We start from the raw sequence: 57,671 nt of genomic DNA, 5'->3' as shown, positions 1-57,671 counted from the left end.
CCACGGAGATCTTCCTGCCCATATCCCAGTTAGGATGCGCCACTGCTTGGGCCGGCGTTACATTAATCAATTGATCAACAGGCATTTCCCGAAAAGGGCCGCCTGAAGCGGTCAACAAAATGCGTCTGGCTTGTTTCGCCTGCACACCGGTTTTATAGCCGGCAGGCATGCACTGGAATATTGCATTATGCTCACTATCAATCGGCAGTAACTGCGCTCCCGAATCGCTAACGGCCTGCATAAAAATTGAACCCGACATCACCAAGGCTTCTTTATTAGCTAGCAATATGGTCTTGCCCGCTTTCGCCGCAGCCAGACTCGGCAACAAGCCTGCCGCGCCTACGATGGCGGCCATGACGGAATCGACATTGTCCAGTGTTGCAACATGTTCCAGCGCCTCAGCACCTGACAATACTTTGATATCTGCGATTGCTGAGTTTTTAAGTTTTTCTTCAAAGATTTGAGCCTTATGCTCATCCACTACGACAACAACTTCCGGATGGTGCTCCAGACATTGTTCATAGAGAGTATCAATATTGGTATTAGCTGTTAATGCGATAACTTTATAGAGACTGGAATGTCTGGCCACTACATCTAAAGTACTGACGCCAATTGAACCTGTCGCTCCGAGTATGCAAATACCTTTCATGCCATAAGCCCAATCAATACTATACCTGCATAAAAAAACGGAATGGCGGCAATCAGGCTGTCAATCCTATCCAGAAGACCTCCGTGACCGGGTAGTATTGAACCCGTATCTTTAACGCCGCGCTGACGTTTGACCACGCTAAAAAACAAGTCGCCATAAATAGAAATCAACACCGTCAATACAGACAACAGTATAAAATCGGTTATCCTCATCCAGACAAAACCATCGCGATAGCCATAATAGCCAATGAAAGCCGTAGCCCAAACAGCACCTGTTATTAAAGCGCCGTACATACCCTGAACCGTCTTGCCCGGACTAATCTCAGGAGACAACTTGGTTTTACCAAATTTCTTTCCGGAAAAATAGGCGGCAATATCCGCAGTCCAAATTAAAATCAGAAAATACAGCGTCATTTCCGAACCGTAAAAAGCTCTTAACCTGCTCAAGAACATCCATGTCGACAATAAAATAAGCCAGCCGATCAATGCCTTATAGCGGGCTTTCATTTCCAACTTTAAAACACCCTCAGGAGCGTTTCTGATTAATATCATGACCAATATCCAGAACAGCACCGGCGCAGTAACCAGCCATTCCAGAGCGCCTGAATAGTCCCTTACATCAGGCCAATCCAATACTTGGGCGGCCAGTTCCAGAAATTGCGTCCAAAAATGCAGCCACAACATAGGTAGAATCAACGCAACTAAAAATAATCCGCGTTTAAACGGCGAATCAATTCTGACAAGATTAGTCCACTCCCATGCGGCCAAAAGCGTGATTAGCCCAATAAGCAATGAAAAGTACTCAGAAGGCAGCTGAAAAACAGCAAGCACAATCAGAGGAGCCAGAATTAATGCGGTAATAATTCGCTGTAGTAACATTTTAATTATTATGAGATGAAGTTGGAGGTAAGTGTTAGTTTTCGGTAAAACCAGCTAGTTATTTTAAAATTATCGATTTATCCAGCAGTTGCTCTCCGGTATGACCAAAACGCCTTTGCCGGGTTTTAAAACTATTGATAGCATCCTGAAGTGAATTCTGGTCGAAATCCGGCCATAGCGTCGAGGTAAAATACAGTTCTGTATAGGCTAATTGCCATAACAAAAAATTACTAACGCGTTGTTCACCGCCTGTTCGGATAAATAAATCGGGCTCGGGCAAATCGGCAGTTGATAAATACTGGTTGATCAGCTGTTCATTGATATCCTGATTTTTCAATTCTCCGGCCGCTATTTTCCCCGCCACTGTCTGAAATGCCTGACACATATCCCAGCGTCCGCCGTAATTTGCCGCGATAACCAATGTTAAAGCATCGTTATCTTTGGTTTGCGCCTCTCCTTCGGCCATTTTGGCTTGTAACTTCTCGGAAAATGCCGTCCTGTCACCGATAAATCGCAAGCGGATATTATTACGATCAAGCTTGTTAATTTCTCTTTGCAGTGTGGCCATAAACAACCCCATTAACAATGAAACCTCTTCTTCCGGGCGACGCCAATTTTCACTGCTAAAAGCAAACAAGGTCAAGACCTCAACTTCTTGCTTGGCGCAGTACTCTACAATTTTTCGAACCGTCTTAACCCCGGCTTGGTGACCAAAGGCACGAGGCATAAATCTTTTCTGAGCCCATCGACCATTGCCATCCATGATAATGGCGATATGACGCGGATTATTAGTTGAACCCATAGAGGGGGTTACTGATTCCAAACTTTTACCGTCATCCGTAGGCATTATTTAAATCCCGATCACATTGACAGTAAATCAGCTTCTTTTGCTTCCAGCAATTTCTCAACGTCTTTTACAAACTGATCAGTCAACTTTTGAATTTTTTCTTCAGCCGCACGGGCCTCATCTTCGGAAATTATTTTTTCCTTTAAGGCCTCTTTTATGGCTGAGTTTGCATCACGACGAATATTCCTGATCGCAACACGGCCATTTTCCGCTTCATTCTTGACGACTTTAACCAAGGTACGACGACGCTCTTCAGTCAACGGCGGCAATGGAATCCGAATAGTCATCCCGTTGGTGGCAGGATTTAAACCCAGATCCGATTTCATAATGGCTTTTTCAATAGCCTGAACCATGCCTTTTTCCCACGGAGTAATCGTCAAAGTACGCGCATCTTCAACGGCAATATTGGCAACCTGGGATAATGCAGACTCGGTACCGTAATATGAAACGTTAATTTGATCCAATAAGCTGGGATGAGCTCTGCCCGTTCTTATTTTTGAGAATTCATGTTTTAGGGATTCAATACTTTTGCCCATACGAGTTGAAGCGTCCTGTTGAATATCATTAATCATTATCTGTTCCTCGTTCAATGAGAGATCCTATCTCTTCGCCCATCATCAGTTTCATTACTGCGCCTTTCTCAAAAATATTCATCACTCGCATTGGCACATTATTATCCCGGCATAATACCAGCGCGGTGGTGTCCATTACATTTAGACGCTGATCCAACGCCTCATCATAAGTTAATCGTGGATAAAATTTAGCATTTTTGTCTTTTTGCGGATCGGCAGAATAAACGCCTTTGACTTTAGTCGCCTTAATCATCAACTCGGCATTAATTTCAATCGCCCGGAGACTGGCTGCCGAATCGGTAGTGAAAAAAGGGTTTCCTGTTCCCGCTGCAAAAATCACAACCCGGCCTTTCTCCAAATGCCTGATTGCACGACGGCGAATATAATCTTCACAGACCTGATTGATTTTCAGTGCGGACATCACCCTGACCGGCTGCCCATGTGCTTCTAAAGCATCCTGCATGGCCAGGGCATTTATTACGGTAGCCAGCATGCCCATTTGGTCACTGGTTACTCTATCCAATCCTTCTGAAGCTTTTTCAGCTCCACGCAATATATTACCGCCGCCAATAACTAAACCAACCTGAAGACCAATATCACATAACTCTTTAATTTCAGTTGCAAGACGTTTAACAATATCTGCATCAATACTACCACCGGTCTCACTCATTAAAGCTTCACCGCTTAACTTAAGTAAAATTCTCTGGCAAATCGTATTAGTCATTTTAATTTATCGGGGTTAGTGTTTATTATTGATGTGTATTCCTCGGCAGCTAGCCGAGGAGTGCGTTAGTTGCCTCTAACTTGTGCCATAACCTCTTCAGCAAAGTTTTCTTCTTTCTTCTCAATTCCCTCACCCACTTCCAAACGAGCGAAACGAATAACGCTGTTACCTTTTGAAGCGACTAGTTTACCGACAGTAACTTTATCGTCCTTAATAAAAGGCTGACCTAACAAAGTGATTTCAGCCAAAAATTTACTAATGCGACCCACTACCATTTTCTCAATGATGTCAGCAGGTTTTCCGCTTTCTGCGGCTTGAACAGAGAAAATTTCTTTTTCTTTCTCAATAAGTTCTGCCGGTACTTGTTCATCAGAAATACAAGTGGGTTTGCTCGCGGCAATATGCATGGCAATGTCTTTACCTAACTCGCTATCCGCCTTAGCTAATTCAACGATCACACCGATTTTTTTACCGTGTAAATAGCAAGCTGTACCGCCGGTAGCAGTTTGGTATTTTTGGAATCTTCTAACCGTAATGTTTTCGCCTAACTTGGCAATCAGTCCACGACGAACTTCGTCTACAATCGTGCCGTCAGCCAACTTCATTGCCAGCAGTTGTTCATCTGTTTCAATATCGGAATTCAACAAAGCTGCTGTGACATTAGTGACGAAATTTACGAAATCATCCGCTTTCGCGACAAAATCAGTCTCACAGTTAACATCGACAATCGCTACAGTTTTTCCGTCGTCACTGACCTTGGCGCCGATGATGCCTTCAGCAGCAATGCGATCGGATTTTTTATCGGCCTTGGCTAAACCGGATTTGCGCATATTCTCAATGGCCAACTCCATATCGCCATTGGCTTCAACTAATGCTTTTTTGCACTCCATCATGCCGGAGGCAGTTCTTTCACGCAGTTCCTTAACCATTGCCGCACTAATAGTAATACTCATTCTTTGTCTTTCCTCATTATTCATAACTATAAAAACGCCCCCGTGAGGAGGCGTTTTTTGCCTAACTTCAAGCATTCATTTCACAGGAAACACCTGCAAAAACAAGACCGTACTTATTCTGACGCTTCTTCAACAAAATCATCAACTTTTGCTGACAATCCCAAACCTGCCGATTTAGCTTCCATTACTGCCGCGGAAACACTTTCGCAATAAAGTTTAACTGCACGAATTGAGTCATCATTACCAGGAATAATGTAATCAATTTTTTCCGGTGAATTATTGGAATCTACAATACCAACAACCGGAATGCCTAATTTTTTAGCTTCACTGATTGCATTCTTCTCATAACCGACATCCAATATGAAAATCACATCAGGAACGCCTTTCATGTCTTTAATTCCACCCAGACTGCGCTCCAGCTTTTCAAGTTCGCGTTCCATACCTAACGCTTCTTTCTTGGCAAAACGTTGATAAAGCGTACCATCAGCTTTCATCGCTTCCAATTCTTTAAGACGATTAATTGACTTTTTGATGGTTTTGAAATTTGTCAGCATGCCGCCTAACCAACGATGGTTGACATAAGGCATGCCGCAACGGGCTGCTTCTTCAGCAACCACTTTTCGTGCTGCTTTTTTGGTGCCAACAAACAGGACGGTGCCTTTGTTTGCTGTCATTTGACCCAGATAATTCATTGCGTCATTAAACATTGGAAGCGTTTTTTCCAAATCAATAATATGGATTTTGTTACGTGAACCGAACAGGTACGTAGCCATTTTCGGATTCCAATAACGAGTTTGATGTCCAAAATGAACACCCGCTTCAAGCATTTGACGCATAGATACTGCTGCCATTAATTTCTCCTAAGATAAAAAATTCGAAACATCTGTTTCGAGTTGGGTTACGCCTCCACCTATCCCGCCTGAAAACCGGTAACAACCATTATTATTTAAAATACGGTTGCACCAGCACCCTTCCAAACGTGACGATAGGTGTGAGTATTAGTTCAAAAATGAACTTCCCTTTATACCATAATTACTTTTTCACAACAAGCCGATCTCTGTTAAAATAGCCTCATTACACAGACGCAAAGCAGAAAACATAAGACTAAAAAACTTATAGTTTGCGCCTAATGTGCCCTTATCCTTTTAGCCTTGCAGCTGTTTCTTATGAGCATAACTATTAAAACCGAAAGTGAAATTGAAAAAATGCGGATTGCCGGAAGACTGGCAGCCGAAGTGTTAGAAATAATTGAGCCCTATGTCGTTCCCGGGGTTACCACCAATGAACTCAACCAGATTTGCCACGACTATATTGTCGACGTGCAAAAAGCCATACCTGCACCACTCAATTATCATGGCTTTCCAAAATCAATTTGCACTTCGATCAATCAACAAATCTGTCACGGCATTCCCAGCGACAAGAAACTTAAATCCGGTGATATTGTTAATATTGATATTACCGTTATTAAAGATGACTATCACGGCGACACCAGCAAAATGTTTTGCGTCGGCGAAGTGAGCGCACACGCCAAACGACTGGTTAAAATAACCCAGGAAGCTATGTTTTTGGGCATCAAGCAGGTCAAACCCGGCGCCACTCTAGGAGATATCGGTCATGTCATACAAAAACATGCCGAATCCAATCGCTATTCAGTAGTCAGGGAATTTTGCGGGCATGGTATCGGCAAAAAATTCCACGAAGAACCGCAAGTATTGCATTATGGCAAAGCCGGCGAAGGCGAAGTCCTTGAGGCGGGCATGATATTAACCATTGAGCCGATGATTAATCTCGGCAAACGACATATGAAAGTATTAGCTGACGGCTGGACCGCAGTGACCAAAGACCGGAGCTTATCCGCCCAATGGGAGCACACTATTTTGGTAACCCACGACGGCTATGAAATCCTGACTTTACGCCAAGAAGAAATGTGAATATTTTGAACAAAAACATGAATGCAGCCATTTTTGCAAAAAAAGACAGCCTGCAACAATTTAAATCGCTGTTAAAGCAAAAAGACACCGAACTTCGGCAAAAATTCAATCCTCATAAATCGGTTTCAGATTTACTTAAAGAAAAATCCGATTTTATTGATGAAATCCTGAGTTGTTGCTGGCAACATTTTCTTGGCGAATACGCCGGCCAGTTTGCGCTATGCGCCGTTGGCGGTTACGGCAGAAGGGAGCTATTTCCCTATTCCGACATTGACTTGGTCGTATTACTGGATTCAGAGGATATAACCCTTTACCAAGAAGCGTTATCCAACTTTTTCACTTTCCTCTGGGATATCGGCTTAAAACCCGGACAAAGCGTACGTACGATCAAGCAATGCATCGAAGCCGCAATAGCCGACCAAACCATCATAACCAGCCTTATGGAAAACCGGCTGATTACAGGCAATATCACGTTACATAAAACACTTAATCAACAAATCGCACCGGACAAAATTTGGCCATCGGATCAGTTTTTTGCCGCCAAAATGGAAGAGCAACGGCAACGCTATGCCAAATTTCATGACACAGCCTATAATCTCGAACCCAATATCAAAGAAGGGCCGGGCGGATTACGCGACAGACAAGTCATCGCCTGGGTGTTCAAACGCCATTACAACTCATCAACACTCAAGGAACTCATTAAATACGGATTTTTGCCTGAGTCCGAATACTTGGAATTGGTTGCCGCGCTTGAAGTACTTTGGCGAATTCGTTATGCACTGCATCTTTTAACCAATCGATGCGAAGATCGACTGATTTTTGATTATCAACGCGATCTTGCCCAGCAATTTGGATTCAGCACCGAACATCAGGAATACAACCAGGATGTCGAACAATTCATGCAGTTTTACTTTAAAACGGTGCTTGGACTTGAGCGCCTCAATGAAATGCTGCTGCAATTATTCAATGAACGTTTCGTTTCCGGAGAACTTACTTACAAATTAATTCCGCCTAACGACAAATTTGTCGTCGTCAACGGCTACCTCGAAGTCATTGATGACAAGCTTTTCGAACGATATCCACTTGCTTTGCTGGAACTCTTCCTGGTTCTAGAACAGAATTCATCAATCAAAGGCGTCAGGGCAACAACCATACGTTTGATTCGCAAAAGCCTGCATTTAATCGACGACAAATTCCGCAAGAATAAAGACGCCAACCGCCTTTTTATAGAAGCATTCCGCCAACCGCGAGGCATTACAGATCAATTAAGGCGAATGAACCGCTATGGTGTTTTAGCCGCCTATATCCCTTGCTTTGCCAATATTGTCGCCCGCATGCAATATGACCTGTTTCATATTTACACTGTGGACGAACATACGCTTTTCGTTATCCGCAACTTACGCCGCTTCGCCTTAGAAAAACACTTTGACGAACTGCCGTTCTGCAATGATATTTTCCTGCTGATTTCAAAGCCGGAAATATTGTATCTTGCCGCGCTATTTCATGACATAGCCAAAGGCAGGAACGGCGACCATTCCACCATTGGCGAAGAAATCGCCAGGGAATTCTGCATTCAGCACGATCTTTCTCACCACGACACCAACCTGATCTGCTGGCTGGTGCGCAATCACCTGGTTATGTCGATGACAGCACAACGAAAAGACATCGGTGATCCGGATGTGATTCATCAATTCGCCCAGACCGTTGGCAGCATCGAATACCTGAACTATTTATACCTGCTGACCGTGGCCGACATTCGCGCCACCAACCCTGAACTTTGGAACGCATGGAAAGATGCCCTGCTCAAAGAACTTTATTCAGTAACCTATAGCGCATTACACAGAGGCTTGCAAAATCCGGTAGCATTGGCGGACCGCCTGCTCGAAAACAAAAAAGAAGCAAAAGACGAGTTAATTAAACTAGGCATATCCGAACCGGTTATCCTCAGATCCTGGCAACATGCCAGCGATGACTATTTTTTAAGATATTCAGCTGATGAAATAGCATGGCATACCATTGCCATTGCCTCATCCAGAGAAGACGACCTACCTCTGGTTCTGCTGCGTCCGCAAACTCAACGCGGCAGCGCGGAAGTTTTTGTTTACACCAAAAATGAAGAAGCTATTTTTTCGCTAAGCACAGCCACTCTCGACCAACTCGGACTCACGATTCTTGACGCCCGGATTATGACTACAACCGATGACTATGTGCTTAACAGCTTCCTAGTTCTTGAGCAGTCGGGAAAACCGATCAATGAATTGTTCAGGGAAGTGCATATTTGCACCGTCCTCCGTAATAATCTGCTTCTGCGTGAAGTAAAAAAACACAAAAATATTCATCGCCAATCAAGACAGGCCAAACATTTTCCTATCCCTACCAGCATTCAATTTCATGCCGACCCTTTAAACAGGAACACGATTATTGAGCTTATCACCACGGATCATGCCGGACTTTTATCGAAAATAGGACGTGCGTTTGTAAAAAAAGACATCCACCTGCACAGCGCAAAGATAACGACCATTGGCAGCCGGGCCGAAGACATGTTTTATATCACCGACAACCAATCGCAACCGATTACAGATCCCGACAAACAGGAACAAATACGTGAAGAAATTTTAAAAATGCTGGGCACGACAGGGTAATACAGCGACTTCGGAAAGATACTTACTAACACACCCCCACAAGCCAATACTCATCCGCTATTTATTAGATACCAGTTTTTTTTTAATGAATCGAACAAGCCATTCATAGCCGTCATTTTCAATATCAGCATAGCGCAGCCCAATTTTACATTGATCATTAGACATACGCCGCGAAAAAACCACATGACACCGTGCTACTATTTTAGATGGCTGACCGTCGTCGTCAGACAGATTCAAATCAACAAACACCGACACCGGCTTGCCGTCGCGAACAAAACTCCCACCGGGAGTAATCATGTTACGCTGCCTGATATTACACTCGACACCTAGCCCACCACTGGATACATCTACAGCAATAACCTTAATACGCACACCATCCCCGGTAGTGACAATAGCAGAAACTTGCACTGGAATCCTTTGATAAAGCCTTCTTTCCATAACCGCTTACACTCACTATTAGAATCACTTAAAAGATAAAGTTTAAAAAAATAATTATTCCAATGCAACCGATGCAGACAACCAGATATCGAACACCAAAAATTATTGTCGGAATCCGACAACACAACAAACCAATATCTTTTTAATTAAATAATCGACTCACCCCGCGCAAGCTTGGGCAAATTACCGTCCAACCCCATCGCACTGCGCATCACCTTATTTTTAGCAGGTAAAATACGCTCAGCCAAACCTAACCCTAAGTTACGTAAAAACTTCACCGGCACAACTTGATTACTGAAGACTCGATAAAAAACATCCATTACTGTCATCATTTTCAAATTTTCATTACGTCGCATTTTTTCATAGCGCCTTAAAACTGCTAAATCGCCGGGATCACGCCCCTGCCTGCCTGCGTCAATCAGCACCTCAGCCAATGCCGCAGCATCCAACAAACCGATATTAACCCCCTGTCCCGCCAACGGATTAATCATGTGTGCTGCATCGCCAACCAAAACCACACCGGGTTTAACATAGCTTTGCGCATGCTGGCGCTTTAACGGAAAGCTTGCCGTACCTAAAATTGCATTAACCTTACCCAGGCAATCAGGAAAAGTTGACGTCAATTCGCGCAGCAAATCTTCGCTGGATAATGACTTCAACCGGCACACTTCATCCGGAGAGTTGTACCAGACTATAGAACCATAATGGCCGGTTAGCGGCAAAAAGGCTTGCGGACCACTAGGCACAAAACGCTGCCAGGTTATATCCTGCTGCCCATAATCCGTTTCAATATAAATTACCAGCGCATGCTGATTATAATCCCAACTGGACACTCCCAATCCCACCGTTTGCCTGACTCTGGATTGACCGCCATCCGCAGCCACCAATACTTTTGCTGACAAAACCCTACCATCCCCCAACTCCACTTCGGGTAACCTGCCCACCGAATAGTCAATTTTATTAATGGTAGCCGGACATATCAGCTCAACATTGGCAAAATCCCGCAAACGCTCCAATAACGCCAGCTGAGTCACCCTGTTTTCAACGATAAAACCCAATTCAGGATAGTTAATATCATCGCTACAAAACTCGGTATCTCCTGCGGTTTCCCAAACCCGCATTCTGCGAAACGGGCATAACCTGCGATTAACAACACCGCCCCATGCGCCCACAGTTTCAAGTATATTTTTTGATGCAATACTGAGCGCGGAAACCCTTAAGTCATGCGGCTGCTCGGGAGCAAAAGCCTGTGGTGGCACACTCTCAATCACCGCAACTTTCAACAAACTCCCACCGAGACTACAGGCAACAGCAGCCCCAACCATACCCCCCCCTACAACCACAACATCAAAATTTTCTTTCATAATTAACCAATAATATGATATGAACTCACTTAAGATAATTGTAATGCCTCTTAACGAACCAAGCTGGCTTGCAAAAATCGATGAGATATTAATGGGAATAATCAACCATTAAAATGACAGAGCGGCAAGATACCACATCTATTTAAAGAACCGCCAAAATACCTCCATTAATGACGTAACCAAAGGGCACAATCAAACTATATCAGCGAACAATATGCCAACTCATTGCTGGTGCGGGCGCTAAAAGACTGCGTGACAGAACTGCCCGTCATCCGTATAATTAACTGGTTTTGCCGTACCGCGACCTCTGATGTTCCCATCAGAGCGGGTGCGGAACGAGGGTTATTAAGTTAGAGGATAACAACCCTTTTGTAATATTTTTTAGAGGTGACAATGAGTCAAAGTACGCTACCGACCAGACAGGGTTTATATGATCCACGCAATGAACATGATGCATGCGGCGTGGGTTTTATTGTTCATATAAAAGGTCAAAAAAGCCATGAAATCGTACGTCAGGGCTTGGAATTACTTAAAAACCTGACCCACCGCGGCGCAGTTGGCGCTGACATACATGCGGGCGATGGCGCTGGTATTTTGATTCAAATGCCTGATGCTTTTTTGCGTGGAGAATGCGATAAATTAAGCATATCCCTTCCGCCAGCTGGTGATTATGCGGCAGGTATGGTATTTTTGCCGCGTGACGCGGCCAATCGAAACACCTGCGAAAAATTGTTAACCGAAATTATTGCACAGGAAAAAGTGGAGTTGTTAGGCTGGCGCGACGTGCCGGTTGATAACCGCACACTGGGCGAATCAGTAAAATTGGTTGAACCTTTCATACGACAAATTTTTATTGGACGCGGTAAAGCTTGCGCTGACCAGGACGCTTTCGAACGCAAGCTGTTCGTAATTCGCAAACAAGTCGAAAACGCTGTCCGCGATTTAAATCTCGATCATGGCCACGCTTTTTATATCCCCTCTTTATCATCTCGGACCATAGTCTACAAAGGGATGCTGCTGGCCGACCAAGTCGGATCGTTTTATGCCGACTTGAACGATGAGCGCATGATCAGCGCCTTGGCGTTGGTGCATCAGCGTTTTTCCACCAACACCTTCCCGACATGGGATCTGGCGCATCCTTTCCGCCTCATCGCCCATAACGGCGAAATCAACACCTTGCGCGGCAATGTTAACGGCATGGCGGCACGTCGCCATTCCATCGCGTCCAAAGTATTGGGCGACGACATGTATAAATTGTGGCCGTTAATTAACGAAGAGCAATCGGATTCGGCATGTTTCGATAATGCGCTCGAGTTGCTGGTAGCGGGCGGCTATTCACTCGCTCATGCGATGATGTTACTAATCCCCGAAGCATGGGCTGGTAACGTGTTAATGGATGAAAAACTGCGCGCATTTTATGAGTACAACGCAGCCCTGATGGAACCATGGGATGGCCCGGCAGCCATTGCCTTCACCGATGGCCGCCAAATTGGCGCAACTCTCGATCGCAACGGTTTGCGTCCTGCACGTTATCTGGTTACCGATGACGACTTCGTCATCATGGCATCGGAAATGGGCGTATTGGAAGTTCCCCAGCACAAAATCATCAAAAAATGGCGTTTGCAGCCAGGCAAAATGCTACTGATCGATACCGAACAAGGCCGCATTATTGATGATGCGGAATTGAAAGCCAATTTGTCGGCGTGCCACCCTTATTCCGAATGGCTGAGCAAAACTCAAATTCTGCTATCCGAACTGCCTGCCGAAATTTCCGCAATGGCACCAGATGCGCACACCCTTCTAGATAGACAGCAAGCATTCGGTTATACCCGAGAAGATATTGAATTCATCCTGAAACCGATTGCACAAACCGGACAGGAACCGATCAGTTCGATGGGTATTGATACAGCGTTGGCCGTGCTATCGCAACGTTCGCGTATGCTGTACGATTATTTCAAGCAAGGCTTTGCCCAGGTCACCAACCCGGCTATTGATCCTATTCGCGAAGAATTGGTCATGTCTCTGGTTTCCCTGATCGGCCCGCGGCCCAATTTATTGGGTCTGGACGAAGGCGGAACCCACATGCGCCTGGAAGTGGAACAGCCCATTTTGACCAATCAGGATTTGGAAAAAATTCGTCGCATCGAAACGCGCACCGGCGGTGTATTCAAGACCAAAACCCTGACGCTTTGCTATCCCTCAGACTTGGGTGCAAGCGGCATGGAAGCGGCACTCGATAAACTATGTCTTGCAGCAAAACAGGCTGTTGAAGAAGGCAACAATATCCTGGCACTGTCCGACCGTGACCTGGATATTGCACATATTGCCATCCCCGCCCTGTTGGCAACTTCCGCCGTGCATCACTACCTGACCCGCGAAGGCCTGCGCACTAAAGTAGGGCTGGTTGTCGAAACCGGCGAAGCGCGCGAGGTTCATCATTTTGCGCTGTTGGCCGCCTACGGTGCGGAAGCGGTTAACCCTTATCTGGCGTTCGACACGCTGTCCGGGCTAAGCCAAGATATCGCCGACCTCAGCGAATATGAAGCGCACAAACGTTATATCAAGGCGATCTCCAAAGGCCTGCTTAAAGTCATGTCCAAAATGGGCATTTCGACATATCAGTCTTATTGCGGCGCGCAAATTTTTAATGCGATCGGTTTGGCGGAACCGTTTCTGGATCGTTACTTCACCGGCACTACCAGCACTGTCGAAGGCGTCGGTTTAGCCGAAATCAGCGAAGAAACGACTCGTCGCCACCGCATTGCTTTCGGCAATGCGCCGTTATATCGCGATGCCCTGGATATTGGCGGGGAATACGCGTACCGTCTGCGCGGCGAAGCGCATACTTGGACGCCTGCCACCATCAGCACCTTGCAACACGCAACGCGCAGCAACAGCTATGAAAAATACGCTGAATTTTGCCGCTTGATCGATGAACAAAACGAAGCCTTGCTGACCTTGCGCGGCTTGATGTCGTTCAAGGAAGATGCAACACCTGTGCCATTGGACGAAGTGGAATCGGCAGCCGACATCGTCAAGCGTTTTGCAACCGGCGCGATGTCGTTCGGTTCAATTTCTTACGAAGCGCATACTAATTTGGCCATTGCGATGAATCGTATCGGCGGCAAATCCAACACCGGCGAAGGCGGAGAACTTCCAGAACGCTTCAAAACCTTGCCCAACGGCGATTCGATGCGTTCGGCGATTAAACAAGTGGCTTCCGGCCGTTTCGGTGTAACCACCGAATACCTCGTCAATGCCGACGACATTCAGATAAAAGTCAGCCAAGGTGCGAAACCCGGCGAAGGCGGACAGCTGCCCGGCCATAAAGTCGATGCGGTTATCGCCAGAGTGCGCCATTCCACGCGCGGCGTAGGCTTGATTTCGCCACCGCCGCACCATGACATTTATTCGATTGAGGATTTGGCTCAGCTGATCCATGATTTGAAAAACGTCAATCCCGAGGCAAGAATCAGCGTTAAACTGGTATCTGAAGTCGGCGTCGGCACTGTTGCGGCGGGCGTTTCCAAAGCCCACGCGGACCATGTCACCATTTCCGGCTATGACGGCGGCACCGGCGCAAGCCCGATGACTTCCATTAAGCATGCAGGTTTGCCATGGGAAATCGGCTTGGCCGAAACTCATCAAACACTGGTACTCAACAAACTGCGCGGCCGCATCGCCGTACAGGTTGATGGCGGATTACGCACCGGACGCGATGTGATCATCGGCGCATTATTAGGCGCGGATGAATTCGGCTTCGCCACTGCACCACTAATCGTGTCGGGTTGTTTAATGATGCGTAAATGCCATTTGAACACTTGCCCGGTCGGAGTCGCAACGCAAGATCCTGAACTGCGTAAGCGTTTTACCGGACAACCTGAGCATGTGGTCAATTATTTCTTCATGGTCGCGGAAGATGTGCGTCAGTGGATGGCAAAACTGGGCTTCCGCAGCTTCAATGAAATGATCGGACGCTCGGACAAGCTGGACATGCAGCGCTCACTGAACCATTGGAAAACGCAAGGACTGGACTTTAGCCGGGTTTTCTATAAACCCGAAATTGATGGTGCAACCGCTGTTTATAACACTGAACGCCAGGATCACGGCTTGGATCAGGCATTGGATCATACCTTGATTGCCCAGGCTCAGCCTGCGCTGCAAAATGGACAAGCGGTAGTCATCGATACGCCTATACACAATATTAACCGCACTTTCGGCGCGATGCTATCCGGTGAAGTCGCTAAACGTTACGGACATAAAGGCTTGCCTGAAGACACCATTGCGATTCGTGTCAAAGGTACCGCCGGACAAAGCTTCGGCGCATTTTTGGCTCAAGGCATCAGCATCGAGCTTGAAGGCGAAGGCAATGATTATGTCGGCAAAGGCATGAGCGGCGGTCGTATCGCCATTTACCAGCCTAAGGATTGCCCGATTAATCCTGCTGAAAACATTATCGTCGGCAACACTGTGCTATATGGCGCCGTCAGTGGCGAATGTTATTTCAGCGGCGTTGCGGGTGAACGTTTTGCCGTGCGTAACTCTGGCGCTATCACAGTTGTCGAAGGCGTTGGCGATCATGGCTGCGAATACATGACCGGCGGTGTAGTGGTCGTGCTCGGGCAAACCGGGCGCAATTTTGCGGCCGGTATGTCGGGCGGTGTGGCTTATGTGCTGGACGAAGACCGCAGCTTTGAAAAACGTTGCAACATGGCCATGGTTGAACTTGAACCTATCCCTGCCGAAGATGACACGCTGGAAGCAATCGCTCATCAGGGTGGCGACATGGAAACCCATGGCCGGGTTCACCTGATGTCCGATATGACCCGTTATGATGCGCAACGCTTAAAGCACTTCATCGAAAATCATAAGCGTTATACCAACAGCGCCAGAGCTCAACATATTCTGGATAATTGGCAGGATTATTTGCCGCGCTTTGTTAAAGTCATGCCGGTCGATTACCGCGAAGCGCTCAAACAAATCCAAGCAGAACAAGCATCCGCGACTGCATAATCGTTGCGAAACTATTTAAGTAGAAGGTATTAAAGATGGGTAAACCAACCGGGTTTATGGAACTACCGCGCACTGAACGGCATTATGCATCGCCCAGTGATCGTATCCAGCATTATCGCGAATTTACGCTATCCCCTAGCGATGCCGAAGTGGCGCAGCAAGGTTCGAGATGCATGGATTGCGGCATCCCTTTTTGCCATCAAGGCTGTCCCGTAAACAATATTATCCCCGATTGGAATGATGGAGTTTATCGAGGAGATTGGCAGCAGGCCCTGGAAATCTTACACAGCACCAATAATTTCCCTGAATTTACCGGACGCATCTGTCCTGCGCCCTGTGAAGCGGCTTGCACACTCAATTTGCAAGATCAGCCGGTGACCATTAAATCGATAGAATGCGCAATTATCGATAAAGGCTGGGCAATGGGCTGGGTAAAACCGCAAATTCCGGAAAAACGCACCGGCAAACGCGTAGCCGTAATAGGCTCGGGACCATCAGGATTGGCTTGTGCTCAACAGCTCGCGCGCGCCGGACACGAAGTCGTAGTCTATGAAAAGAATGACCGTATCGGCGGCTTATTGCGCTACGGCATTCCTGATTTCAAGATGGAAAAAACGCACATCGACAGGCGCATTGCGCAAATGCAGGCCGAAGGAGTCAGATTCAGGCCCAACAGCCATATCGGCACAGACATTCCCGCACAAAAAATACTCGCCGAGTACGATGCCGTGGTTTTGGCGGTAGGCTCTGAAAAACCGCGTGATCTGGAAGTTTCCGGGCGCAATGAATATCAAGGCGTTTATTTTGCAATGGACTTTTTGCGCCAGCAAAACAAGCGCAACGCTGGAGACGTCATAGCCGAGGATGACATCATTAGCGCGACCGATAAACACGTCGTAGTCATCGGCGGCGGCGATACCGGTTCCGATTGCATAGGCACATCGATTCGCCAAGGCGCCGCATCTGTCGTACAACTCGAAATTTTGCCGCAACCGCCCGAAAAAGAAAATAAATTGCTCACGTGGCCGCTGTGGCCCAACAAACTGCGCACTACATCTTCACATGATGAAGGTATTAAAAAACGTTACTTTAGCGTTAATACCGAAAGCGTTACCGGCAAAGACGGGAAAATAACCCATCTGAATGCAGTTGAAGTGGAATGGAAACAAGAGGGTGGACAATGGAAAATGAGCGAGAAGCCTGACAGCGCTTTCACGCTGGAAGCCGATATTGTGTTTTTAGCGATGGGCTTTGTTCACCCTGTACACGAAGGCTTGTTAAAAGAGCTGGGCGTTGAACTGGAGCGTAATAACATCAAAGCCAACGACAAACAATATCGCACATCCGTTGATAAAGTATTTGCCGCAGGTGACGGAAGACGCGGACAATCCCTGGTAGTGTGGGCGATACGCGAAGGCAGGCAAGCCGCCAGAGCCGTGGACGAGTTTCTGATGGGAACGTCGGAACTACCGAGGTAATTTGTTGTAAAAAAGCGCTTTAACGGCAATTGCCGTTAAAGCGCTTTAGATTTTATCTTTCCGCAGCGCTTACACCGATAAACAGTAATCAGCTTTCCCTGTTTCACATCAAACTGCTTTTCGTTTAAAACCTCCCATTTATGAAAATTACTTCGGCATAGGGTATTGCCTTTGTGTAATTGTGATGGTTTGGGGCGTTTAAACTGAACTACATCACCCATCATTTTTCTCCAACCTGCATACATAAGCCGTCTCAAGGCATGGCATCTAATCGCTCCTTAATATGGCGCTTAAAGCTTAAAACCACTGACAATAGCCAAGCAAAAACTGCGTCAGGAAGATACTGAAGCCAAGCTAAATCACTTTTTGACGATGGTATTCCATGCCGCCAGCCACGTCTGCGATTGGTAAAAATCGGCCTTCCTGTCCAGAAACCCGCTTAACACCAGTCGCAGAGTGTTATCAATAATGCCAAAAAACTCGGCATAGCCTAACTGTGGGGTAACATTACGGATTTCGCCAACTTTAATACCGGATTCAATGATCCTGATGATTTTTATGACCGCCGCAGTTTCATGTAACGGCTTTGCTTCCGGCAAAAATTCCTTGATGTTTAAAATCAACAGAAACCGCATGACATTCGGCGCCTCATCGGTCAATTTGAATAACAGATCGACTATGCCACGTAATTGCTCGGATGGTTTTTCATTCTTACACCTTATGTCATCAATAGAGACGCTTAAGCTGTCGAGAATATTTGCATGCAACTGCGCGGCAATCATCTGTTTGGTTTTGAAGTGCTGATAGATTGTGCCGATGGTTTCTATACCAACCGCATCTTTAATATCGATTAACGAGGTATTGAAATAGCCTTTTTCTACGAACAGCTTTAAGGCTGCCAACAATATCTCATTCTGCACTTCAGATTCTATCTGAATATTTTCTATTTCCTGATCCATGTTCTTCTTTCACAGCTGATTCAATGCGCTGTATTATTTGTATGTGGGTGAAAATTCATATGGTCTATATGTCATAGACTCACAAGTATAAAATTTATTTTGTGGTCAACACGGCCAGAGCCGCGCTTAAGTAATTAACCATAGACCATAATGTCAATATGGCTGCAATGTACAACAAACCGTAACCGCAATAATTTATCGGAATACCCAATAAATCTTCACGATATAACAACATGCCAATCGCCAACATCTGCGCTGTAGTTTTCCATTTGCCTAATTGAGAAACTTTAACCTGCGCCCGCTGACCGATCTCCGCCATCCACTCCCTAAGAGAAGCTATGGTTATTTCCCGACCGATAATAACTGCGGCAGGGATAGCCAAGTAAGGACTGCCCTGCTGCTGAACGATCAGAACCAGAACCATGGCCACCATCAACTTATCCGCTACCGGATCTAAAAAAGCCCCGAAAGGTGTTTCCAGCTGCATTTTCCTGGCAAGATAGCCGTCCAGCCAATCGGTAATCCCCGCCGCTAAAAAAATCAGCATGCAAGCGACATTGGAATAAGCCCAAGGCAGGTAAAAAACCACGGTTAATAACGGAATTAACGCGATCCTTAACAGCGTGAGATTTGTCGGTATGTTCAATTCAATTATCATCTTGATGATGAAATAGTTCGTAAATCCGTTGTGCTAATTGACGGCTTATACCGTCCACACTGCAAAGAGCATCCACGCCAGCCTGTGAAATACCTTGCAGCCCCCCAAATTGTTTCAATAAAACCTGTCGCCGTTTAGGCCCCAATCCCGGAATAGCTTCCATAGCCGATTGTTTTTTAGCCTTGCCTCTACGCTGCCGGTGTCCTGTTATCGCAAACCGATGCGCCTCGTCTCGAATATGCTGAATCAACAACAAACCGCTGGCTCCAGGGCTTATATCTATCGGCTGCTCCTGATCTACCAGTATCAGCTTTTCCATACCGGGTTTTCTATCCGGCCCTTTGGAAACACCGACTATCATAACATTGTTTATGTCTAATTCCGCCAATGCCTTTTGCGCTTCATGCACCTGACCTTTTCCGCCGTCTATCAGCAATATATCCGGTGCCGCATGTTCTCCCTGTTTCAGTCTTTTAAAGCGCCTGAACACCGCCTGATGAATGGCCGCATAATCGTCGCCGCCGGTTATGCCTTCGATATTAAAACGCCGATAAGCCGACTTTACCGGACCTTCCCGGTCAAAAACCACGCAGGATGCAACCGTTTGATCACCCTGGGTATGGCTAATATCAAAGCATTCCAGGCGTTTTGGCAGTTCCTGGCAGCCCAGTTCTTCCTGCAAACTAAGAAAGCGGGCATAAATCCCCTGTTTATCGGATAGCTTGCTCATCAATGAGTTTTCCGCATTGGTACAAGTCATTTGTAGCCACTTTAAGCGTTCACCCCTGACATTATTGGAAATAGCCACCGCATGTTTTGCTTGGACCGTCAGCACATCCTTTAGCAAATCGGCTTCTTCCGGCTGATGACTGACAATTAATTCATGAGGCACTTGTTTATCCAGATAATATTGCGCAATAAAAGCCTGGATAATAGCAGCCTGATCATGTTCCTCGGTTATTTTTGGAAAAAACACCTTATTACCCAAATGCTGGCCGTTGCGGATAAAAAACACCTGCACACAAGCCACACCGGCTTTAGCCGCACAGGCGATAACATCGACATCGCCCCGTTCACCGAGCACGAAATGTTTTTCCAGCACCGAACGCAATTTTACGATCTGATCCCTGAAACCTGCGGCCTGCTCATATTCAAGGTTACGCGCTGCCTCCTCCATATTAACTATTAATTGATCAATCAATAAACTTCCCTTGCCTTCAAGGAACAGTATGGTGCTATCAACATCCATCGCATAAGCGGCTTTATCGATTAAACCGACGCAAGGTGCAGTGCAGCGCTCTATCTGGTGCTGCAAACACGGCCGGGAGCGGTTGTTGTAAATAGAATCGTCGCATTGCCTGACCTGAAAAATCCGTTGCAGCAGCTTAAGACTTTCTTTAATAGCGCCAATGCCTGGATAAGGGCCGAAATATCTTCCTCTTTTCTTTTTTGCACCCCGATGCAACGTGATCTGGGGGAAATCATGATCAGTGGACAGATAGATATAAGGATAAGATTTATCATCCCTTAAACAGATATTGTATGGGGGCTTATGGCGTTTGATCTGCTGACATTCCAGCAATAAAGCCTCACCTTCAGTATGCGTCACAGTGACTTCAATGCCCGCAATCTTGGGCACCATCCGGTGTTGCTTAGTCGAAGCGGTTTGTTTCTTAAAATAACTGGAAACGCGATTTTTAAGATTCTTGGCCTTGCCGATATAAATAATCTCGCCCTTATCATTAAGCATCTTATAAATGCCGGGGCGCGTGGTCAGATTCTTTAAAAACGCTTTTACGTCAAAACTGTTTTCTGGTAACTCGGGGCTCACACTTTATCCTGATAGCATATGGAGCGGTACGATAAATTCATTATGCAACGGACTATCTTTTTCCCATTGCAAATGGATTGTATAGTTTTACCCCACACGCTTTAAATTCGTCTGTATTACCGGTAACAACCGTTAAATCATGTATTAAGGCAGTTGCTGCAATTTGCCTTGCTAGTATATTACCAAGATACGGCACCCTTAACTTTCCCCATACTTGGGCAATTTCACAATCAAAATCCAATACATAATCCTGATACTCGGTAAGAATCATATTTAACCAGCTCTCTAAAACCATGGCTTGTTTTCCATTGCCACGGTATTTAATGTTTTCGATTCCTTGCCTTAACTCGCCGATTGTTACAGCGCTGAGATAGACGGGTTGCTCTTTAAGCGCAACCTCTTCAAAAAACTTTTTAACGCCATTATTCGCCGTCTGTCCTTTTCTGGCTTCACTAATAACATCGATATCAATCAAATACATTATTCCCGCCGGCACCTTGTGGACGCTCAAAATCAGTGTCTTCACCCACATCAGGCATAGCGGCAATCACCTCCGCAAATGATTTTTTCTTCGTCCTCAGCAATGCGTTGGTTAATATCAAACGATGCTCTGCTTCGGCACTACGCCCAAAACGTCCGGCTCTTTCCTTTAAAGCACTAACAACCTCCTCATCAATATTTCTAACGACTAAATTTGCCATTGAACTAACACCCGTGTCTCGAATTTATATTAATAATAGAGCAGCAGCAAAATGAATTGCAATCAATGATTGCAATTCATTGAAAAAAAGACCTATCCATTAGAAATAAACCTTTAATTGTAAGGGATTGCTTACATTTGGGTATGGTAGATTGAAATTCGCAATAATTTGGCATGAACAAAGTCATCTTATATAGCCATTTTTCATTTAATCTAGCGGAGACTATCTGAATGAAAGAAGTAAAGATAACCCCCCTCACAGTACAGCAATACGCAGAAATCTCCGACGATATATACGACGAAATTGAACGGGTTGAGCACGCCGGGATGCTTGCAGCCAAATGCAGCCAACATCCTGAATACGGAGACATCATCCTTATTTCGTCCAAGCTTGGCGATTGTTTAATGATTCACTCTTAACCTACTTCGAATTCGGCTCCTAACAGCAACAGGACCCGCTATCGGCTTTATGCGCCGAACCTTTGGTTTCAGAGGCCGCTCTTAACGTACCCGGCGCATGGCACCAATTCTGCGGTGTTCTTTCCTGGGCAGGAGCAATACCGATAAACTGGTCGGCATAAGTGGCACCGGTGAGTAAATTATAACTGCGCTCACATACCGCCATACGCTGGCCGCGCAAAAAGACATGACCTTCATCATCATAAGTCTTGGCAAAAGGCCCCCGGTAAATTACTGCATGGCCTCTATCAAGGCAAGGTTCATCATGGGGTTTTATCGCGGTAATAGTCACGGATCGAAATTCGATACCTTCAACCACCTGCCAAGGCTGAGCCTCCCACTTATCAAAGCTGACCGCAACAAAACCGGCCGCTATAAAAGCCTGCAAAAACTCATGCTCCTGCACAGCGCCGGAAATACAGCCGCTCCACAGCTGTTGGTCGTCTTTTAAATGTTGCGGCACCGATTCGTCACTGACAATATCGGAAATGGCGACGCGGCCACCCGGCTTGACCACCCGGAATATTTCCTTAATCAACTGCGCCTTGTCGCTGTCATGCACCAGATTCAGCACACAATTGGACACCACCAAATCGACGCTGTTGTCCTTAATTAACGGCTGTTCCTTGCGCTGTTGCTCCTGCCACGCGCGCAGGGCAATCACATCTTCGGCGCGCCGCACCGGATGTTCGGCTAAATGCCGATTCATGGCAGCCAAATCCAGGGCCAAATCCTGAATCTGCCCTTTCACAAACTCGACCCGATCCGAACCTAATTTTTCAGCCATTTCCGGCTGATACTTTCTGGCCAGTGCGAGCATGTCGTCATTCATATCAACGCCGATGACCTTGCCGGTACTACCTACCAATTGCGCGGCCATGTAGCAGATTTTGCCCGAACCTGAACCTAAATCCAGCACCACATCGCCGCTTTGTACATAACGGGATGGATCGCCGCAACCGTAATCCTTGTCGATAATTTCCTGCGGCAATAATGCCAGTAATTTACGGTCATAATCGACGGGGCAACATAAATCCGCTTGTATCGATTCCGCGCCTTGTGAATAACGCTCTAAAACTCCGGTTTCTATAGTCATGTGGCCTCCAATAGTTAAAAGAAGCTCTCACCACGAAAAGACATAAAACTTCCTGTGATTCGTGATGAAAAACATTTAAAAAAATCAGTCGATTGCCCCGCCGCAACTACTGCCTTGCCCTGCGGTGCAGCCGTAACAATGTTGCATAGTAGCAATCGTTTTACCCACTAATTCCGTCACCAGCGACAGATGCATTTTTTGATTACCGCTCAGGGGCAAGTGCAACATTTGATTAAAGTCGCAATCATAAACAAAACCTTGCCAGTCAACGCTCAAAGTATTTTTACACATGACCTTGCCCAAATTGGGCGCATGAAAATTATCCTTGAGTAACTGCAAATAATCATCAAACCGGCCTGTACTGAGTAAAACGCTGCCAAACCGTTGTATCGGTAAATTGGTCATAGCAAATAAATGATTAAATACAATGCTGTAATGTTCATACAAGTGTTGTTTGTAAGTCTGCTCTAAAGCCTGCTGTTCAGGCGGCAAGGTCGCGCCTTGCGGATTAAACACCAAGTTCAATTCAAGACCGCTATTGTCCTGACCATAATCCAGCCCGTTTAATAATTGCAAAGCCTTTATACTGGCGTTAAACGTGCCTTTGCCTCGCTGTTTATCAACGTTTTCTTTAAGATAACAAGGTAATGAAGCAACGATTTCAACCCGGTTTTCGGCCAGGAAATCAGCCGTGTTCTCAAAACCCTGTTCAAGCAGAATAACCAGGTTACAGCGATCGATAATCTTTAAATCGCGACTTCTTGCCTCTGTTACCAGATAACGGAAATGCGGATTCATTTCCGGCGCGCCGCCGGTTAAATCCAGAGTATGAATTTTATAATTGTCGATAAAAGCCAAAACCTGATCGATAGTGGCTTTGTCCATTAATTCAGTGCGCTTAGGCCCCGCATTGACATGACAATGGGTGCAGCTTAAGTTACATAGATAACCCAAGTTGACCTGTAAAATCTCCAATTTATTGCGCGTAATGGCTGGAAAATCGGAAGCCTTTAAATAAGGTAGCGAATCGATCACATTAAATCCTGCAAGAAATTTTCACCACGAAGACAAGCCTTACATCAGATAATATCCGCCAAATTCCCCTTGGTTTCCAGCCATACTTTCCTGTCTTGCGAACGTTTTTTAGCCAGCAATAAATCAAGCTGACCGCTGGTGTCGTCGTCTTCCTCTACCGTTAATTGCACCAATCTGCGAGTGTCCGGGTTCATCGTGGTTTCCCGAAGCTGGCTTGGGTTCATCTCACCCAAGCCTTTAAAGCGCTGCACATTGACTTGGCCTTTGAGTTTTTCGGCGACAATACGATCCAACACACCTTGGCGTTCAGCCTCATCCAATGCATAAAACACCCGCTTACCGACATCGATTCGATACAACGGCGGCATCGCGACGAAAACATGACCGGCAACCACCAGCGCATTGAAATGCTGATAAAACAACGCGCAGATTAACGTGGCGATATGATTGCCGTCCGAGTCGGCATCGGCCAGAATGCATACCTTGCCGTAGCGTAGATTCTGCAAATCGGAAGACCCCGGCTCTATGCCCAAAGCCACGGCAATGTCATGAACTTCCTGCGACGCCATCACTTGATTGGATTCGACTTCCCAAGTATTCAAAATCTTGCCGCGCAACGGCATAATCGCCTGAAAATCGCGTTCCCGCGCCTGTTTGGCCGAACCGCCGGCCGAGTCTCCTTCTACCAGGAACAATTCGGTCCGCGCTATATCCTGCGCCGAACAGTCGGCCAATTTACCCGGTAATGCGGGGCCGGAGGTGATTTTTTTGCGGATGATTTTTTTATTGGAACGCAGCCGCTTCTGGGCGCTGGAAATAATAATCTCGGCAATTTTCTCGCCTTCGGCTGGGTTCTGGTTTAACCACAGACTGAAGCCGTCTTTCGCCACGCCGGACACAAACGCCACGCATTCACGGGAACTGAGCCGCTCCTTGGTCTGCCCTGAAAACTGCGGATCTTCCAATTTGACCGACAGCACAAAATGGCAATTTTCCCAGACATCTTCCGGCGCGACTTTAACGCCGCGCGGCAGGATATTCCTGATGTCGCAAAATTCGCGCATCGCTTCGGTCAACCCTGCCCGCAAACCATTAACGTGGGTTCCGCCTTGCGCAGTCGGCACCAGGTTTACGTAGCTTTCAGCCAATACTTCCGGCGGATTTTCAATCGCCCAAACGATGCCCCATTCAACGGCTTCATGATTTGCGGCCATGTTGCCCATAAACGGCTGTTCGGGGCTATAGTCGATATCGCCGATGCGATCAAGCAAATATTCCTTGAGGCCGTCCTGATAACACCAGACATATTCTTCGTCGGTTTGATCGACTTTCAAGGAAATTTTCAGGCCCGGACATAAAACAGCCTTGGCACGCAATACATGCTTAAGTTTTAAAACCGATATTTTATTGGAATCGAAATATTTTTCATTCGGCCAAAATCGGACAGCCGTGCCGGTGTTATTCTTGCCGACTGTACCGTTCTCGGTCAGCTCGGTCTGCTTTTCGCCATCGGCAAATTCCATTTGATAAATCTTGCCATTCCTTTTGACTTCTATTTCCAGCTTTGCCGACAACGCGTTAACGACAGAAACGCCGACACCATGCAAGCCGCCGGAAAACTGGTAGTTTTTATTGGAAAATTTTCCGCCCGCATGCAGTTGGGTCAAAATCACTTCGACGCCGGGAATGCCTTGTTCGGGGTGGATATCGACCGGCATGCCGCGGCCGTTATCGCTGACCAGTACCGAGCCGTCTTTATACAAAACCACATCAATCGACGTGGCGTGACCTGCCATTGCTTCATCAACGCTGTTATCGACGACCTCCTGCACCAGATGATTCGGTCTTGTCGTGTCCGTGTACATGCCGGGGCGTTTCCGCACCGGCTCCAATCCGCTTAAAACCTCAATTGCCGCCGCGTTATATTCGTTACTCATACTTCCTAATCACTCACAATTCGATTTCATATATAATGCCAAGTCAGTTATACATCGTATCATTAAACATATTTTTATCTCATGCCGAAAAAGAAAACCCCGACTTTATTCGAAGATTCCCTCGCCGAACTTGAGCAACTGGTCACCCAGCTTGAACAGGGCGATATTTCGCTGGAAGAATCGTTAAAGTCATTTGAGCGCGGGGTTAACTTGACCCGCACCTGTCAAAAAGCCCTGCAAGAGGCTGAGCAGAAAGTTCAAATTCTAATTGAAAAAAACGGCACTCAAACCCTGGAGCCCTTTACCGATGAGTAATGCGTTAAAAGAATACCTTGAATTTTGTCAAAACCGTGTGGAAAAGGCTTTAGACGCACGCCTGCCCGGCGAAAACATACTGCCTCAAAAACTGCATCAGGCCATGCGCTACAGTACATTGGACGGCGGCAAACGTATGCGCCCGATGCTGACTTATTGCACCGGAAAAACCTTGGGTATTGCACCGGAAGCTTTAGATGGCCCGGCTTGCGCTGTTGAATTCATCCATGTTTATTCTTTAATACATGACGATCTGCCGGCGATGGACGACGACGATCTCAGACGCGGCAAGGCCACCTGCCATAAGGCTTTCGATGAAGCAACCGCTATTTTAACCGGCGATGCATTGCAAGCCTTGGCTTTTGAAACGTTGGCCAATGATCCAAGCATCACCGCAAGCGCAGAAAACCGCTTGAAGATGATCACAGTTTTAACTAAAGCCAGCGGTTCCCAAGGCATGGTGGGCGGACAAGCCATCGATCTTCAGTCCGTAGGCACCAGCTTGACCCTGCCTGAACTGGAAAATATGCATATCCATAAAACCGGCGCATTGATCCGTGCCAGCGTTAATATGGCAACTCTGGCGAAAGCCGACATAGACCCGGCTATTGCCAAAAAACTGGATAATTATGCCAAATGCATAGGCTTATCGTTCCAGGTTAAAGACGACATTCTCGACGAAGAAAGCGATACCGCCACATTGGGCAAAACCCAAGGCAAAGACCAGAATAACAATAAACCCACCTACCCCGCCCTGTTAGGTCTGGCCGGAGCTAAGCAAAAAGCCCAGGAGTTGCATGAGCAAGCGCTGGATAACTTGAGTATTTTTGGTAGTGAAGCTGATTTGTTAAGGGATCTGTCGCTTTATATTATTCAGCGAGATCATTAATAGGATCGCGCACTAATTAGATAATTTTCCAAGGGATTAATCGGTATAGGATCCATTGAGCGAAATAGTCTGCTGTCAAAAATCAAATACTATTCCCTCATGAAAAGCTCAAACAGGTGCATATGAAGTGCACCTGTCTTTGAATTTTATTAACGCTGTAACGTGAATTATTTGTAGGATGGATTCGCCGCTAGGCAATCCGCCCAACTGCGATAACCTGTCATCAACACAAAACATCACTAATAAATCGCGGAAAAAAGTTGCCGGTTTATTGTCATATTCCTCAAAAGAACCGAAGAGCAATACGCCAACATAATGCCATATAAAGCTATTTCAAAACCGGCACTTTTTATGCTTGATGCATATTGAAATCAATTCAGTTGTTTTTTCAGGAGCACAGCCATGACAACACAAAACCCAAACACAGCAGATTTATCCTGGACGGTGTTTATCGAAATCTTAAGTGATGAATTCACTGCAAAAACCGGATTCGGCGTGTATGCCCATATCACGCCGGTGGATGTCGATCAGGCTTACCAGCAATATCAACAGCGGAATGCACCGATGCGGCTATTCGTCCGTGAATATGTCAGACACTATATCTAATGCTATTTGCTCTCGGTAAATTTTGCCCAGCGCAAGCGATTGGCATTGCTGACTACAGTCACGGAAGACATAGCCATAGCGGCACCGGCAATCATCGGATTTAACAAAACGCCGAATAGCGGATACAACAAACCTGCCGCGACCGGAATGCTGATGGTGTTATAGAAAAATGCACCGATCAGGTTTTGTTTGATGTTGACGACTGTCGCTTTGGATAACTCAATGGCTTCAGGCACTTTTAGCAGGGAGCCTTGCAAAATAACCACATCGGCGCTTTCAATAGCCACATCGGTACCGGTACCGATCGCAAAACCGACATTAGCCTGCGCCAATGCAGGGGCATCGTTAATACCGTCGCCGACCATACCGACGATTTCGCCCGCCAGTTGCAGTTCTTTAACCACCGCCGCTTTATCCTGAGGCAATACCTGCGCCCGAACTTCGGAAATACCGGCCTGCTTGGCTATCGCGTTGGCGGTTATCTGGTTGTCGCCGGTTACCATGATGATGCGCACGCCCTGGTTTTTCAAAACCTGTACAGCCTGTGCCGAATCCTTTTTGATCGGATCGGAAACGGCAATAATACCGGTTATTTTATTGTCTACCGCAAGCAACATCGGCGTTTGACCCAAGGCCGACAATTCCTCCAACCGAGTGTTAAAAGGTGTAAAGCTGACGCCCTGCTGATCCATCAGGGCCTTGTTTCCGAACAACACATGCTGTTCATTAATCATCGCCATCACCCCGTGACCTGCGACAGCGACAAATTGTTTAACTTTTTCCAACTTGATTTGCTTATCGCCCGCTGCCGTCAAAATAGCCGCCGCCAACGGATGTTCGGAGCCTGATTCGATACTCGCCGCCCATTGCAGCACCTGCTCTTCGCTAATATCGCCGACAGCTTCAACCGCCGAAACAGTAGGCTTGCCTTCGGTTACCGTACCGGTTTTATCGAGTATCAGACAGGTTAATTTACCCGCTGTTTGCAATGCTTCGCCTTTACGAATCAGAATGCCTGATTGAGCAGCCCTACCTACCGCGACCATCACCGAAATAGGTGTCGCCAAGCCCAATGCGCAGGGACAGGCGATAACCAAAACGGTCATTGAGGTGACAAAGGCGTAACCCAACGAAGGCTCAGGCCCGAATGTGTACCAAAGCAAAAAAGTCAGCACCGAAATCACGACCACAGCCGGCACAAAAATGCTGGAAATTTTATCCGCTAAGCGGGCGATTTCAGGCTTGCTGCTTTGCGCTTGCCTCACGCTTTTAATAATCTGCGCCAGTGCGGTATCTCGACCGATGCGGGTTGCAGTAAACAAAAAACTGCCGGTCTGGTTCATGGTTCCGGCAACCACTTCCGCACCCACGGTTTTTTCTACCGGCAACGATTCGCCGGTCAGCATCGATTCATCAACGGTGGAATGTCCTTCCAGCAGTACACCGTCAACGGCGATTTTCTCGCCGGGCCTGACTCTTAAAGTCTCTCCCAAGCCTACTTGCTCGATAGCAATATCGACTTCTTCGCCATTCCTGATTACGCGCGCTGTACGCGGTTGCAGACCGATCAGTTGACGAATGGCGCTGGAGGTTTTGCCTCTGGCCAGTGTTTCCAAACCGGAACCCAGATTAATAAAGGCCAGGATCATCACAGCGGCTTCAAAATAGGCGTGTTTCGCCAGCGATGGCAGGGTTCCGTAATAATCGATAACAATACAGGAATACAGCCACGCCGAGCCCGTGCCCAGAGCAATCAACGTATCCATATTGGCTTGACCCAGCATTAACGATTTATAAGCGCCGCTGTAAAAATGCCAACCTGAATAAATCAAAATGCTTAAAGTGATCAGGGCGATTTCCGGCCACACCCATAGTCCTGTCGGCGAACCGATTTCCGGCAACCAGCCAAGATGTTCGGCTATCATCAATGCGAGTCCAAAGACCGCCGCCACAGATGCTTTTTTCATTAGCTGGCGATAGCGTTGCAGCTCCTGTGCTTCCTGCTCGGAAGGGTCTTCAAAACCTTCCATCACCGCCGCATCGTAACCGGCTGCCTTAACCGCCTGCTTTAACAGTTCGGGGTCGGCATGGCCTTTAACCACCGCGGAATGATCGGCAAAATTGACGCTGACCGAGGTTACGCCCTCAACTGCCGCCAAGGCGCCCTCAACTGCGCTGACGCATCCGGCACAACGCATGCCTAAAACGGATAACCGCAACTCGTCGGAAGTCTTTGTATTCATTAAATTACCTCTAATATTACGATGTCTCTACACTAAAACCCGCTTCGGTAATAGCGTCAGTGATAACATCCAGGCTGGTTTTTTCGGCATCGAATTCGACGTTAACTTCATTGTCTTTGCTTGATGCCTTAACCGACAACACGCCATCAATAGCTTGCAGCTTACCGGTTACATTGGTTTCACAACCGCCGCACTTCATGCCGGTCACGGTTAACGATACAGATTCAGTCATTTCAGTCTCCTTAGGATTGTTTAGGGGCTTATATTGCAACGTCTTTACAGTATGCATTTATATCATACTCGACTGATAGCCGGTAATCATGGTATAAATTCAACTATATATGGAGTTACACTACGTTATTTATGCCCTTTGGGTAACCCTGACCGACAAATATTTAAATTTAATACCTTAAGCAATTCAAATGGCAGACATTATAATTGGGCGGCAACAGATTTTTGACCAAAAGTTGAATATTTATGCCTATGAACTCCTTTTTAGAGGCAACGATTTTGACCTGAATCATAAAGACGGCGCCACTCAAGCCACCAATCAAGTCATTACCGACACTATTTTGGAACTCGGACTCAACACTATAGTGGGTCCTCATAAGGCCTTCATCAACTTTACAACTCAGAATATTCTGGACAAAACTCCTTTACATCTGCCTAAGGACCGGATTGTTATTGAGGTGCTCGAAAATGTTGAAATTGACTCAAGAGTCGTTACCAACTTAAAAGAACTGTCAAAACTAGGCTATATCATTGCCCTGGATGATTTTGTCTTTTCCGAAGAATGGACGCCGTTGGTCGAATTTGCCGACATTATCAAGCTGGATATTCTTGAAATGGGCGAGTCCAAAACACGAGAGCTGATTACTCGACTCAAGCCCTACAATGTACAATTGCTTGCCGAAAAAGTAGAAACATATGCTGAGTACCAATACCTGCTCGAATTGGGTTGTAATTATTTCCAGGGTTTCTTCTTTAACAAACCGAATATAGTTTCCGGCAAACGCATCAGCGTCAATCAATCAGCGGCTATTCAATTGTTAAACACAGTTAACAATCCTGATGTCGAATTTGAAGACCTGTCCAAGATAATCTCTGTGGATGTCGGGCTCAGCTATAAACTGCTGCATTATATCAATTCCGCATTTTTCGCCCTGCCCAATAAAGTCTCGTCCATTAGCCATGCTATTTCCTATCTCGGACTCAAGGAAATAAAACGCTGGATCAATATATTGACGTTGGCATCCTTATCCAACAAGCCGGAAGCGGTCATGCAAAACGCATTGATCCGCGGCAAAATGTGCGAAGAATTGGCGAGTCTGAGCGGCAATAAATCGGACAATTTTTTCCTGATCGGCATTTTATCCAATCTGGATAGCTTGCTGGACATGCCTTTGGATGAAGCCCTGAGCCAGCTGCCTTTGGCCGACGATATTGTTACCGCGATATTGCACAAAGGAGGACTGGGCGGCGAAGCGCTTAAATGTGTTATCAGTTATGAGCATTGGGATATTTCATCAATATCATTTAAGGATATTGACCAAGCCGTGATCGGCGACACCTATATTCACAGCATCAACTGGGCAAAAGACGTGATGGGCAATATAAGATAACTATGCCATTAAATACAATCACCAACCAAACTATCGCGCTGGCCGGCATTGCCCAGGCAGCGGCGCTGGTTCAGCAACTGGCAACAACCGGCACTACCGACTCAATCGCCTTTGAGGCCAGTATCGGCAGTCTTTTTATTAGTGACGAGCATGGCGTAGAAAATGTTTACGGCGGATTATCCGGCCTTAAACTGGGCATTGCACAACTTAACGATCAAATGACCGGCCTTAAAATCGCCAATCCGGAGCAGGCGCGCTATGCCGCCTCGCTGGTTTTCCTGCAAAATCAATTGTCCAAGCAACCGGCCATGCTTAAAAGCATTTTTACAGGCATTGAACGCGCCCAGACGCAATCGGAGCACTTTGGCCGGCTGCACGAGAATGTACTGGCCAATCTCGGCGACATCTATCACACCACTATCAGTACCATGCAGCCGAGAGTCATGGTCAATGGCGAACAGGAATATTTATCCAGACCCGACATCGTCAATAAAATACGCGCCTGTCTGCTGGCCGGGATACGTTCGGCCATTCTTTGGAAACAATGCGGCGGCACCCGCTGGAAGTTTCTGTTTTACCGTAAAAAAATTCAGGCCGAAATACAAAAACTGCTACAACAGCTTTAGCTCACGGCATGACTTCCCTCATTGAAGCCGAACACCTGACCCGTTATTACGGCAATCATTGCGCCGTTAACGATGTCAGCTTTACCTTGGCCAAAGGCGAAGTACTCGGTTTTTTAGGAGCCAACGGCGCAGGTAAAACCACCACCATGCAAATGCTGTGCGGCAACCTCGCACCCAGCGCCGGACAAATTAAAATCAGCGGCTTCGATCTGTTGGATCAACCTAAAGCGGCCAAACTGAATCTGGGCTATCTGCCCGATACGCCCCCGCTATACAAAGAGTTAACCGTGCAGGAATTTCTGCTTTATTGCGCCCAACTGCACGGCATTGATAAAAACTTCGTCCCTGCTGCGATTAAACGAACCAAAGAGCGTTGCGGATTAACCGATGTTGCCGACCGGCTGATCGCCAATCTGTCCAAAGGCTTTCAACAGCGTGTCGGCATTGCCCAGGCTATCTTGCATAATCCCGAAGTTATCGTGCTTGATGAGCCGACGGTCGGCCTTGATCCGATTCAAATCAGGGAAATCCGCACTTTAATCCGGGAACTGGGACAAGACCACGGCGTCATTCTGTCCACTCATATACTTACCGAAGTGCAGGAGTCCTGCACCCATGTGCAAATCATTGATCAGGGACAATTGATCCTGAACGAAACCATAGCCGGGCTCAACCGGCAAATGGATACCGGCACGCTGCAAATCAGCACCCGGCTGGCGCCCGACATTAACAGCTTATTGACCGTTCCCGGCGTCAGTTCTATCGACAGCATTACTACAAACCGGATCAAAATCCACCACAGCGTAACCGCTAACCCTGCCGAACAAATTGCCGCGCTTATCATTGCCTCCGGATGGGGACTACAGGAACTGACGCCGGTAAAAAGGTCGATGGAAGATATTTTTATCAGCCTAACCAAAGAGCATCGCGAGTTGTGAGCATGATTTGCAACTTCTCATTAGTGAAAGCTTTAATATTCACCACGAAGACACGAAGAACACGAAGTTTTATTTCTTCGTGTTCTTCGTGTCTTCGTGGTGATGCTTCTTTCTGAACCGACTTATACCTGTTATTAATTAACATGATTTTAACCATCGCTTCCCGCGAATTCAGATCCCTGTTTTTATCACCGATGGCCTGGACGATATTGGCTATCCTGCAATTTATACTGGCGTTTTTGTTTTTAACCCAGGTTGAAGCTTTCATGGAACTCCAGCCCAAGCTGGCTTCGATTGAAGGCACGCTCGGCCTGACCGACATTATCGTGCCGCCATTATTCGGTAATGCCGGCATTATTCTGTTGCTGGTCACTCCGCTATTAACCATGCGCCTGATTTGCGAGGAACGCCGCAACAAAACCTTGGCCCTGCTGCTGTCCGCTCCGGTTTCCAATATTGACATTATTATCGGCAAATATTTGGGCATACTCGGGCTGATGCTGTTGATCATTGTATTGATCACCTTGATGCCGTTATCTTTGCTGTCCGGCGCCGAGCTGGATGTGGGCAAACTATTCGCCAATATCTTAGCCCTGCTGCTGCTGGTTACCGCTTTTACCGCGATCGGCCTGTTTATGTCCTGCGTCGCCGGACATCCGACCGTGGCCGCGATGGGCACCTTTGGTATGTTGCTGCTGCTGTGGATTTTAGACTGGTCGGTCGGCATGAACGATCAACGTAGCGAACTGTTTGAATACCTGTCGATCCTAAAGCATTTCCAGAATATCCAAAGCGGCCTGATCAGCTCAATCGATGTCAGTTATTTCCTGCTGTTTATCACCACCTTCATCGCACTCAGCATTCGCAGCCTGGATAACGACCGTTTGCAAAAATGAAAATATCGCCGCATAAACATCAGCAAATCCGTTTGAAAAACTGGGCCATCACCCTGGCGTTATTGTGCCTGGTCGGCGCATTGGCCTGGTTAAGCACCCGCTACAGCGCAGAAACCGACATCACCAAAAATAATACCAACAGCCTGTCCCAAGCCTCGCAAAAACTGCTGGAATCGCTGCCGGATAAAATACAACTGACCGCCTATATAAAAAAAGACCCAGGACTAAGAAGCCAGATTGCACAATTGGTTGAGCGCTATAAACGCCATAAAGTGGACCTGAGCCTGGCCTTTATAGACCCCGATTCGCAGCCGGAAAAAGCCCGCGAACTGAATATAGGCGCGACAGGCGCAATTATTGTCGAGTATCAGGGACGCACCGAAAAACTGAACTTTATTGATGAACCATCGCTGACCAATGCGCTGTTGCAGCTGGCTAACGCCAATGAACGCTGGGTCACCTTGCTGACCGGCCACGGCGAACGCGCCCCGGACGGCATCGCCAATTTCGATTTAGGCCAGTTCGGCAAAGAACTGGATCGCCGCAAAATCAAAGCTCAATCGATTAACCTTGCAGCCATGCCCGCCATTCCCTACAACTCCGCATTGCTGGTGCTTAGCGCCCCCGCCGTGCCCTTATTGACTGGTGAAATCGAACTGATCAAGCGCTATATCCGGCAAGGCGGTAATCTGCTGCTACTGACCGATCCGGGCAACCACTACTTGGACGCATTGCTGCAAACCCTAGGTTTGCGCCAGCTACCGGGAACCCTGGTAGACAGCAGTTCCAAGCTATACGGCATTAACGACCCCAGCTTCGTGCTAACAAGCGAGTATATTCCGCATCCGATCACCCAAGGTTTTCAGACTTTAACTCTTTATCCGGTTGCCGCCGCGCTGGAAATCAGTGAAGAAACAGATTTTCAACCCGTGGAATTGCTTAAAAGTGCAGAAAAATCATGGACTGAGACTGGCCCGATAGCCGGAAAAATTCTTTTTGATGCCGATGGCGATGAAAAACAAGGTCCGCTTGCTTTTGCTTATGCCTTAACCCGCCCGTCGACAAGCTCAGGACAGGCTCAAGAACAACGTATTGTCGTGGTCGGTGACGGCGACTTCCTATCCAACGCTTATCTTGGTAATGTCGGCAACCTGGACATGGGCTTAAGAATGATCAACTGGTTGATTCATGACGATCGGTTTATCGACATCCCGGCCAAAATCGCAACCGATAAAAGCCTGCAATTGAGCCAAATCAACGTCGCCATTATCGGCTTTGGTTTTTTGGTTGTCATACCGTTGCTGTTAATGGGTACGGGCTTTTATATCTGGCGTAAACGCAAGCAGCGCTAAACCAAGTTTGGGTTTATTATCTTTCTCACGCCGGAGCGCTCGTTTTTTTACACAGATCTATCAGAAGACCGTCATTCCGGGATTCGCTACGCGCCCTACTCGGCTAGCACCACATCTTACTTTTCAGAGGAATTCATCATGCGAGCATTAAAAAAACAACTCAAACACAATCTGGCTTTGTTGCTTTTCAGCAGCCTGCTCTCCGCTAATTCTGCAATGGCGGGAACCGACCTCGAAGCCCAGGAAAAGCTCCTCAGGGCACGTGTACAGAGCCATCAGAAGGAAACAGATCTCGCAGCCCATGAAAACCATATAGATAAAAGCCTGGAGTTTCATGGTATTTATTACGGTTATCTCCCTTGCAAAGATTGCCCTGGAGTTAAAGCGACGCTGTCTTTAAAACAAAATAACAATTACCTGTTGGTGACTCAGCCCGCAAAAGAGTCCTCAAGGGAGTATTATGAAAAAGGCAAATATAGCTGGAATGATGAAGATAAAACCGTTGTTTTAACGCCAAGTAAAGGCGGGACAACCACAAGACATTATCTTATTAAAGATGAAGGGACACTCGTTCAGCTTAACGATGATGGAACACGGATGCCCAATCAGTCGGATCGCTACTCTTTGCAAAGAAGCGATACGGTAAAGTCGCGAGAAATACATTTTCACTAACCTAAATCCATAGGGTGCGCTGAACAGAGTGAAGCGCCCCCTATGCCTCACCGCCGCTGGGTTGAGGAAAAGTATTACGCTAAAAACACAAAAATAAAAGCAATAGAAAAACTCAGCGTGCCGAAAAACATCGGGTCTTTCAAAAATCTATCAAAAATTCCAGTCAAGATAGCGCCGCCGAGGAGATAAAAAGGGAATACGAAGACAGTGGTCAAATGCCCCATATCGCCAGGGATATAATAAAAAATGAAGGTGTTAAGAAAGAAAAGGCTGGAAATATTGACGAATGCTTCAAGCAACAGCGCATCTATAGAGAGCACAAAAGCGAAAATATATGCTTCATGTTTAAATTTAAGGGCTTGAATTTTTTTCTGGACATAATAAAGATGATAGCCGTAGAGCGACCACTGGAAAAACGCAAAAATCGAGGTATCGCCATGATGTACCGGCGTTACCTGATATGTCCAAAGAGACGCGTCGAAAACCGCTCTACAGAAGCTATTGATAGCCACCTCGCTAATGCAGCCTATCAGGGCGAGCGTTCCTGAATACAGGTAGACTTCTTTGATTTTTATCTGCGTTGATCTATTGGTCAGAGCAAAGCTTGCGAAATAAACAACGGCAACCAAATACAAGAAAAAAATGCTGAGGTTTGTATCCATAAGGTAGTTCTATAAACGAGAGTGTAAAAATTTCCGTGTTACCCGCCGTTAAAAAACTCCCGGAAGTCGATCCTAATCAAGAATCATAAACTGTGATTTAAGGCGGGCTTCCAGCTGGCTATTCGATAGCCGGATAAACCACTTCATGGCCGACTGACAGATTTGCTTTGTATGACGCCAAGAACTCCGGGCGTGATCTGTGATGAGATAGAGGACATAGAAATTGTGTGAATTCTAAGAGAGAAACGAGCGACATAAAGTGTCTTCACGTCAACTTATTCTTTGGTGATTGTTTTTGACAACATTTTGATTATGTATAAAAAAGCCCACATAAAGTGGGCTTCGTCCGATTTTGTTTTTATATTTTATATGGACTACCACCGCCAAAAAACGGCAGCTTAATTTGTTGCGTTTATTATTGTTGTTTTACGGTCTTGCCGTTCACATTTCTTCCTAATTATAAGAGGACAATTTTTCAAATCGCCTCACCTTTCTCAAGGTGGGCGCATTCTAGTGGATTGAAAGCTTATTGTCCAGTAAAAGTGCGACAAACTGTCGCAGATCAGAAATTTGAATTCAGCCTTTGCGGCTTCGACAGCCGGATGACTTATAAGTCATGAATTTTAAACGCCGTTACGTCCCTTGTTTTGATCAGATAATAACTCGGCAAACTTAAGCGCCGGTAAGGGACGGCTTTTGATAAAGCCCTGATAAGCGTCACAGCCCGCTTTGCGTAAGAAATCCAACTGTTCCGTCGTTTCCACGCCTTCTGCCAGCACCTTGAACCCTAAGATATGTCCCATCGCCACAATAGTCGCTGCAATCTCCATGTCGTCAGTGTTATTGGGAATCTCAGCAATAAAACTCTTGTCGATTTTCAGCACATCCACAGAGAAACTTTTCAGATAAGCCAGCGACGAATACCCGGTGCCGAAATCGTCAATGGCAAGATGAATGCCTTGCATATGCAAGCTGTTGAGAATAACCGTCGTTTTGTCCTGATTTTCCATCAATCCGCTTTCTGTTATTTCCAATTCCAGTCGCTTTGCTGGAAAACGGGTTTCGGCCAGTACCTTTGCAGCCAAGGCATTAATATCGCTGCGATGAAACTGGTACGAAGAAACATTAACCGCGATGGTCAACGGCGGCAACTCCATGTCCAGCCACAGCCTACCTTGACGACAGGCTTCCCTCAGCACCCATTCGCCTATCTCCAAAATCAGGCCGGTTTCTTCGGCAAGGGAAATAAAGTGGACGGGTTCAATCAGCCCTTCAATAGGATCCCGCCAGCGCACTAACGCTTCTGCACCGACAATACGACTGCTGGCAATATCCACTTGCGGTTGAAAAAAAACGCATAGCTCGTGCTGTTCAATCGCTTTGCGCAGGCGCGCTTCCAATGCAATGCGTTCACGGACTATCACCGTCAGTTCTTCGGAAAAATAGGCAAAGCAGCCACGCCCCCTATCTTTGGCGTGATATAACGCGGCATCGGCATGATCCAGTAATATTTCAGAGCTGTCTCCGTGTTGTGGGTATAGGCTGATGCCAATGCTGGCGCCTATCCGCACATCGTCACTCTGGTTCAATTTAAAAGGTTTGCTTAAATCAGTGATAATTTTTTCAGCGACCCGGGCCGCATCATCCGGGTGAATAATATCTTCCAGCAACACGATAAATTCATCGCCGCCCAAACGGGCAACCATGTCGACATCGCGCAGTTGTCCGGTAATTCTTTCAGCGACTTGTTGCAATAGCGCGTCGCCCGCCTGATGTCCCAGACTGTCGTTGACGGCTTTAAAACGATCCAGGTCGAGCATCAGCAAGGCCAATTGCTTGCCTTCGCGGCGTTCCATGTTAATGCTGTGCTTCAATCGTTCCTGTAACAGCCGACGATTAGGGAGCTTGGTCAGTAAATCATAAAAAGCAAGTTGTTTGATCGCTTCTTCTGCTGATTTACGTTCGGTGATGTCGCGCAAGGCAATGACGTAGCCGGGTCGTCCGTCCCATTCCAGCGGAGCGGAGCGCATTTCCGCCCAGGCGAGTCCGCTCGAACGGATCAGATTTATGTCCTGATAGCTGTTTTTATCAGGATTCACCGGGACCGCCAGCGATTGACCGATTAACGGGCTGCGTGCCAACAGAATCTCGGCAGCCTGGTTGGCATAGAGTACGATGCCTTGGCTATCGACAACCAAAACGCCATCGGTGATAGTGTTGAGGATCAGGTCAAGCTTAGAAAGGTGGGTGGCCATAGTCCGCAAATGATCTTAAACAATGATGGTTTGTACGCCATTTCCTTCACTGAAAGCACTCGCGACAGCTTGCCGAGCAGTTTCAATACCGGTTCCGGCAAACATGGCGTCGCAAACAGATCTTTTTTCAAAGCTCTTTCCGGCGCGACAACATCAAAAATCCAGTATCCGGGATCGTAAAGGTTGGCGAACGTTGACATAAGTAGTTCGACCAGGCGGCGGTTTTTTGATGTTCAACGATACTCGCGTGGAGACTACTTATCGAATCCATCAAAAAACCAGCTTTAGCCAGTCGACTTTGCCTGCGCCGAAGCCAGGGTTTTGCGCAGTTCGGTTTCGCATTGTTCAAGTTGCGCGACCGCTTCTCTGCGCATCTTCTTACCATGATCGGCGATTTGCAGGCTTTCCTCTATCGTCGCGATTAACGCTTCATTGGCTTTTTTGACCGTTTCGATGTCGAACACGCCGCGCTCCAGCTGTTTTCGGGTTTCGGCGTTAGCCTGCTTCAAGTTTTCGGCGTTCGCGGCCAGCAGCTCATTAGTCAGGTCGGTCGCGGCCTTAACCGTTTCCGCCGCCTGCGAAGAACGGTAAATGGTCACCGCCGTCGCCAGTTGCTGCCGCCACAGCGGGACAGTGTTGACGATGGTCGAATTGATCTTGCTGACCAGCCCTTTATCGTTTTCCTGTACCAGGCGAATACCGGGCAGACTTTGCATAGCCACCTGCCGGGTCAGGCGCAGATCATGCACGCGCCGCTCCAGATCATCGCGGGCGGCGCGCAAATCGCGCAGGGTTTGCGAAGCAATGACTTCGGTGCTCGCTTCGGCCTGCCTGGCCTGCTCGGGAATGATAACTTCATCGAGTTCACGCAGCTTTTCTTCGCCGGCAGCGATGTAATCCTCAAGCGCATAGAAATAGTCCAGGTTGGCCTGATAAAGACGGTCCAGCGAAGTGATGTCGGTCAGCAGGTGGGTCTTATGCCGTTCCAGCTTGTCGGTGATGGCATCGATCTGTTTACGCACTTCTTCATATTGCTGCAAAAATTTAACGACCGGTTTCGCCTTGCCCAGCAAACGGTCGAAAAAGCCCTGCTTTTTGTTCGGGTCCAGGTCATCGACCTCGAAACCGCGTATCGTCGCCACCATTTCATTCAGGTCATCGCCTGCCGGGCCGATTTCCTTATTTTTAACGCCATCCAGCATGCGATCGGAAATCGAGGTCAATTGCTCCTGCGCCTTGCTGCCGAAAAAAATGATCGATTGGGTATTGGTGACGTCAATTTCGTTCAGCAATTTCTGGATGAGCTGTTTCTTCTCCGCCGGCACCTCGGCGAACGGGACCATTTCGGCTTTGACGCCGGGAACGATCTCTTTAGTCATTCCGGTCTCTGTTTGCGTCGTGGATGCTGGTTCACTCATGTCTAAATCCTCTGTCATGTGATGACATCAAAGGATGCCTTCCCGTTTGAGCTGCGAAGTTAAAACCTCAATTTTTACATCCAGGTCAAAAACATCTTCTTCCAGTAATTTTTGATGCTGCTCTTTAAATACCGATTCTATCGTTTCCAGCACATTTCGAAAATTCTGCTCCAGTTCCCCTGAGTGGGTTTGTTGGTGGGTTTTGGCGTAACCTTCCGTCACTTGCCGGGCACCGTCCAGATAAACATTAAGGAACTTGCGCGCACGCCGGAAATCGCGCGGATCGGCCGCAATTTCCCCCAAAATATTGTTGGCAACCTCGCAAATGCGTTCGATGCGCCGGTTTAACTCGGCATTTCGAATCCGGTCGTTGGCCAGCTCAATACTGCAGATGATGCGTGAGGAATCCTCAAGGGCTTTTGAAATTTCATCCCCGGAATAGCCATAGGCAGCGGTTATTTTGTTTTCATCACGCGGGTCCAGGCCGTAACTCAAATACATGCCCAGAAAGGCACCGCCTGCAAACATCAACGCTGCCGACAGCGAATGTCCCGCGCCCAGCCAAGCGATCATTCCTGTCGTTAACGCTACGATGACGGCGGCAATGGTTTTTAACGGGGTTTGAGGTAGGCGGGCAATGCGGCTATTAGCATAGACATGCTCAGCTTGCAGCCCCTTGCGCAAGCACCACGCGGCCAGCATGTAAAATGCAAAACCGGCGGCATTCACTGAAATATCCAGCACATGGCCTTTCGCCAATGAGATAAATGTCGCCGGAATCAGCGCCATCGGCAGGAAATAAAGCATTAAACCTCTCGGAGAATAACGTTGTAAGATATCCGAGACGGACTGTTTGAGTTTAGTGACGTGATTCATTGTTCCGCCTGAGAACGGCCGGCCGAAAAAACTTCAGCAGAACTGGACGGATCGGCCTTCACCATCGATTGACAGGTTGCAAGACCGATCGTTGCGACCAATACTATAAAACCGAGCAAGCTGCGTAATAGTCCGGGCATTGTTTTCATCTCCGATCAACATTAATTAAACTAGTGAAACCGCGCTGTTAACCCATCATTCAACATTTTTCACGCAACGTAACAAGCTCTTCGGCAGCAGTAGGATGTACGCCGATAGTCGAGTCAAAGACCGCCTTGGTCGCACCGGCTCGAATCGCAACGGCCATGCCCTGGATAATTTCAGCGGCGTCAGGTCCTACCATATGTATACCGACAACCCGGTCGGTGCTGCGCACCACGACCATCTTGATCAGGGCTTTTTCATCGATACCCGACAACGTATTTTTCATTGGCGTGAAACGGGTTTTATAAATGTCGATGTCCGGGTATTTTTCGCGCGCCTGAGCTTCGGTCAGGCCTACAGTACCGATATTGGGTTGGCAAAAAACAGCCGTGGGAATATTGTCATAATCGACCGGTTTCGATTGATCGCCATATAAGTTACTGACCAGGGCCATACCCTCAGCCAAGGCTACCGGCGTCAGGTTGACCCGGTTAGTGACATCGCCCAGCGCATAGATTGACGGCACAGTGGTTTGATAGTCAGCGTTGATTTTAATTGCACCTGCGCCGTCCAGCTCGACACCCAGCGCTTCCAACCCGAGTCCGGCTGAATTCGGCGTTCTGCCGGTAGCGTACATAACCATGTCGGTATTGATTTTTCTACCGTCAATAAGCCGCGCTACGAAAGTATCGGCCGCGCTTTCTATGGCTTCAATATCGGTATTAAGCAAGACATTAACCCCTTTCCTGATCATTTCATTGCCCAAAAAATCACGTATATCCTCATCAAAACCACGAAGCAGTTTGTGCCCGCGATGACAAAGCGTAGTGTCCACGCCAAAGCTATTAAGAATGCCGGCAAACTCCACGGCAATGTAGCCGCCACCGGCAATGACGATGCTTTTAGGTAATTGATCGAGGAAAAACATTTCATTCGAAGTAACGGTATGTTGTTTGCCGGGCATATCCGGAACAGACGGCCAGCCTCCGGTGGCAATGACGATATGCTTGGCGCTGTAGTGGACGCCATCGACAACAACGGTATGGGCATCAAGCAACTTTGCGTTGCCGGTAATAATATTGACGCCCGATTTTTGCAACTGATTGCCATAAACAGCATGCAGCCGTTCTATTTCCTGATTCTTGTTGGCGATCAGGCTAGACCAATTGAATGTCGACTCGCCTACCGTCCAACCAAAACCCGCTGCCGCTTGGAAATGATCTTTAAATTGAGAGGCATAGACCAATAATTTTTTGGGCACGCAACCGACATTAACACAGGTGCCGCCTAAGTAACGCTCTTCAGCAATAGCTACCCTTGCACCGTAACCGGATGCCATGCGTGCTGTGCGTATACCGCCCGAACCCGCACCGATTACAAACAGATCGTAATTATATTGAACCATTAAAGCTTCCCGGCCATAAAATCAGGCTCATTTGTTATGTTGTAAATAATCCAGCATGGTATCAACGTCGCTCGCAGTAAACGGATCATCCGGGCAATTATCGGCCCGGCCGGGCTCGCTGAATAATTTGATAATCTTTTTATCATCGACAAGCATTGAGTAGCGCCAGGAACGATAGCCGAAACCAAGATTCTCTTTTCTCATCAGCATTCCCATTGCCCGGGTAAAATCGCCGTTTCCGTCCGGCAGCATTTTTACATGCTTGATGCCCAAATGCTTGCTCCATTGGTACATCACAAAAGCATCGTTAACGCTCAGGCAATAAACCTCATCAATACCCGAATCGATCAGTTGCTGATACTTGGCATCATATCCAGGCAAATGCTTACTTGAGCAGGTCGGGGTAAAGGCGCCGGGAAGAGCGGCAACAACAATTTTTTTCCCTTTGAAAATATCATCGGTGCTGACATCCTGCCAGCGGAACGGGTTATCGCCACCGACGCTTTCGTCGCGAACACGTGTTTTAAAAATCACATCAGGTACTGTTGAAAGCATGTTATGGCTCCTGGTTTATTAGTTAACGCGAAAATTGGGGCGCGATGAAATTTTTATTTAAAATCCGGTAACGCATTACATAAAAACAGCGTGGACAAATAGTCCACGCTGAAATTAATTACAAACTGCATATAAACTGAAAGCCTAAGCAGCTTCGGCGTCCAACAGCCTATCCAATGTACGGATATGCGATTGCTGGGCAGGCAGCAGCTTTGTTTCAATTAAAGAGCGAATATCTGAAGGCAAGTCGGAATCCTGTAGCGCTTTCTCATAATCCTCTATGCCGTTTTTCTCCCCTGCCTGCAAAGCTTTTAGCGCAGTTTTTTTACCCAGCATATTAGCCCCTCCCTGTACTATTTCCGCCCAAGTACCCCACGCCCCGGAATCCTCAGCGGGCGTTCCTCCCAATTGACGAATTTGTTCCTGCAAAGTAGAAACCGCTTCTTTATGATCTTCATAAATTGGCTGTAAATACCCCGCGTCGCCTAATGAGGCATCTTCCTGAAGCTTATCCAAAGCCTGTTGATACGTTTGCGTTGCTGATAATTCGTCCTGCAGCAGTTTGTCGATTGATTCAATGTTATGCATAATAAAAACTCCTATTTTTGTTGATTACATGCAATAGCATCATCAAACTAAAGTTTTTTACTGATATCTCCTTAGTTGATGAAGCTAAAATTAGGGTGGGCAGATTGCCTGCCTACCACATTGATGAGTCCATACCCTTTAGCGTTGTAAACGATAAACAAAAAACCGTGCTCCAGCAGGCTACAATAACCTCGATAAAAGAGGCGCCCCTATCACACTGACTCTTCTTCAGTAGTGGAAATATCCTCTGCATGGGACCGCTCGAAGATTTCTTTCGCCTTATCGCGTTCCGCACTGCTTTCGGTATGGACAGAAATCAAGGCGTTTCCTCCCTTGATTTTTTCTTCATAACGCTTGGCCTCATACTCGGGAATGCCTATCCCGATTAAAGCGCCAGCCAAACTCCCGGTCGCAGCGCCTACTGCTGCGCCGCTTAATGCCCCCATAATGGGGCCTGCGGCGATAAACGGACCAACGCCCGGAATAGCCAGGCTCCCGATCCCCGCCAACCAGCCGAGCACAGCGCCAGTGCCTAATCCCACTGTCCCACCGATTGCCGCTCCTTCCGGCGCCTTGGTGTGTTTTTCATGAGCAAAATCCCTGGTCGTGGATTTGTCGGGAAACAGCACAGATATATCATTGTTTGAAAAACCGGCTGTCTTCAGCTCATTAACAATATTTTCTGCCTGATCGATACTTTGAGCGATACCAAAAACTGCTTTAGACATGACATTCTCCTCGGCCTTTACGGCGCTTTAATTTCAAGTTGATTGTTGACCTTAACGACACCATGCGTTTGTGTGGCGATTTGTTGGAGCTTCAAATTTTCGGCTTCGCTTTCAACAGGTCCACGCAAGGTTACTATCCCGTTACGAGTGATGATTTTTATGTTTTTCGCATCGACCGAGAACGATTTATCCGCAACCACCGCTTTACGTATCTTAGCCGTGACTTTGACATCACTTTTAGTTTCCTTCTGATCTTCCGGCGTCAAAGTAGTGCCTTGTTTATCTCGAACATTGCGCTCGGTATTTTCCGCTGGCGAGCCTGCTGCCAGATAGATCGCAGTATTTTGTTCGGCTTGAGCATTGCCGGTCATCAATATTGCTCCTCCCACTAACGTGAACATAACTAACAATAATCGTGTACACATACTGATCTCCTTAATAGTGAATGTTTTTTCAATATAATTGAATGGCATCTTTGCCCCTTTATCCTTCTGAATCAGCCAATACTGATCCGCTTTATCTAACGATCAATGGCTCGTTAATAAGCTGTGAAATTAATCCGCTGTCGCTCTATAAAATCTGTAACCGGGCAACTCAAGGCTGATGCATTAACAAGCGGCCTCAAAAAAATCAGCCGATTGACTTTGGCTTACATTCCAACATGTTGTTAAAGAACATGATGATGCAAGTTAATAATAACTTTACTGGAAAAAGCTTGTTAGCGTCGGTGCGGTGTCGCACACATAGATGATCTGTTTATATGCCCGGACTCAGGCTGCTTTGAAATATTTAGAGCGTGTGACAGTGAATTGAAGCTGTGGAGTTCAAAGCTTGCTTTGCCTACAGGGCCGATATTTGCTCCTCGGTAACGCACATGGAGCGGAAGCATTGAAAACTGTTGGGAGGACGTGCTATGTGCGCCTAAGCTCCCAAGGCGCGCGCAGCACGCCCTAAGGCTGAGGATTTTATCTCTGGGATCGATGTTGTCTGTCTATTGTAAGAATGCAGGAGCAATTGCCGAGTTCAATTTTTCTTGTCGACAATGGCTAACATCAGGGCGATCAATTCAACGGCGAATGTTAAAAAGACCTTTAACCGCTACTTAACAATTGCCGCGCCCGATTATCCGCGCCTGACGGAAGTTTGCCGGGACTGGCATTAATCCAGGCGGCTATATCTTTCCATGCGGTGGAAGCTTGCAAATCGCGTAACAGCATGTGGTAACCGTATGGATAAATCGCCACGGTTTTTTCTGCCGGGTTGGTCGCAAGAAAACGCTGCAAGAAAGCATAAGTCGGCTCCTTGGGGATAATTTCATCTTTTTCGCCGTAAAGCATCAGCGTATTACCGCGCAGCAATGTGGCGCTGTTAAATGCGGCGTCCATCAAATCAGTCAACCCGTACACCGTTTCCACGCGAGTCGCTTTAATAACCAGCGGATCACGGCCCATTGCGCGCAGCATATCGATATTATCCGACGCCACGACGTGTACGCCCTGCCCTGTCAAGGTCAACCAAGGCAGGCTGTGCGCCAGCGTCCAAAGCAAACCGGTTTGATACCAGGGCATCGTTGATCTGGCCCATAACGCCGGAGCGGCGAGGATAATGCCCGCAACTTCCGGCATATCGGCTTGGCTCATCGCGGTAATGACTATCGCACCGCCCATGCTTTCGCCGAGCAAATAAACCGGTTGTTTAGGGTAGCGTTGTTTGATCAGACGCACCAAGGACTGTAAGTCTTGGGTATAGGTCTCGACTCCCGCCCATAATCCGCGCTTTGGAGCCATGCCGAAACCGCGTTGATCGTAAGCGAAACAAGCAATACCCTGTTTGCTGAAATATTCTCCCGGCGTATCAAAAAAACGGCTGTAGTCGTTAAAACCGTGCAGCGCGATAATGACGGCATGCGCTTCTGTTTTTGGTAGCCAATGACGTAACGGCAAACTCGCGCCGTCTTCTGTCAGAAAAGTGGTCTCGCCAAGTTGAGCGGTATTGTTTTTTTCACCGGGCGGATAAGTCATCGGCATACAGCCGCTTTGGGTAATCAGTAACAAAAGAGCAGTGAGTGTGTATCGGAGTTTCATGCGTTTGGATCAAATCTATACAAAGGACTATTATCGTCCTAAAAACGGCGGTTAGTCCACGAAAAACCGGAAGATATTAAATAAGCCGGTTTGTTATATCGGTTAGATCATCAGTTTGCTATGTCTTTGAATATTTTTGTGCTTTTTATATCGTGTGCCGACATTTACTTTAGGCTTTCATGGCTCAATTAACTTTTCCGGATTAATACTCATGCCAAATTTCGACAGTATTGTTTCCAGCTATTAAAACCCCGGCTAAGGCTTTATCATATACACAAATGCAGCACATAACCCTATAAGCTACCCCCACTCTTAACACTCTTTGTATTTTGGCAAGACAATCCCGTTATCCCGGCAAATTCCGCTCATTATCCGTTAAGGGAATACTGCGCAAAGTTACGCTTTATCTGCTATTCACTTTCCTGGCGTCATCGATCGGCTTGTGTGTGTTGTTACGTTGGATGCCTGCGCCTACATCCGCGTTTATGGTGTACCGGCATATTGAAGATTTAATGGACGACGGTTCGTTTAAGGCTATTGAATATTCATGGGTCGGGGCAAAAAAAATATCGCCTTATGCCTCTTCAGCCGTTATTGCGGCGGAAGACCAGCGCTTTTTTCAACACTCGGGTTTTGATTTACATTCGATACAATCATCGATTGATGTCTACATGGATGGCGGGCGGCTGAGAGGTGCAAGCACTATTTCCCAGCAAGTGGCCAAGAATTTATTTTTAACACCGTCAAAAAGCTTCATCCGGAAAGGTATGGAGGTATGGTTCACATTATTGATCGAATCACTGTGGAGTAAGGAGCGGATATTGCTGGTTTACCTGAATATTGCCGAATATGGCGACCATCTATTCGGCATAGAAGCCGCAAGCCAACACTATTTCGGCATCCATGCAAACCAGCTCAGCCGATCGCAAGCCGCATTATTGGCTGCAACCCTGCCGAATCCGATGCTGCTGCGAGCGGCGCGGCCATCAAACTATTTACTTAAACGGCAGCAGTGGATACTTCGGCAAATGCAAAATCAGTGAGACTTTTTAAGGCTTGTGTCTGGTATAATCCGCAAAAAAATAATAACTGTTCGATACAGGCTTCCAATCACCTCAACACTAGTAGTAGAGATAATCCATGAGTATGCAAAAATCCATCATCAACACTCGTTTATTAATGAGTAGCTTGGCTATATCAAGTGTGCTTGCGGGTTGTGCGACCACATCAACGGTTAACGAAAATGATCCTTGGGAAGGCTGGAATCGCGGCGCTCAAGAATTTAATGACGATCTCGACAAGAACGTTGTAAAACCAGTGGCGAAAGGCTATTTGTGGGTTACCCCGAAATTCGTTAATGAAGGCATAACCAACTTCTTCAGTAATCTTAATGACATTGGTGTGACCATCAATGACTTTATGCAGCTTAAATTGACACAAGGCGGTATGGATGCCGGTCGTTTCCTGATCAATACGACGGCCGGTGTCGGCGGCTTTGTCGATGTGGCAAAAATGATTGACCTTCCTAAACATAATGAAGATTTCGGACAGACGCTGGGCTTTTGGGGCGTCCCGACCGGTAATTATCTGGTCGTGCCATTTTTGGGGGCAAGCTCACCCAGGGAAGTTGTCGGGACTATCGGTGATGCGTTAATGAATCCACTTACCTATACCTTTGTATTTGCCGGTAGCGGTGCTGCTGTTAGCGCAGTCAATACAGGAGCCAAAGCGGTTGATGTCACCGATACCCGCGCCGATTTAATACCGACTGAAAAAATCGTTAATGAAGCTTCCGGCAATGATCGCTATTCTTTTATCAAAAACGCTTACCAGCAGCGTCGTGAATACCTGCTCCATGACGGCAATGTTCCTGAAGAAAATGAACTGCAACTGGAAGATGAAGCGACAACTGAAGGTACGGGTACTGTAAAAACAAACAGCGCTTCATCGGTAAGTACCAATAATCGCCCCGGCTCAGCGCCGGTTATTGATAACTCCAAGCATTTTTTGGACTTATCAGCGCCCGTTAAGAAATAAGCCTTACAATGGGCGGCCTGTTCAACCGGTCGCCCCGATTCTAAAATGAAATTTTCAATATTCATCCTGTTATTGAGCATTTTCTCCGAATGCTCTTCATCGCCTACTGACAATAGCTGGGCGATGGTCAAACAAGCCGCACAAATCGGCGATAGCGCCCAAAGTATTGGTTCTTATACAGCCGGTTGTTTAAGCGGTGCGGTTTCGTTACCTCAGAATGGCACGGGTTATCAATTGATGCGCCCTACCCGAGGCCGGTCTTATGGTCATCCTGATTTGATACGATTTATTGAGAGCATAGCCAAAACCACGCATTCACAGCACTGGGGCGTCTTGTTGATCGGCGACTTGGGACAAGTCCGCGGCGGTCCTACCCCAAGCGGACATCGCAGCCATCAAACCGGACTCGACGTCGATATCTGGTATTTATTGTCGCAACAGGCTGAAACCCGGATCCTGGCGTTTAATGAACGCGAAACCTGGAGTTCTCCGTCAGTGCTTGCCGCCCAATCGGATGCCATTGATGATAACCAGTGGTCGCCGGCTCATGAAAAAATTCTTGAGACCGCGGCACGCAGGCCCGAAGTAGACCGCATCTTCGTCAACCCCAGCATCAAACGCCTGTTATGCACACGTAAGTCGGCCCATGACTGGCTAAGAAAAATTCGACCCTGGTGGGGGCATGACGATCACTTTCATGTGCGGCTCAAGTGCCCATTGAATAACAAAGACTGCACCGGACAAGAACCACTGCCTGAAAGCGATGGTTGCGACGCCTCACTGGCATGGTGGTTCTCGGAAGAAGCAAAAACTCCGGCTCCCGCAGCCAAAAAACCTGGACCGCCGGTACTGCCTGCCTTATGCGATGTTGTTTTAAACAAATAACGCTTGAATAACCGGACTAAATCAAACCTTTCTCATCCCGGATCGGAACGATAAAGCCGAGTCCGTCATCCGTTGCAATAAACTCGGACAACTCCAGCCGCAGCTTATCCAGCGCCTCATCAAGTGTTTCCTGCTTTACCTGATGAAACGAAGGCAGCATTGTCGATGCGTTATGGTATTTTAGAATATCCAATAATATTCTGGCTTGCTCAATAGTGTATCGATGTTTCACAACTTCTCCATGGGTACTGCACCGTGTAAATTTATCCAAATGTCCACTCATACTGTATAGATTCCAATTTGTTTGTACGTAATCTGATTTAATTTGAAGTTTAGGCTAAAAATCCCATCAGTTCCTTGAATTTTCATGATGTTGCCTATTCTAATTAAGAAAACACATTATAACTTGAGACGCCCATACTAAAAAACTCGCTTTACCGGCCACCCAACCCAACTTCAAATAGTCTCAATAGGTTTTCATCAATCCATCCAGTGTCAATCCGCAACTGGGCGCAAATGCTTTCATAAAAAAAGTAACTTCCGGCTGCTCTGATGCAGCAATAATTAAAGCCAGTTGCTCGGCAGCGGTTTCAAATTCCGCATTGCCGGCTTTTAATTCGGCTTGGCATTTGAGATAGGCCGATATTTTATCGGCCGCCTTAATGATCTGTACATGCTCCGGCGGCATCCTGTCGTGCTGAATCAGCACCTGAAAATCAGCCTGCAACTCTATCGGTAAAAGAGCCAGTAATTCTATCTCCGCCTGTTTTTCAATCTGCTTGTAAGCCGTACTGATTTCTTCAGAGTGATATTTGATCGGCGTAGGCAAATCGCCGGTAATGACTTCAGTAATATCGTGATACAAAGCCGCAGCAGCAATGGCGTTGGCATCAACATTCCCGTCATAATAGCGATTTTTAATCAAAGCCAGCGTGTGGGCGATGACTGACACTTCCCAGCTATGCTCCATCACATTTTCATCATGCGCATTACGTTTTAATCCCCAGCGTTTAATCCATCTTAATCGCGATAAATACGCGTAAAAACTACTTGTTATTTCTTTCATGATATCGATTACTAAGGCTTGTCTGTATTTATAGCTGTTGATTATAGGGTTATGGTGTTTAAATAGTCCACTTTGGTTACAGCTAAACATCATGCTTATTCAGTGGTATCCCGGCCATATGCACAAGGCCAGCAAAGAGGTCAAAGAAATCCTGCCACAGGTTGACCTGATCATAGAAATTCTGGACGCGCGCATTCCATTCAGCAGCCAAAATCCGATGCTCGCTGCCCTGCGCGGCGACAAGCCTTGTATCAAGGTACTTAGCAAAAGCGACCTTGCCGATCCAGCGATTACGCAACAATGGCAAACCTACCTGGAACAGGAACAAGGCGTGAAAACCTTGGCGCTGACCATAGAACAGCCCGAAAAGATGCGCCAATTGACCGAGCTGTGTCACAAGATGTTGCCGAATAAAGTCAGCAGCGACAAACCGATCCACACCCTGATTATTGGCATACCCAATGTCGGCAAGTCCACGCTGATCAATATCCTGGCCGGAAGAATGATAGCCAAAACCGGAAACGAACCGGCCATCACTAAGCACCAGCAACGCATTGACATAGGCAACGGCATTATTCTTTTGGACACGCCCGGCATGCTGTGGCCCAACGTCGAAAATAAAAACAGCGGCTATCGGCTGGCGACCACCGGCGCGATCAAAGATACTGCCATCAGTCATGACCAAGTCGCCTTCTTCGCGGCTGAATACCTGTTACAGCATTATCCGGATTTACTACAAGCCCGCTTTCAGCTGGAGCAAGTGCCGGAAAGCGAGCAACAGCTTATGGAGGCCATCGGCAAAAAACGCGGCTGTCTACGCTCGGGCGGACGCATCGAAATGGATAAAGTGTCCAAAATCCTTCTATCTGAATTACGCGCCGGAACCATCGGCAGAATCAGCCTGGAAACGCCCGTCATGATGGAAAAAGAAATGGCCGAGCTGATTATTATTCGTGAGCAGAAAGAGGCCAAGAAAAAAGCCCGGAAAGAAAAATGGAAGAAGTCAGGCTAGCTGATGCAAACATCTATACTTCTGCCTAATGAGTTATTTTTCCATTTAAATCAATAAGCCGTTCCATAGCATTAAAACGGCAAATGCCGATTAATTCACGGCTTCCAGCCGGTCGATTAGATAATGCGTCAAGGCGGATTCATTATCCGCCAGTATTATTGTCACTTGATGAAGACTCTGAGTTCGGTTTATTGCATTCGGCGGATATAACAGCCTCCAGTCAATATCTTAACATTGCAGGATTTAAGCAGCGCTCTTCCAAAAATATATTAGTTCCAATCCAGAACGCCAGTCCTGCCGATATAGGCAAATAAATCGCTGCCCAGATCATCATCCATACTGTGCGGCAATTCAAGGTCTTGAGGCCGTTGGCGCATAATATCGACAAATACGGCGGTGAGTTCAGGATCGCGCCAACCCTTGACCGCTTCCTCTTCCAATATATCGATGACCTGCTCGCTGGACATGGCGGGCTTATAGGGACGCTCGTTGACCAGCGCATCATAGATATCGGCAATTTGAAATACCCGCGCCAACAACGGAATGTTTTTACCTATCAAACCGTCAGGATAACCGCTACCATCCCAGCGTTCATGATGGTGACGAATGATGGGCAGAGTCAGCCGCATGCTCTTGAGGCCATCAACCAGGCGAGCGCCAATTTCAGGATGATGGCGCATAATTAACCATTCTTCTTCGGTCAGCTTGCCCGGTTTAAGTAGGATGCTATCAGGAATGCCCAATTTGCCAATATCATGCAAGACGCCACCCCGGCGCAGAGCTATCAGATATTCGGGACTCAAGCCAAGGGCCTCGCCTAACACCACACTGATGTGAGCCAAACGGGAACAATGGTCACCGGTATTTTTATCTTTGGCCTCCACCATACGGGCAAGGGCGAACAACATGGATTCGGCACTATCGAGCTGATCAGTAAGGCGTTTGTGATTAACCGCACTGTCAAGACGGGCGATCAGTTCCTCGGGTAAATAGGGTTTACTAATAAAATCGCTGGCTCTGGCATGTAAACTGGATGACAATCCATCGCTACCGCTGGTGCCGGTGACCATGATAACCGGCAATAATTCCAATTCCAGTTCACTGCGAATGTGTCTGCACACCTCATTACCATCCATGCCTGGCATTTTTTTATCCAGCAACACGGCATCGAACGATTGTGTGGATAATAATTGCAATGCCTCAACGCCCGACGATGCTTCGGTAACAGCATATTTCGGTGGTTGCAGAATCTCCCGTTCCAATGCTCTGTGCATGGAATCATCATCGACAATTAATACCCGATAGGGGTAGCCCGCAATAATAGCCTGAAGCTCGTTATTTTCAATCATGTTTAAATCTCTTTTAATCTGCGACTGGAGATAGACGGCAACACTAGCTTATCCGAATGTAAGTGTTCTTAACCGAGTTCTCCCGCCAGTACTTCCAACAGTTTTTTTCCGTCGACAGGTTTATTGACATAACATCGAATACCCAGGCGTTTCGCCTCATCGGCATCAATCTTGTCACTATAGCCGGTGATCAGAATGACCGGCAGCTCCGGTTTAAGTGCAAACATAGCGACAGCCAGTTGAGCGCCGCTCAGATAAGGCATGGTCTGGTCGGTTAGAACCAGGTCTACGCCTTCCGGATCAAGCTGGAAAGCAGACAATGCGCTGACAGGATCAATAAAAAGAGTAACCAGATACCCTTGCTCCTGCAGCAACTCCTGAAAATAACCGGCCAAAGACTCTTGGTCTTCAACTATCCAAATACGCCATTGCTTGGTCATAGGAGCAATCGGTTTAGAAATAGGGGATTCTGGCGTAGCCGTTTCGGCATCGGTAATGGGAAATAACAGCCTGAAACAAGTACCTTGCGCAAAGCTGCTTTCCAACAACAGATGAGCATTGTTTTTTACGACTATACCTTGCACCATGCTTAGCCCGAGCCCCGAACCTTTGCCAACTTCTTTAGTGGAAAAAAAGGGATCGAAAATACGTTGTTCTACATCGGCTGGAATACCGTTACCGCTGTCCTTTACTTCCAAGACCACATAATCCCCGTTGATATTATCCTGGCAAATGGCGCAGGCTTTATCGTTAATCCTGACTCGCTCCAAGGTAATGTCGATACAACCTTGCTCACCAATAGCATCGCGAGCATTGACGGCCAAATTAATCAGCACCTGCTGTACTTCAATCGGATCAATCCGCACTAAAGGGATATCAGGCCCAATATGAGTCAGCACTTCAATACCTGCCGGAATAGCCGCGGATAACAGAGCTACCGTTTTTTCGACCTCGGCCGCCATATCCAGAGGAACGCTTGCTACGACAGAAGAAGTTCGGCTATAGGCAAGCATCTTGGCAACCAGGTCACGAGCCCGTTCGCTGGCGGATATAACTTCTCCCAAATAACGCGCCAGTTTATCCGAAGGGTCGGACACGCATCGTTCCAAGGCAAGGTTGGAATAACCGAGTATAGCGGCAAGAATATTGTTGAAGTCGTGGGCAATTCCTCCAGTCAGTTGCCCTAGCGCCTCCATTTTCTGAGCTTGTTGCAACTGTTGCTCCAACAACTTACGTTCGGTGATATCAGTGAACGAGATGCGAATCACGGGAGATGACAAGGTATCCCGACGTTGGCAATCCATAAGCGCATGAAAAACCGTACCGTCATCACGCTGAATGAGAAACTCACCGTTTTGCTTGTCACTGTGGCTCAGCGTAAGCCGATTATGCAAGTACCAGCGGTCACATTCCTTGGGATGGAGAAAAGAGCCTATCATACGGCCTATGGCTGCCTTTTGATCCACCCCCAGCAGCGTAGCGCCGGTAAGATTAATTTCAGTAATTTGTCCCTTATCGGTGACAGTGAGATAACCAATCGGGGCAAAATCAAACAGATCTATATAACGATTGCTGGTTTCTTGCAGTGCATTTTGAGAGCGTTCCAACTCATTATATTGAGCCTCCTGCTCGGCCCGTTTCTCTTCGAGTTCATTGGTAGTCGAGTACAGCTCCTTTAACATCAGAACGCGCTCAGTAATGTCGACAATAGCGGCCACACCTCGCATTATCCGGCCCTCTTCATCACTGAGAGCGACTACGTTCAAATGTATCCAAATTTCATGGCCGTCTTTGTGAATATAGCGTTTTTCAGTAACGTATTCATGCGCTTCTCCGTTCGCCATGCGTCGAATACCCTCCATGTCTGCTGCTCTATCATCCGGATGAGTGATCATCGCAATGGTCGTTGACAGTAGTTCTTCTGCAGAATAGCCGGTTATCTGGCAAAACTTTGAATTGACACGCAAAAACTTACCCGCAGACAGATCAGTTTCCACTATGCCGATTGCGGCGGTTTCAAAAATCGCCCGAAAACTTTTCTCGCTCTCCTGTAGCGCCTGTTTCGCCTTCTTACTCTGGGTGACGTCATCGTAGATAGCAACAATATCGTTATTATCCAAACGATAGAGATAGTTTTCCCGCCAACCGGCAATACGCCCATCCTGATAATATTTAGCAGGAAAATATTCCGGTTCGCCGGTACGCCAAACCCGACGCAACACATCAAGCAATCCAAAATCAGAAACACCGGGAAAAAGTTGCGTCACCCGCCTGCCGATAAAATCGTCCCTGCTTATTTTCTCAGTGCGTTCCGTTGCAAAGTTGACTTCCATAAAAATGAAATCATTGCCGTTATCAACCTCTTGGTAAATCGCACCGCAGGAGGTCATATTTTCGAATAATTGGCGGTATCTTGTCTGCTGTTGTTCTATTTCATGATAAGAAGCCTGAATAATACAAACGAATACGGCCCGGTAAAGGAGAAAATCACCAATGATTTTGTAAATATGGCCTAATATATTAAAAGTGTCGCCCGTTGTTTTATAGGGGGTAAAAAACACCTCGCTCATAATAAAAACCATGGCGGCCATAAAGAAATAAATTTTCCGGTTGCCGGCATCCCTATTTTGCCAAAAACGGCTTGCAGCAATAACCAGTAAGACAACGATGCCCCACTCACTGACTACCTTGAATTCCGTTAAACCCTGACCTTCAATAAAAGTGCGCGGCAGAAAGTCAGATTGATGAAAAAGCACTAGCCAGTAAATTAGCAGCGTATATAAGCTAAAGCCAAACAACAGCGCATAACGGATGTTCGGCTTGCGTAAAGGGGTTGTCGACATGAAAGAGGCAACACAGAGTGCAGACGCAACGATCAACCGGGCCGCCAACCAGAAAAAAATATCCTTTTCCGGAGAGGATGGCGTAACAAAATCAGGCATTCCTTGGTAAGAAAGCGTATGACCAAAATCCAGCAAGCCGGAAGCCAACATGGCACAACCCAACATCGTTATCTTAACTGAACGGATTGGCGATAAGCTGTGCCAGGTCACGCCAAATACCATGAATGCGACCAAAACCGAGGAAAACTCCAACAATGTATGGAGGGGCAAGAAGTCGCGTGACAGTATCACGAAATAAGTATCGGGCATCACAAAGGACACAATTGCCACTCCGGCCAATAATGCCAACAATATGCCCGATACCGGAAGAGTAATGCGCTTATCCATGAGCTACCTCATCAAATCATTGATACATAATAATTTACAGCCTAAGTTTTATGACAAATCGGCCTTTAGCAATCCAAGAAGAAATTTGGTATCCAGCGGTTTGGAAATACAGACTTCTGCGCCGACTTCAAGAATACGTTGTTCATTTTCCGGACTCATATGCCCGGTCATGGCCATCACGCGAATATTACTGGTCTCCGGATCAGCTTTAATCCGGCGACAAACTTCGAACCCATCCAACTTCGGCATCATCAGATCCAACAAAATGATGTCCGGTTCGAAGCTATGCACTTTGCTGCCGGCCTCGAATCCATCAGCTGCGGTGTCAACTATAAAAGGTTCGTCCAAGCCGGTCAGCCATTCAACGAGAAATCCGGCAACCTGTCTGTCGTCATCCACAACCAGCACCCGCAAATCGTTACGTTGTGGCACCGCTTTATACTGTTTGGAAAACTGTTCCACACTCTCGCGCAGAAAACGTCGGTGTCCTCCGGGCGTTGTTTCAGAAGGTAACAAGCCTTTTTGAGCCCATGCGCGTACTGTAATGGGCGACACCATCAATAGCTCGGCCACTTCGCTGGGTGTTAAATAAGGTTTGCTGTCATTACTTGCCATAGCAGAAAAATTCCTTGTCGGTTAGCTGGGTTTCAGTAGTAATCATATTCTTCAAATCATCTTAGTGCTGCTGCAAGATGTATTGATCTTTTGTATTTTTGCCTGGTGGCAGGTTAAATCGATAAACTGACCAGTATATCGCTTAAATCCGTTAAGATTTAAACATCTTCCGCCCCACTAACCATTAACATCAATGAACACCTCATAACCTAAGAGCTTAGCAAAAAGTTAGCGTGTATTGATCCAAATCCATTTCCGGTCTCTTCAAGAACCTGCATCTTCCGGGTTACTAATTGTCGGCTACAAATGTAAGTTAAATATAAGGTTCTTCGACTTGTCCATTAGAATATTGCCTGGCCTGTTCTTGCCTTAACTTTACTATTTTGAAAATGCGCCACCGACTGATCCAGTATCGAAATAATCTCTTCGCAACTGATCA

General features: G+C 47.0%; 54 protein-coding genes (1 of these 54 running past the window's edge). 18 read left to right on the top strand and 36 right to left on the bottom strand.

Going from position 1 to position 57,671, the window contains the following annotated elements; genetic code table 11:
• The 7 genes from ispC to rpsB form a co-directional block, all read right to left on the bottom strand.
• Nucleotides 1-649: the 5' portion of a 1-deoxy-D-xylulose-5-phosphate reductoisomerase gene (ispC, locus tag V7051_RS14875; protein ID WP_333876255.1), read on the bottom strand. The gene continues 536 nt to the left of window position 1, outside the view; the window shows 649 of its 1,185 coding nt (coding positions 1-649); its start codon is at nt 647-649; the stop codon falls past the left edge of the window.
• The gene (locus V7051_RS14870) at nt 646-1,527 is read right to left on the bottom strand and encodes a phosphatidate cytidylyltransferase (RefSeq protein WP_333876254.1); all 882 of its coding nucleotides are present in this window, start codon (nt 1,525-1,527) and stop codon (nt 646-648) included. The genes ispC and V7051_RS14870 overlap by 4 nt, the downstream gene beginning before the upstream one ends.
• A gap of 58 nt (nt 1,528-1,585) precedes the next feature.
• On the bottom strand, nt 1,586-2,374 hold the full coding sequence (locus V7051_RS14865; protein ID WP_333876252.1) for an isoprenyl transferase: 789 nt from the start codon (nt 2,372-2,374) through the stop codon (nt 1,586-1,588).
• Between the two features lie 14 nt (nt 2,375-2,388).
• A complete protein-coding gene (gene frr, locus V7051_RS14860; protein ID WP_333876250.1) occupies nt 2,389-2,946 on the bottom strand; it encodes a ribosome recycling factor in 558 nt (185 codons plus the stop codon).
• Nucleotides 2,939-3,670, bottom strand: a complete 732-nt coding sequence (gene pyrH / locus V7051_RS14855; protein ID WP_333876248.1) for a UMP kinase — start codon at nt 3,668-3,670, stop codon at nt 2,939-2,941. The genes frr and pyrH overlap by 8 nt, the downstream gene beginning before the upstream one ends.
• A gap of 65 nt (nt 3,671-3,735) precedes the next feature.
• The gene (gene tsf / locus V7051_RS14850; protein WP_333876246.1) at nt 3,736-4,623 is read right to left on the bottom strand and encodes a translation elongation factor Ts; all 888 of its coding nucleotides are present in this window, start codon (nt 4,621-4,623) and stop codon (nt 3,736-3,738) included.
• Between the two features lie 113 nt (nt 4,624-4,736).
• Nucleotides 4,737-5,474 carry a 30S ribosomal protein S2 gene (rpsB, locus tag V7051_RS14845; protein WP_333876244.1) on the bottom strand — a complete coding sequence of 246 codons (738 nt, stop codon included), beginning with the start codon at nt 5,472-5,474 and terminating at the stop codon, nt 4,737-4,739.
• Nucleotides 5,475-5,789: 315 nt separating this feature from the next.
• Here rpsB and map point away from each other — a divergent pair, with 315 nt between their 5' ends.
• Entirely contained in the window at nt 5,790-6,554 is a 765-nt protein-coding gene (gene map / locus V7051_RS14840; protein WP_333876242.1) for a type I methionyl aminopeptidase, read from the top strand.
• 17 nt (nt 6,555-6,571) lie between these two features.
• Nucleotides 6,572-9,196 carry a [protein-PII] uridylyltransferase gene (gene glnD, locus V7051_RS14835; protein ID WP_333876240.1) on the top strand — a complete coding sequence of 875 codons (2,625 nt, stop codon included), beginning with the start codon at nt 6,572-6,574 and terminating at the stop codon, nt 9,194-9,196.
• 57 nt (nt 9,197-9,253) lie between these two features.
• On the opposite strand, the gene V7051_RS14830 is transcribed toward glnD, so the two are convergent.
• Together V7051_RS14830 and V7051_RS14825 are read right to left on the bottom strand one after the other, a co-directional pair.
• The gene (locus V7051_RS14830) at nt 9,254-9,634 is read right to left on the bottom strand and encodes a PilZ domain-containing protein (RefSeq protein ID WP_333876239.1); all 381 of its coding nucleotides are present in this window, start codon (nt 9,632-9,634) and stop codon (nt 9,254-9,256) included.
• A 146-nt stretch (nt 9,635-9,780) separates the two neighbouring features.
• Entirely contained in the window at nt 9,781-10,998 is a 1,218-nt protein-coding gene (locus V7051_RS14825; protein ID WP_333876238.1) for a UbiH/UbiF/VisC/COQ6 family ubiquinone biosynthesis hydroxylase, read from the bottom strand.
• A 393-nt stretch (nt 10,999-11,391) separates the two neighbouring features.
• On the opposite strand from V7051_RS14825, the gene gltB reads away from it, so the two are divergent.
• Both gltB and V7051_RS14815 read left to right on the top strand, forming a co-directional pair.
• Complete coding sequence (gene gltB, locus V7051_RS14820; protein ID WP_333876236.1) at nt 11,392-16,011, top strand: glutamate synthase large subunit; 4,620 nt, start codon at nt 11,392-11,394, stop codon at nt 16,009-16,011.
• Between the two features lie 35 nt (nt 16,012-16,046).
• Entirely contained in the window at nt 16,047-17,489 is a 1,443-nt protein-coding gene (locus V7051_RS14815) for a glutamate synthase subunit beta (RefSeq protein ID WP_333876234.1), read from the top strand.
• Nucleotides 17,490-17,848: 359 nt separating this feature from the next.
• On the opposite strand, the gene V7051_RS14810 is transcribed toward V7051_RS14815, so the two are convergent.
• The 5 genes from V7051_RS14810 to V7051_RS14790 all read right to left on the bottom strand — a co-directional run bounded on the left by V7051_RS14810 (nt 17,849) and on the right by V7051_RS14790 (nt 21,638).
• On the bottom strand, nt 17,849-18,448 hold the full coding sequence (locus V7051_RS14810; protein ID WP_333876233.1) for a TetR/AcrR family transcriptional regulator: 600 nt from the start codon (nt 18,446-18,448) through the stop codon (nt 17,849-17,851).
• A 94-nt stretch (nt 18,449-18,542) separates the two neighbouring features.
• The gene (gene pgsA, locus V7051_RS14805) at nt 18,543-19,106 is read right to left on the bottom strand and encodes a CDP-diacylglycerol--glycerol-3-phosphate 3-phosphatidyltransferase (RefSeq protein WP_333876231.1); all 564 of its coding nucleotides are present in this window, start codon (nt 19,104-19,106) and stop codon (nt 18,543-18,545) included.
• Nucleotides 19,096-20,937 (bottom strand): excinuclease ABC subunit UvrC, encoded by a 1,842-nt coding sequence (uvrC, locus tag V7051_RS14800; RefSeq protein WP_333876229.1) that lies wholly within the window; start codon nt 20,935-20,937, stop codon nt 19,096-19,098. Before uvrC ends, pgsA begins: the two co-directional genes overlap by 11 nt.
• A 52-nt stretch (nt 20,938-20,989) precedes the next feature.
• Complete coding sequence (locus tag V7051_RS14795; RefSeq protein ID WP_333876227.1) at nt 20,990-21,418, bottom strand: type II toxin-antitoxin system VapC family toxin; 429 nt, start codon at nt 21,416-21,418, stop codon at nt 20,990-20,992.
• Nucleotides 21,405-21,638, bottom strand: coding sequence for a FitA-like ribbon-helix-helix domain-containing protein (locus V7051_RS14790; protein ID WP_333876225.1), 234 nt, complete (start codon nt 21,636-21,638; stop codon nt 21,405-21,407). The genes V7051_RS14795 and V7051_RS14790 overlap by 14 nt, the downstream gene beginning before the upstream one ends.
• Before the next feature lie 230 nt (nt 21,639-21,868).
• Between V7051_RS14790 and V7051_RS14785 the strand changes: the two genes are divergently transcribed.
• Nucleotides 21,869-22,057: a hypothetical protein gene (locus V7051_RS14785; RefSeq protein ID WP_333876223.1), complete on the top strand. Its 189-nt coding sequence runs from the start codon at nt 21,869-21,871 to the stop codon at nt 22,055-22,057.
• 19 nt (nt 22,058-22,076) lie between these two features.
• On the opposite strand, the gene V7051_RS14780 is transcribed toward V7051_RS14785, so the two are convergent.
• From V7051_RS14780 to parE, 3 genes are all read right to left on the bottom strand, one after another.
• On the bottom strand, nt 22,077-23,192 hold the full coding sequence (locus V7051_RS14780; protein WP_333876221.1) for a methyltransferase domain-containing protein: 1,116 nt from the start codon (nt 23,190-23,192) through the stop codon (nt 22,077-22,079).
• Between the two features lie 84 nt (nt 23,193-23,276).
• Nucleotides 23,277-24,227, bottom strand: a complete 951-nt coding sequence (gene arsS, locus V7051_RS14775) for an arsenosugar biosynthesis radical SAM (seleno)protein ArsS (protein WP_333876219.1) — start codon at nt 24,225-24,227, stop codon at nt 23,277-23,279.
• A gap of 44 nt (nt 24,228-24,271) precedes the next feature.
• Nucleotides 24,272-26,164 (bottom strand): DNA topoisomerase IV subunit B, encoded by a 1,893-nt coding sequence (gene parE / locus V7051_RS14770; RefSeq protein WP_333876218.1) that lies wholly within the window; start codon nt 26,162-26,164, stop codon nt 24,272-24,274.
• 81 nt (nt 26,165-26,245) lie between these two features.
• Between parE and V7051_RS14765 the strand changes: the two genes are divergently transcribed.
• The 3 genes from V7051_RS14765 (at nt 26,246) to V7051_RS14755 (ending at nt 27,974) form a co-directional block, all read left to right on the top strand.
• Nucleotides 26,246-26,479, top strand: coding sequence for an exodeoxyribonuclease VII small subunit (locus V7051_RS14765; protein WP_292433085.1), 234 nt, complete (start codon nt 26,246-26,248; stop codon nt 26,477-26,479).
• Nucleotides 26,472-27,368, top strand: coding sequence for a (2E,6E)-farnesyl diphosphate synthase (gene ispA, locus V7051_RS14760; protein ID WP_333876213.1), 897 nt, complete (start codon nt 26,472-26,474; stop codon nt 27,366-27,368). The genes V7051_RS14765 and ispA overlap by 8 nt, the downstream gene beginning before the upstream one ends.
• A gap of 402 nt (nt 27,369-27,770) precedes the next feature.
• Entirely contained in the window at nt 27,771-27,974 is a 204-nt protein-coding gene (locus tag V7051_RS14755; RefSeq protein WP_333876211.1) for a hypothetical protein, read from the top strand.
• Between the two features lie 2 nt (nt 27,975-27,976).
• Here the strand turns inward: V7051_RS14755 and V7051_RS14750 are convergent, their stop codons facing one another.
• Nucleotides 27,977-30,217 carry a heavy metal translocating P-type ATPase gene (locus V7051_RS14750; protein ID WP_333876209.1) on the bottom strand — a complete coding sequence of 747 codons (2,241 nt, stop codon included), beginning with the start codon at nt 30,215-30,217 and terminating at the stop codon, nt 27,977-27,979.
• 16 nt (nt 30,218-30,233) lie between these two features.
• Nucleotides 30,234-30,449, bottom strand: coding sequence for a heavy-metal-associated domain-containing protein (locus tag V7051_RS14745; RefSeq protein WP_333876206.1), 216 nt, complete (start codon nt 30,447-30,449; stop codon nt 30,234-30,236).
• Between the two features lie 190 nt (nt 30,450-30,639).
• On the opposite strand from V7051_RS14745, the gene V7051_RS14740 reads away from it, so the two are divergent.
• From V7051_RS14740 to V7051_RS14715, 6 genes are all read left to right on the top strand, one after another.
• A complete protein-coding gene (locus V7051_RS14740; RefSeq protein WP_333876204.1) occupies nt 30,640-31,839 on the top strand; it encodes an EAL and HDOD domain-containing protein in 1,200 nt (399 codons plus the stop codon).
• 2 nt (nt 31,840-31,841) lie between these two features.
• Nucleotides 31,842-32,465 carry a high frequency lysogenization protein HflD gene (gene hflD / locus V7051_RS14735; RefSeq protein ID WP_333876203.1) on the top strand — a complete coding sequence of 208 codons (624 nt, stop codon included), beginning with the start codon at nt 31,842-31,844 and terminating at the stop codon, nt 32,463-32,465.
• An 8-nt stretch (nt 32,466-32,473) separates the two neighbouring features.
• Entirely contained in the window at nt 32,474-33,403 is a 930-nt protein-coding gene (locus tag V7051_RS14730; protein WP_333876200.1) for an ABC transporter ATP-binding protein, read from the top strand.
• A 143-nt stretch (nt 33,404-33,546) separates the two neighbouring features.
• Nucleotides 33,547-34,299, top strand: a complete 753-nt coding sequence (locus tag V7051_RS14725) for an ABC transporter permease subunit (protein ID WP_333876198.1) — start codon at nt 33,547-33,549, stop codon at nt 34,297-34,299.
• Nucleotides 34,296-35,651, top strand: coding sequence for a GldG family protein (locus tag V7051_RS14720; RefSeq protein WP_333876197.1), 1,356 nt, complete (start codon nt 34,296-34,298; stop codon nt 35,649-35,651). Before V7051_RS14725 ends, V7051_RS14720 begins: the two co-directional genes overlap by 4 nt.
• 138 nt (nt 35,652-35,789) lie before the next feature.
• Entirely contained in the window at nt 35,790-36,323 is a 534-nt protein-coding gene (locus V7051_RS14715; RefSeq protein ID WP_333876196.1) for a copper resistance protein NlpE, read from the top strand.
• Nucleotides 36,324-36,397: 74 nt separating this feature from the next.
• On the opposite strand, the gene V7051_RS14710 is transcribed toward V7051_RS14715, so the two are convergent.
• The 12 genes from V7051_RS14710 to V7051_RS14655 form a co-directional block, all read right to left on the bottom strand.
• On the bottom strand, nt 36,398-36,985 hold the full coding sequence (locus V7051_RS14710) for a hypothetical protein (RefSeq protein ID WP_333876194.1): 588 nt from the start codon (nt 36,983-36,985) through the stop codon (nt 36,398-36,400).
• Between the two features lie 623 nt (nt 36,986-37,608).
• A complete protein-coding gene (locus V7051_RS14705; protein WP_333876193.1) occupies nt 37,609-39,240 on the bottom strand; it encodes a sensor domain-containing protein in 1,632 nt (543 codons plus the stop codon).
• Complete coding sequence (locus V7051_RS14700) at nt 39,210-39,440, bottom strand: hypothetical protein (RefSeq protein ID WP_333876191.1); 231 nt, start codon at nt 39,438-39,440, stop codon at nt 39,210-39,212. The genes V7051_RS14705 and V7051_RS14700 overlap by 31 nt, the downstream gene beginning before the upstream one ends.
• 84 nt (nt 39,441-39,524) lie before the next feature.
• The gene (locus V7051_RS14695; protein WP_333876189.1) at nt 39,525-40,658 is read right to left on the bottom strand and encodes a toxic anion resistance protein; all 1,134 of its coding nucleotides are present in this window, start codon (nt 40,656-40,658) and stop codon (nt 39,525-39,527) included.
• A gap of 27 nt (nt 40,659-40,685) precedes the next feature.
• Entirely contained in the window at nt 40,686-41,534 is an 849-nt protein-coding gene (locus V7051_RS14690; protein WP_333876188.1) for a 5-bromo-4-chloroindolyl phosphate hydrolysis family protein, read from the bottom strand.
• Nucleotides 41,531-41,674 carry a hypothetical protein gene (locus V7051_RS14685; RefSeq protein WP_333876187.1) on the bottom strand — a complete coding sequence of 48 codons (144 nt, stop codon included), beginning with the start codon at nt 41,672-41,674 and terminating at the stop codon, nt 41,531-41,533. The genes V7051_RS14690 and V7051_RS14685 overlap by 4 nt, the downstream gene beginning before the upstream one ends.
• Nucleotides 41,675-41,733: 59 nt before the next feature.
• A complete protein-coding gene (gene gorA / locus V7051_RS14680) occupies nt 41,734-43,083 on the bottom strand; it encodes a glutathione-disulfide reductase (protein WP_333876185.1) in 1,350 nt (449 codons plus the stop codon).
• 27 nt (nt 43,084-43,110) lie between these two features.
• Nucleotides 43,111-43,638, bottom strand: a complete 528-nt coding sequence (locus tag V7051_RS14675; RefSeq protein WP_333876183.1) for a peroxiredoxin — start codon at nt 43,636-43,638, stop codon at nt 43,111-43,113.
• A 144-nt stretch (nt 43,639-43,782) separates the two neighbouring features.
• Nucleotides 43,783-44,226: a DUF2383 domain-containing protein gene (locus tag V7051_RS14670; RefSeq protein ID WP_333876181.1), complete on the bottom strand. Its 444-nt coding sequence runs from the start codon at nt 44,224-44,226 to the stop codon at nt 43,783-43,785.
• 212 nt (nt 44,227-44,438) lie between these two features.
• Complete coding sequence (locus tag V7051_RS14665) at nt 44,439-44,954, bottom strand: hypothetical protein (RefSeq protein ID WP_333876179.1); 516 nt, start codon at nt 44,952-44,954, stop codon at nt 44,439-44,441.
• A gap of 17 nt (nt 44,955-44,971) precedes the next feature.
• Nucleotides 44,972-45,379, bottom strand: coding sequence for a BON domain-containing protein (locus tag V7051_RS14660; protein WP_333876177.1), 408 nt, complete (start codon nt 45,377-45,379; stop codon nt 44,972-44,974).
• 666 nt (nt 45,380-46,045) lie between these two features.
• Nucleotides 46,046-47,038: an alpha/beta hydrolase gene (locus V7051_RS14655; RefSeq protein ID WP_333876175.1), complete on the bottom strand. Its 993-nt coding sequence runs from the start codon at nt 47,036-47,038 to the stop codon at nt 46,046-46,048.
• 329 nt (nt 47,039-47,367) lie between these two features.
• On the opposite strand from V7051_RS14655, the gene mtgA reads away from it, so the two are divergent.
• The 3 genes from mtgA to mepA all read left to right on the top strand — a co-directional run bounded on the left by mtgA (nt 47,368) and on the right by mepA (nt 49,960).
• Nucleotides 47,368-48,081 (top strand): monofunctional biosynthetic peptidoglycan transglycosylase, encoded by a 714-nt coding sequence (gene mtgA, locus V7051_RS14650; protein WP_333876173.1) that lies wholly within the window; start codon nt 47,368-47,370, stop codon nt 48,079-48,081.
• A 97-nt stretch (nt 48,082-48,178) separates the two neighbouring features.
• Entirely contained in the window at nt 48,179-49,075 is an 897-nt protein-coding gene (locus V7051_RS14645; RefSeq protein ID WP_333876171.1) for an MlaA family lipoprotein, read from the top strand.
• A 45-nt stretch (nt 49,076-49,120) separates the two neighbouring features.
• Nucleotides 49,121-49,960, top strand: coding sequence for a penicillin-insensitive murein endopeptidase (mepA, locus tag V7051_RS14640; RefSeq protein ID WP_333876169.1), 840 nt, complete (start codon nt 49,121-49,123; stop codon nt 49,958-49,960).
• A gap of 16 nt (nt 49,961-49,976) precedes the next feature.
• Here mepA and V7051_RS14635 read toward each other — a convergent pair whose 3' ends face one another.
• Together V7051_RS14635 and yfbR are read right to left on the bottom strand one after the other, a co-directional pair.
• Entirely contained in the window at nt 49,977-50,192 is a 216-nt protein-coding gene (locus V7051_RS14635) for a hypothetical protein (RefSeq protein ID WP_006894047.1), read from the bottom strand.
• A 234-nt stretch (nt 50,193-50,426) separates the two neighbouring features.
• Complete coding sequence (gene yfbR / locus V7051_RS14630) at nt 50,427-51,026, bottom strand: 5'-deoxynucleotidase (protein ID WP_333876160.1); 600 nt, start codon at nt 51,024-51,026, stop codon at nt 50,427-50,429.
• A gap of 91 nt (nt 51,027-51,117) precedes the next feature.
• Between yfbR and ylqF the strand changes: the two genes are divergently transcribed.
• On the top strand, nt 51,118-52,038 hold the full coding sequence (gene ylqF, locus V7051_RS14625; RefSeq protein WP_333876159.1) for a ribosome biogenesis GTPase YlqF: 921 nt from the start codon (nt 51,118-51,120) through the stop codon (nt 52,036-52,038).
• 269 nt (nt 52,039-52,307) lie between these two features.
• Here ylqF and V7051_RS14620 read toward each other — a convergent pair whose 3' ends face one another.
• From V7051_RS14620 to V7051_RS14610, 3 genes are all read right to left on the bottom strand, one after another.
• Nucleotides 52,308-53,387, bottom strand: a complete 1,080-nt coding sequence (locus V7051_RS14620) for a response regulator (protein ID WP_333876157.1) — start codon at nt 53,385-53,387, stop codon at nt 52,308-52,310.
• Nucleotides 53,388-53,455: 68 nt separating this feature from the next.
• On the bottom strand, nt 53,456-56,617 hold the full coding sequence (locus V7051_RS14615; RefSeq protein WP_333876155.1) for an MASE3 domain-containing protein: 3,162 nt from the start codon (nt 56,615-56,617) through the stop codon (nt 53,456-53,458).
• Nucleotides 56,618-56,665: 48 nt separating this feature from the next.
• On the bottom strand, nt 56,666-57,232 hold the full coding sequence (locus tag V7051_RS14610; protein ID WP_333876153.1) for a response regulator: 567 nt from the start codon (nt 57,230-57,232) through the stop codon (nt 56,666-56,668).
• Nucleotides 57,233-57,671 lie beyond the last annotated feature (439 nt).

The organism is Methylobacter sp. (assembly GCF_036845245.1).
Classification (GTDB): domain Bacteria; phylum Pseudomonadota; class Gammaproteobacteria; order Methylococcales; family Methylomonadaceae; genus Methylobacter_A.
The sequence above is the reverse complement of the archived record's forward strand: the minus strand, read 5'-3'. Positions and strand labels throughout refer to the sequence as shown.

What these genes read in the sequence shown, in the direction of transcription:
- V7051_RS14795 (WP_333876227.1), bottom strand. Translation starts at nt 21,418, where the DNA reads ATGTATTTGATTGATATCGATGTTATTAGTGAAGCCAGAAAAGGACAG.
- glnD (WP_333876240.1), top strand. Translation starts at nt 6,572, where the DNA reads ATGAATGCAGCCATTTTTGCAAAAAAAGACAGCCTGCAACAATTTAAA.
- V7051_RS14825 (WP_333876238.1), bottom strand. Translation starts at nt 10,998, where the DNA reads ATGAAAGAAAATTTTGATGTTGTGGTTGTAGGGGGGGGTATGGTTGGG.
- V7051_RS14620 (WP_333876157.1), bottom strand. Translation starts at nt 53,387, where the DNA reads ATGATTGAAAATAACGAGCTTCAGGCTATTATTGCGGGCTACCCCTAT.
- V7051_RS14675 (WP_333876183.1), bottom strand. Translation starts at nt 43,638, where the DNA reads ATGCTTTCAACAGTACCTGATGTGATTTTTAAAACACGTGTTCGCGAC.
- V7051_RS14725 (WP_333876198.1), top strand. Translation starts at nt 33,547, where the DNA reads ATGATTTTAACCATCGCTTCCCGCGAATTCAGATCCCTGTTTTTATCA.
- V7051_RS14695 (WP_333876189.1), bottom strand. Translation starts at nt 40,658, where the DNA reads ATGAGTGAACCAGCATCCACGACGCAAACAGAGACCGGAATGACTAAA.
- V7051_RS14710 (WP_333876194.1), bottom strand. Translation starts at nt 36,985, where the DNA reads ATGGATACAAACCTCAGCATTTTTTTCTTGTATTTGGTTGCCGTTGTT.
- V7051_RS14780 (WP_333876221.1), bottom strand. Translation starts at nt 23,192, where the DNA reads ATGACTATAGAAACCGGAGTTTTAGAGCGTTATTCACAAGGCGCGGAA.
- V7051_RS14740 (WP_333876204.1), top strand. Translation starts at nt 30,640, where the DNA reads ATGGCAGACATTATAATTGGGCGGCAACAGATTTTTGACCAAAAGTTG.
- V7051_RS14645 (WP_333876171.1), top strand. Translation starts at nt 48,179, where the DNA reads ATGAGTATGCAAAAATCCATCATCAACACTCGTTTATTAATGAGTAGC.
- V7051_RS14790 (WP_333876225.1), bottom strand. Translation starts at nt 21,638, where the DNA reads ATGGCAAATTTAGTCGTTAGAAATATTGATGAGGAGGTTGTTAGTGCT.
- V7051_RS14755 (WP_333876211.1), top strand. Translation starts at nt 27,771, where the DNA reads ATGACAACACAAAACCCAAACACAGCAGATTTATCCTGGACGGTGTTT.
- V7051_RS14685 (WP_333876187.1), bottom strand. Translation starts at nt 41,674, where the DNA reads ATGCCCGGACTATTACGCAGCTTGCTCGGTTTTATAGTATTGGTCGCA.
- parE (WP_333876218.1), bottom strand. Translation starts at nt 26,164, where the DNA reads ATGAGTAACGAATATAACGCGGCGGCAATTGAGGTTTTAAGCGGATTG.
- V7051_RS14730 (WP_333876200.1), top strand. Translation starts at nt 32,474, where the DNA reads ATGACTTCCCTCATTGAAGCCGAACACCTGACCCGTTATTACGGCAAT.
- V7051_RS14765 (WP_292433085.1), top strand. Translation starts at nt 26,246, where the DNA reads ATGCCGAAAAAGAAAACCCCGACTTTATTCGAAGATTCCCTCGCCGAA.
- pyrH (WP_333876248.1), bottom strand. Translation starts at nt 3,670, where the DNA reads ATGACTAATACGATTTGCCAGAGAATTTTACTTAAGTTAAGCGGTGAA.
- V7051_RS14660 (WP_333876177.1), bottom strand. Translation starts at nt 45,379, where the DNA reads ATGTGTACACGATTATTGTTAGTTATGTTCACGTTAGTGGGAGGAGCA.
- map (WP_333876242.1), top strand. Translation starts at nt 5,790, where the DNA reads ATGAGCATAACTATTAAAACCGAAAGTGAAATTGAAAAAATGCGGATT.
- V7051_RS14615 (WP_333876155.1), bottom strand. Translation starts at nt 56,617, where the DNA reads ATGGATAAGCGCATTACTCTTCCGGTATCGGGCATATTGTTGGCATTA.
- hflD (WP_333876203.1), top strand. Translation starts at nt 31,842, where the DNA reads ATGCCATTAAATACAATCACCAACCAAACTATCGCGCTGGCCGGCATT.
- yfbR (WP_333876160.1), bottom strand. Translation starts at nt 51,026, where the DNA reads ATGAAAGAAATAACAAGTAGTTTTTACGCGTATTTATCGCGATTAAGA.
- mepA (WP_333876169.1), top strand. Translation starts at nt 49,121, where the DNA reads ATGAAATTTTCAATATTCATCCTGTTATTGAGCATTTTCTCCGAATGC.
- gltB (WP_333876236.1), top strand. Translation starts at nt 11,392, where the DNA reads ATGAGTCAAAGTACGCTACCGACCAGACAGGGTTTATATGATCCACGC.
- V7051_RS14750 (WP_333876209.1), bottom strand. Translation starts at nt 30,217, where the DNA reads ATGAATACAAAGACTTCCGACGAGTTGCGGTTATCCGTTTTAGGCATG.
- ispA (WP_333876213.1), top strand. Translation starts at nt 26,472, where the DNA reads ATGAGTAATGCGTTAAAAGAATACCTTGAATTTTGTCAAAACCGTGTG.
- V7051_RS14610 (WP_333876153.1), bottom strand. Translation starts at nt 57,232, where the DNA reads ATGGCAAGTAATGACAGCAAACCTTATTTAACACCCAGCGAAGTGGCC.
- tsf (WP_333876246.1), bottom strand. Translation starts at nt 4,623, where the DNA reads ATGAGTATTACTATTAGTGCGGCAATGGTTAAGGAACTGCGTGAAAGA.
- V7051_RS14745 (WP_333876206.1), bottom strand. Translation starts at nt 30,449, where the DNA reads ATGACTGAATCTGTATCGTTAACCGTGACCGGCATGAAGTGCGGCGGT.
- V7051_RS14670 (WP_333876181.1), bottom strand. Translation starts at nt 44,226, where the DNA reads ATGCATAACATTGAATCAATCGACAAACTGCTGCAGGACGAATTATCA.
- V7051_RS14870 (WP_333876254.1), bottom strand. Translation starts at nt 1,527, where the DNA reads ATGTTACTACAGCGAATTATTACCGCATTAATTCTGGCTCCTCTGATT.
- V7051_RS14700 (WP_333876191.1), bottom strand. Translation starts at nt 39,440, where the DNA reads ATGTCAACGTTCGCCAACCTTTACGATCCCGGATACTGGATTTTTGAT.
- V7051_RS14815 (WP_333876234.1), top strand. Translation starts at nt 16,047, where the DNA reads ATGGGTAAACCAACCGGGTTTATGGAACTACCGCGCACTGAACGGCAT.
- V7051_RS14720 (WP_333876197.1), top strand. Translation starts at nt 34,296, where the DNA reads ATGAAAATATCGCCGCATAAACATCAGCAAATCCGTTTGAAAAACTGG.
- V7051_RS14655 (WP_333876175.1), bottom strand. Translation starts at nt 47,038, where the DNA reads ATGAAACTCCGATACACACTCACTGCTCTTTTGTTACTGATTACCCAA.
- V7051_RS14665 (WP_333876179.1), bottom strand. Translation starts at nt 44,954, where the DNA reads ATGTCTAAAGCAGTTTTTGGTATCGCTCAAAGTATCGATCAGGCAGAA.
- V7051_RS14705 (WP_333876193.1), bottom strand. Translation starts at nt 39,240, where the DNA reads ATGGCCACCCACCTTTCTAAGCTTGACCTGATCCTCAACACTATCACC.
- frr (WP_333876250.1), bottom strand. Translation starts at nt 2,946, where the DNA reads ATGATTAATGATATTCAACAGGACGCTTCAACTCGTATGGGCAAAAGT.
- pgsA (WP_333876231.1), bottom strand. Translation starts at nt 19,106, where the DNA reads ATGATAATTGAATTGAACATACCGACAAATCTCACGCTGTTAAGGATC.
- rpsB (WP_333876244.1), bottom strand. Translation starts at nt 5,474, where the DNA reads ATGGCAGCAGTATCTATGCGTCAAATGCTTGAAGCGGGTGTTCATTTT.
- gorA (WP_333876185.1), bottom strand. Translation starts at nt 43,083, where the DNA reads ATGGTTCAATATAATTACGATCTGTTTGTAATCGGTGCGGGTTCGGGC.
- V7051_RS14690 (WP_333876188.1), bottom strand. Translation starts at nt 41,534, where the DNA reads ATGAATCACGTCACTAAACTCAAACAGTCCGTCTCGGATATCTTACAA.
- ylqF (WP_333876159.1), top strand. Translation starts at nt 51,118, where the DNA reads ATGCTTATTCAGTGGTATCCCGGCCATATGCACAAGGCCAGCAAAGAG.
- V7051_RS14810 (WP_333876233.1), bottom strand. Translation starts at nt 18,448, where the DNA reads ATGGATCAGGAAATAGAAAATATTCAGATAGAATCTGAAGTGCAGAAT.
- V7051_RS14865 (WP_333876252.1), bottom strand. Translation starts at nt 2,374, where the DNA reads ATGCCTACGGATGACGGTAAAAGTTTGGAATCAGTAACCCCCTCTATG.
- V7051_RS14785 (WP_333876223.1), top strand. Translation starts at nt 21,869, where the DNA reads ATGAAAGAAGTAAAGATAACCCCCCTCACAGTACAGCAATACGCAGAA.
- V7051_RS14715 (WP_333876196.1), top strand. Translation starts at nt 35,790, where the DNA reads ATGCGAGCATTAAAAAAACAACTCAAACACAATCTGGCTTTGTTGCTT.
- V7051_RS14830 (WP_333876239.1), bottom strand. Translation starts at nt 9,634, where the DNA reads ATGGAAAGAAGGCTTTATCAAAGGATTCCAGTGCAAGTTTCTGCTATT.